This window comes from Vibrio sp. L5-1 (genome assembly GCF_021728315.1).
Classification (GTDB): domain Bacteria; phylum Pseudomonadota; class Gammaproteobacteria; order Enterobacterales; family Vibrionaceae; genus Vibrio; species Vibrio splendidus_K.
Genome location: NZ_JAKKCQ010000003.1, coordinates 403701 through 461371, shown reverse-complemented (window position 1 = coordinate 461371; position 57671 = coordinate 403701). Strand labels below are relative to the sequence as shown.

Annotated in this window: 47 protein-coding genes, 1 pseudogene and 1 riboswitch (2 of these 49 cut by a window edge); of the genes and pseudogenes, 20 read left to right on the top strand and 28 right to left on the bottom strand. The window is 43.5% G+C overall.

Features of this window, described 5'->3' with window-relative positions; all coding sequences use genetic code 11:
* From fdhF to cmoM, 5 genes are all read right to left on the bottom strand, one after another.
* Positions 1 to 1584: the 5' portion of a formate dehydrogenase subunit alpha gene (fdhF, locus tag L3V35_RS14520; RefSeq protein WP_237300148.1), read on the bottom strand. It extends 2646 nt beyond the left edge of the window; the window shows 1584 of its 4230 coding nt (coding positions 1–1584); it begins with the start codon at positions 1582 to 1584; the stop codon falls past the left edge of the window.
* A 333-nt stretch (positions 1585 to 1917) separates the two neighbouring features.
* Positions 1918 to 6378 carry a chromosome partition protein MukB gene (gene mukB, locus L3V35_RS14515; protein ID WP_237300147.1) on the bottom strand — a complete coding sequence of 1487 codons (4461 nt, stop codon included), beginning with the start codon at positions 6376 to 6378 and terminating at the stop codon, positions 1918 to 1920.
* Positions 6375 to 7175, bottom strand: a complete 801-nt coding sequence (gene mukE, locus L3V35_RS14510; RefSeq protein WP_237300146.1) for a chromosome partition protein MukE — start codon at positions 7173 to 7175, stop codon at positions 6375 to 6377. The genes mukB and mukE overlap by 4 nt, the downstream gene beginning before the upstream one ends.
* Positions 7156 to 8493 carry a chromosome partition protein MukF gene (mukF, locus tag L3V35_RS14505; RefSeq protein WP_171327784.1) on the bottom strand — a complete coding sequence of 446 codons (1338 nt, stop codon included), beginning with the start codon at positions 8491 to 8493 and terminating at the stop codon, positions 7156 to 7158. The genes mukE and mukF overlap by 20 nt, the downstream gene beginning before the upstream one ends.
* 125 nt (positions 8494 to 8618) lie before the next feature.
* Positions 8619 to 9404 carry a tRNA uridine 5-oxyacetic acid(34) methyltransferase CmoM gene (cmoM, locus tag L3V35_RS14500; RefSeq protein WP_145565062.1) on the bottom strand — a complete coding sequence of 262 codons (786 nt, stop codon included), beginning with the start codon at positions 9402 to 9404 and terminating at the stop codon, positions 8619 to 8621.
* 115 nt (positions 9405 to 9519) lie between these two features.
* Here cmoM and elyC point away from each other — a divergent pair, with 115 nt between their 5' ends.
* Positions 9520 to 10374 carry an envelope biogenesis factor ElyC gene (gene elyC, locus L3V35_RS14495; RefSeq protein ID WP_102442061.1) on the top strand — a complete coding sequence of 285 codons (855 nt, stop codon included), beginning with the start codon at positions 9520 to 9522 and terminating at the stop codon, positions 10372 to 10374.
* 226 nt (positions 10375 to 10600) lie between these two features.
* Here the strand turns inward: elyC and torR are convergent, their stop codons facing one another.
* Positions 10601 to 11314 (bottom strand): two-component system response regulator TorR, encoded by a 714-nt coding sequence (gene torR, locus L3V35_RS14490; RefSeq protein ID WP_004736453.1) that lies wholly within the window; start codon positions 11312 to 11314, stop codon positions 10601 to 10603.
* A gap of 285 nt (positions 11315 to 11599) precedes the next feature.
* On the opposite strand from torR, the gene torD reads away from it, so the two are divergent.
* The 3 genes from torD to L3V35_RS14475 all read left to right on the top strand — a co-directional run bounded on the left by torD (position 11600) and on the right by L3V35_RS14475 (position 14542).
* Complete coding sequence (gene torD / locus L3V35_RS14485) at positions 11600 to 12247, top strand: molecular chaperone TorD (RefSeq protein WP_004736450.1); 648 nt, start codon at positions 11600 to 11602, stop codon at positions 12245 to 12247.
* 316 nt (positions 12248 to 12563) lie between these two features.
* Complete coding sequence (gene purR / locus L3V35_RS14480) at positions 12564 to 13568, top strand: HTH-type transcriptional repressor PurR (protein ID WP_237300145.1); 1005 nt, start codon at positions 12564 to 12566, stop codon at positions 13566 to 13568.
* 170 nt (positions 13569 to 13738) lie between these two features.
* Positions 13739 to 13824: riboswitch (cyclic di-GMP riboswitch) on the top strand.
* A 127-nt stretch (positions 13825 to 13951) separates the two neighbouring features.
* Positions 13952 to 14542: a TfoX/Sxy family DNA transformation protein gene (locus L3V35_RS14475; protein ID WP_004736448.1), complete on the top strand. Its 591-nt coding sequence runs from the start codon at positions 13952 to 13954 to the stop codon at positions 14540 to 14542.
* A gap of 97 nt (positions 14543 to 14639) precedes the next feature.
* On the opposite strand, the gene L3V35_RS14470 is transcribed toward L3V35_RS14475, so the two are convergent.
* Complete coding sequence (locus L3V35_RS14470; RefSeq protein ID WP_237300144.1) at positions 14640 to 14999, bottom strand: DUF3316 domain-containing protein; 360 nt, start codon at positions 14997 to 14999, stop codon at positions 14640 to 14642.
* Positions 15000 to 15377: 378 nt separating this feature from the next.
* Between L3V35_RS14470 and L3V35_RS14465 the strand changes: the two genes are divergently transcribed.
* Positions 15378 to 16058: a TVP38/TMEM64 family protein gene (locus L3V35_RS14465; RefSeq protein ID WP_004736447.1), complete on the top strand. Its 681-nt coding sequence runs from the start codon at positions 15378 to 15380 to the stop codon at positions 16056 to 16058.
* Between the two features lie 29 nt (positions 16059 to 16087).
* Entirely contained in the window at positions 16088 to 16405 is a 318-nt protein-coding gene (locus L3V35_RS14460) for a DUF2007 domain-containing protein (protein ID WP_017078165.1), read from the top strand.
* Positions 16406 to 16553: 148 nt separating this feature from the next.
* Here L3V35_RS14460 and L3V35_RS14455 read toward each other — a convergent pair whose 3' ends face one another.
* The 4 genes from L3V35_RS14455 to topA all read right to left on the bottom strand — a co-directional run bounded on the left by L3V35_RS14455 (position 16554) and on the right by topA (position 23465).
* A complete protein-coding gene (locus L3V35_RS14455) occupies positions 16554 to 17351 on the bottom strand; it encodes an alpha/beta hydrolase (RefSeq protein ID WP_054547286.1) in 798 nt (265 codons plus the stop codon).
* A 285-nt stretch (positions 17352 to 17636) separates the two neighbouring features.
* Positions 17637 to 19091 carry a glycogen synthase GlgA gene (gene glgA / locus L3V35_RS14450; RefSeq protein WP_171310796.1) on the bottom strand — a complete coding sequence of 485 codons (1455 nt, stop codon included), beginning with the start codon at positions 19089 to 19091 and terminating at the stop codon, positions 17637 to 17639.
* Entirely contained in the window at positions 19081 to 20310 is a 1230-nt protein-coding gene (gene glgC, locus L3V35_RS14445; RefSeq protein WP_076648142.1) for a glucose-1-phosphate adenylyltransferase, read from the bottom strand. Before glgC ends, glgA begins: the two co-directional genes overlap by 11 nt.
* Positions 20311 to 20834: 524 nt before the next feature.
* Complete coding sequence (topA, locus tag L3V35_RS14440) at positions 20835 to 23465, bottom strand: type I DNA topoisomerase (protein ID WP_054547284.1); 2631 nt, start codon at positions 23463 to 23465, stop codon at positions 20835 to 20837.
* A gap of 439 nt (positions 23466 to 23904) precedes the next feature.
* Here topA and L3V35_RS14435 point away from each other — a divergent pair, with 439 nt between their 5' ends.
* A complete protein-coding gene (locus tag L3V35_RS14435; RefSeq protein ID WP_237300143.1) occupies positions 23905 to 24150 on the top strand; it encodes a YciN family protein in 246 nt (81 codons plus the stop codon).
* A 62-nt stretch (positions 24151 to 24212) separates the two neighbouring features.
* On the opposite strand, the gene aroA is transcribed toward L3V35_RS14435, so the two are convergent.
* Both aroA and L3V35_RS14425 read right to left on the bottom strand, forming a co-directional pair.
* The gene (aroA, locus tag L3V35_RS14430) at positions 24213 to 25493 is read right to left on the bottom strand and encodes a 3-phosphoshikimate 1-carboxyvinyltransferase (RefSeq protein WP_017078162.1); all 1281 of its coding nucleotides are present in this window, start codon (positions 25491 to 25493) and stop codon (positions 24213 to 24215) included.
* A gap of 162 nt (positions 25494 to 25655) precedes the next feature.
* Positions 25656 to 26111, bottom strand: a complete 456-nt coding sequence (locus tag L3V35_RS14425; protein WP_004736438.1) for a glycine zipper 2TM domain-containing protein — start codon at positions 26109 to 26111, stop codon at positions 25656 to 25658.
* 53 nt (positions 26112 to 26164) lie between these two features.
* Here L3V35_RS14425 and aat point away from each other — a divergent pair, with 53 nt between their 5' ends.
* From aat to infA, 3 genes are all read left to right on the top strand, one after another.
* Positions 26165 to 26878 carry a leucyl/phenylalanyl-tRNA--protein transferase gene (gene aat / locus L3V35_RS14420; protein WP_017078161.1) on the top strand — a complete coding sequence of 238 codons (714 nt, stop codon included), beginning with the start codon at positions 26165 to 26167 and terminating at the stop codon, positions 26876 to 26878.
* Positions 26875 to 27573, top strand: a complete 699-nt coding sequence (locus tag L3V35_RS14415; protein WP_108161193.1) for an arginyltransferase — start codon at positions 26875 to 26877, stop codon at positions 27571 to 27573. Before aat ends, L3V35_RS14415 begins: the two co-directional genes overlap by 4 nt.
* 81 nt (positions 27574 to 27654) lie before the next feature.
* Entirely contained in the window at positions 27655 to 27873 is a 219-nt protein-coding gene (gene infA, locus L3V35_RS14410; RefSeq protein WP_001040192.1) for a translation initiation factor IF-1, read from the top strand.
* Positions 27874 to 28077: 204 nt separating this feature from the next.
* On the opposite strand, the gene clpA is transcribed toward infA, so the two are convergent.
* Both clpA and clpS read right to left on the bottom strand, forming a co-directional pair.
* Entirely contained in the window at positions 28078 to 30351 is a 2274-nt protein-coding gene (gene clpA / locus L3V35_RS14405) for an ATP-dependent Clp protease ATP-binding subunit ClpA (RefSeq protein WP_004736550.1), read from the bottom strand.
* 39 nt (positions 30352 to 30390) lie between these two features.
* Positions 30391 to 30711, bottom strand: coding sequence for an ATP-dependent Clp protease adapter ClpS (gene clpS / locus L3V35_RS14400; RefSeq protein WP_004736549.1), 321 nt, complete (start codon positions 30709 to 30711; stop codon positions 30391 to 30393).
* A gap of 586 nt (positions 30712 to 31297) precedes the next feature.
* On the opposite strand from clpS, the gene cspD reads away from it, so the two are divergent.
* The gene (cspD, locus tag L3V35_RS14395) at positions 31298 to 31519 is read left to right on the top strand and encodes a cold shock domain-containing protein CspD (protein WP_004736548.1); all 222 of its coding nucleotides are present in this window, start codon (positions 31298 to 31300) and stop codon (positions 31517 to 31519) included.
* A 341-nt stretch (positions 31520 to 31860) separates the two neighbouring features.
* Here the strand turns inward: cspD and L3V35_RS14390 are convergent, their stop codons facing one another.
* Positions 31861 to 34086 (bottom strand): NADP-dependent isocitrate dehydrogenase, encoded by a 2226-nt coding sequence (locus L3V35_RS14390; RefSeq protein ID WP_237300142.1) that lies wholly within the window; start codon positions 34084 to 34086, stop codon positions 31861 to 31863.
* A gap of 321 nt (positions 34087 to 34407) precedes the next feature.
* On the opposite strand from L3V35_RS14390, the gene L3V35_RS14385 reads away from it, so the two are divergent.
* Positions 34408 to 35136: a pseudouridine synthase gene (locus L3V35_RS14385; RefSeq protein WP_016768423.1), complete on the top strand. Its 729-nt coding sequence runs from the start codon at positions 34408 to 34410 to the stop codon at positions 35134 to 35136.
* Positions 35137 to 35210: 74 nt separating this feature from the next.
* Here the strand turns inward: L3V35_RS14385 and L3V35_RS14380 are convergent, their stop codons facing one another.
* Positions 35211 to 35858, bottom strand: coding sequence for a DUF2057 family protein (locus L3V35_RS14380; RefSeq protein WP_108111389.1), 648 nt, complete (start codon positions 35856 to 35858; stop codon positions 35211 to 35213).
* Between the two features lie 73 nt (positions 35859 to 35931).
* Entirely contained in the window at positions 35932 to 36948 is a 1017-nt protein-coding gene (locus L3V35_RS14375; protein ID WP_151407943.1) for a porin, read from the bottom strand.
* Positions 36949 to 37460: 512 nt separating this feature from the next.
* Here L3V35_RS14375 and dinG point away from each other — a divergent pair.
* From dinG to L3V35_RS14350, 5 genes are all read left to right on the top strand, one after another.
* On the top strand, positions 37461 to 39551 hold the full coding sequence (gene dinG, locus L3V35_RS14370) for an ATP-dependent DNA helicase DinG (RefSeq protein WP_237300141.1): 2091 nt from the start codon (positions 37461 to 37463) through the stop codon (positions 39549 to 39551).
* Positions 39552 to 39680: 129 nt separating this feature from the next.
* Positions 39681 to 40460 (top strand): TSUP family transporter, encoded by a 780-nt coding sequence (locus L3V35_RS14365; protein ID WP_237300140.1) that lies wholly within the window; start codon positions 39681 to 39683, stop codon positions 40458 to 40460.
* A gap of 22 nt (positions 40461 to 40482) precedes the next feature.
* Entirely contained in the window at positions 40483 to 41031 is a 549-nt protein-coding gene (locus L3V35_RS14360; RefSeq protein WP_029405213.1) for a primosomal replication protein, read from the top strand.
* On the top strand, positions 41021 to 41191 hold the full coding sequence (rsmS, locus tag L3V35_RS14355; protein WP_004736541.1) for a pleiotropic regulatory protein RsmS: 171 nt from the start codon (positions 41021 to 41023) through the stop codon (positions 41189 to 41191). The genes L3V35_RS14360 and rsmS overlap by 11 nt, the downstream gene beginning before the upstream one ends.
* A 57-nt stretch (positions 41192 to 41248) precedes the next feature.
* Positions 41249 to 42382, top strand: a complete 1134-nt coding sequence (locus L3V35_RS14350) for a cupin domain-containing protein (RefSeq protein ID WP_054547278.1) — start codon at positions 41249 to 41251, stop codon at positions 42380 to 42382.
* 174 nt (positions 42383 to 42556) lie between these two features.
* On the opposite strand, the gene L3V35_RS14345 is transcribed toward L3V35_RS14350, so the two are convergent.
* Entirely contained in the window at positions 42557 to 44674 is a 2118-nt protein-coding gene (locus L3V35_RS14345) for a methyl-accepting chemotaxis protein (RefSeq protein ID WP_237300139.1), read from the bottom strand.
* 499 nt (positions 44675 to 45173) lie between these two features.
* Between L3V35_RS14345 and emrD the strand changes: the two genes are divergently transcribed.
* From emrD to L3V35_RS14330, 3 genes are all read left to right on the top strand, one after another.
* Positions 45174 to 46379 (top strand): multidrug efflux MFS transporter EmrD, encoded by a 1206-nt coding sequence (gene emrD / locus L3V35_RS14340; protein WP_029405212.1) that lies wholly within the window; start codon positions 45174 to 45176, stop codon positions 46377 to 46379.
* Between the two features lie 336 nt (positions 46380 to 46715).
* On the top strand, positions 46716 to 48806 hold the full coding sequence (locus L3V35_RS14335) for a S9 family peptidase (protein ID WP_237300282.1): 2091 nt from the start codon (positions 46716 to 46718) through the stop codon (positions 48804 to 48806).
* A gap of 353 nt (positions 48807 to 49159) precedes the next feature.
* On the top strand, positions 49160 to 49732 hold the full coding sequence (locus L3V35_RS14330; protein ID WP_237300138.1) for a DUF2913 family protein: 573 nt from the start codon (positions 49160 to 49162) through the stop codon (positions 49730 to 49732).
* A 994-nt stretch (positions 49733 to 50726) separates the two neighbouring features.
* On the opposite strand, the gene L3V35_RS14325 is transcribed toward L3V35_RS14330, so the two are convergent.
* The 9 genes and pseudogenes from L3V35_RS14325 to L3V35_RS14285 all read right to left on the bottom strand — a co-directional run.
* Complete coding sequence (locus L3V35_RS14325) at positions 50727 to 52367, bottom strand: hypothetical protein (protein WP_237300137.1); 1641 nt, start codon at positions 52365 to 52367, stop codon at positions 50727 to 50729.
* Complete coding sequence (locus L3V35_RS14320; RefSeq protein ID WP_102257914.1) at positions 52364 to 52837, bottom strand: DNA-binding protein; 474 nt, start codon at positions 52835 to 52837, stop codon at positions 52364 to 52366. Before L3V35_RS14320 ends, L3V35_RS14325 begins: the two co-directional genes overlap by 4 nt.
* Entirely contained in the window at positions 52831 to 53718 is an 888-nt protein-coding gene (locus L3V35_RS14315) for a hypothetical protein (protein ID WP_237300136.1), read from the bottom strand. The genes L3V35_RS14320 and L3V35_RS14315 overlap by 7 nt, the downstream gene beginning before the upstream one ends.
* A 24-nt stretch (positions 53719 to 53742) precedes the next feature.
* Positions 53743 to 54069: a hypothetical protein gene (locus L3V35_RS14310; RefSeq protein WP_210441795.1), complete on the bottom strand. Its 327-nt coding sequence runs from the start codon at positions 54067 to 54069 to the stop codon at positions 53743 to 53745.
* 532 nt (positions 54070 to 54601) lie between these two features.
* A pseudogene (locus L3V35_RS14305) lies at positions 54602 to 55423 on the bottom strand (phage tail protein); the annotation flags it as partial.
* Positions 55424 to 55456: 33 nt separating this feature from the next.
* Entirely contained in the window at positions 55457 to 56119 is a 663-nt protein-coding gene (locus L3V35_RS14300; protein ID WP_237300135.1) for a phage tail protein, read from the bottom strand.
* Positions 56120 to 56122: 3 nt separating this feature from the next.
* Positions 56123 to 57316, bottom strand: coding sequence for a baseplate J/gp47 family protein (locus tag L3V35_RS14295; RefSeq protein WP_237300134.1), 1194 nt, complete (start codon positions 57314 to 57316; stop codon positions 56123 to 56125).
* On the bottom strand, positions 57313 to 57639 hold the full coding sequence (locus L3V35_RS14290; RefSeq protein ID WP_237300133.1) for a DUF2590 family protein: 327 nt from the start codon (positions 57637 to 57639) through the stop codon (positions 57313 to 57315). The genes L3V35_RS14295 and L3V35_RS14290 overlap by 4 nt, the downstream gene beginning before the upstream one ends.
* Positions 57629 to 57671 carry the 3' end of a phage tail tape measure protein gene (locus tag L3V35_RS14285; protein WP_237300132.1) on the bottom strand. The gene runs 1781 nt beyond the window's last position, so only the last 43 of its 1824 coding nucleotides appear in the window; its start codon lies beyond the right edge, outside the window — the gene reads right to left on this strand; it ends in the stop codon at positions 57629 to 57631. The genes L3V35_RS14290 and L3V35_RS14285 overlap by 11 nt, the downstream gene beginning before the upstream one ends.

The window sequence follows — 57671 nt, the reverse complement described above, 5'->3', positions numbered from 1 at the left end:
TTTGTATTGCTCAGGATCCACCGCTTTGAGCTGCTTGTGCTTTCTTGAATTAAACGGTTTAGCCGGAATGTTATCCATGTCGCCATGAAAGAACCGATCAATCGCCTGTGCAGCAATGCGCCCATCCCCCACCGCTTCCACTGCGGTTGCAGGGCCGCGTCGGAAATCACCGATACTAAAGATATTGCCGGTACCTGTATGCATGGTTTGCGGATCGGCATCAGCGGTATTCCAACGAGTAAGAGGAATATCAATCGCTTCATTGTCCATAAAGCTCAGATCCGGCTTTTGCGACACGGCAGCAATAACCGTATCAAACGCTTCAACAAAGAATTCGCCTGTTGGTTTAGGGCTACGACGACCAGAGGCATCTGCTGGTCCCAAAGCCATACGCTCAAATCGTATTTCTGATACATGACCATTTTCATCGGCTATGTTTTCTGCCGGGTTGGTTAAGAAGTGGAATTTCACGCCTTCATGCTCAGCTTCTTCGATTTCGTAATCTTCTGCAGGCATCTCATCTCGAGTCCGACGGTAGATCAGCGTGGTATCAGCGCCATCTCGCACTGCCGTTCTCGCACAGTCAATCGCAGTGTTACCGCCACCGATCACCGCTACTTTTTTACCGGTAATGAACTGCTGATCGGTCACGTAATCTTTCAGGTAATCGACGCCTAGATAAAAACCGCCAAGCTCGCTGCCCGGATAATTCATTTCAACTGCTTGCGATGCACCAACCGCTAAACAAACCGCATCAAAATCGTTACTCAAATCAGACAATGTAAAATCAACACCGAGCTTTTTATCACACTCTACCGACATCCCGTTACGACACATCAGTTCGATTTCTTTGTCTAGAATCGACTTAGGTAAACGATATTCAGGGATACCATAACGTAGCCAACCTCCCGCTTTGGGCATCGACTCATAAACACTGACATCATAGCCTTCGTTAGATAGATAATAACCCGCCGTAAGCCCACCGGGGCCACTACCAACAATCGCAACACTCTTGCCTTTAATTGGTTTCTTAGTTGGCATGTAGCTCTCTTGAGCGGCTAAATCCGCGTCGGCAGCGTGTCGTTTGAGTTGGCGAATCGCGATGGATTCATCGACCAAGTTGCGACGACATTCCGTTTCACAGAAAGCAGGACATACTCGACCAATTGAAAGTGGCATTGGTAGTGTCTTTTTGATCACCTCAATCGCTTTAATGTGATCATTTTGAGCAATATGATGGAGGTAAGACTGGATATCAACGCCAGCAGGACAAGCCGTTTGGCATGGCGCCTCACAGTCAGCGTAGTGATCTGTCATGATACGATTTAGTGCTTCTTGTCGATGATCGGTCAGTTGCTTTGACTGAGTCGTAATCTCCAATCCATTAGACACTTCTAGTTCACAAGAACGTGTCATACCAACACCATCTACCTCAACAACACACAAATCACACGGTACTTTATCCGCTGTTTTGTTCAAACCACATAAAGACGGGATCTCTAAACCACATATTTTTGCCGCCTCAAGAACAGTTTGCCCTTGCTCGACGATTCGATATTTCCCATCAATAACGATTTGAATCATACCTAAGTCCTACCTTTACCTTTCGCACACGCGAGTTATCAATAATTAAAATTTAAGTAATACAATATTATTAATATTATTAAATCCATATCATTACCATACATTATTTGTGGTTTTGTGCGTGTGACCTCAAACAAGTTCCATTGATAATAACCATAAGGTATGAGTGGTCTTATCAGTATCGACGAGAGGATTAGGCGGAAGGTGCTCAGTTGTAGAAATTAGATTCAAGGTACAAAAAAGCCCCTAATGATTAGGGGCTTTGAACAAATATCATTGAGTCGCTTTCGAGCTTATAGCTCAGCTATCAAGGTTATAACTCGGCTATCAAAGTTATTGCTCAGTTTCTTCGATAAGCTCTTGTACTGGTGATGCTGGTTTGTTTTGAGCAAAACCACGCAAGCCAACAACATGTACGTGTTCGTGATCTTTGAAGACCTTACGAACCAGTTTGTAGGTTGTACCTTTCTCTGGGCTAATGTTTTCAGGTGCTGCAATCAGAAGTTGCATACCCAAGCGGTCACACAGTTCAAACAGCGTAGAGATCGACTTAGAATCCAGACGTGCTGCTTCATCAAGGAACAACAAACGACATGGAACGATGTCTTTACTGCGAAGTCGACGAGATTCCTCTTCCCAGCTCTGAATAACCATCAATAGGATTGACTGACCCGTACCGATCGCCTCACCCGTAGACAGTGCGCCCGATTCCGCTTGTAACCAACCATCTGAACCACGGTTAACTTCAACACTCAGCTCTAGGTAGTTACGGTAATCCAGTAGCTCTTCACCCAGAACTTGCGGAGAACGTTGACCCATATCGATATGCGGGTTCACTCGTTGGAACAACTTCGCCATCGCTTCTGAGAAGGTAAAGCGCGTTGATTCAAACAAGTCTTTGTGTTGCTCTTGTTGAGTCGCTAGCCCTGATAGCAAGATCTCGTGGCTTTCACGGATCTTAACGTTCAGACGTACGCCTTTAACCTGACCAAAGTAAATGTTAGACAAACCTTGGTTCAGCATTCGAATACGGTTCTGCTCGCGCTGAATCGTTTTCTTGATGATACTTGCTACGGACTCAGAGCTGATTGCCAGGCGATTTTCACGCTGCGTCAATTCTTCTGTTAGTCGAGCTAGCTCAACTTCCATCTCTTCGATAGCTTCAACCGGATCATCCGTACGAATAATATCCTGACGAATACGCTCGCGAAGGTGTTGGTAAACCGCAATGTAGAACAAAACCTTACGTTCTGGATGCGCGTTGTCTTCAGAGAGACGCAGCGAATCACGTAGGTCGTCATTGTCAGCGACAGCCAGACGTAGCGCACCCAATGACTTGTCTGACATTGAGCGAAGTTCGCCCGCCGTTAGGTAAGCCAGTTCACGCTTGTGTAAACGACGTTCAACGTCATTCTCACGAGCTAAACGAAGTACTGAACACCAGCCTGCTTTTGCTGCAACTACGAAGGTACGAAGCTCTGTGTACTCTTTCTGAACTTTCTTAAGACGCTTGGCCAGTGCTTTCATCTCAAGTTCAGTTGATGTAATCGTACGCTCGTATTCGCTCTTACGCCCACGAGAAGTATGCAGACGTTCGTGCAGTTCATCGCGACGACGTACAGCACGTTCTTCAGCGCCTTCATCAGCATTGACACCAAACTCTTGTAGCTCTTGTTTGAACTCTTGAACCGTTTCTTGTTTCGCTTGATGTGAGCTCTTCAGTGCTGCCAATACTTGGTTGTACTGGTTCATCTGTTCACGAGCTTGTTTCAAGCCATCACGGCCTTTAGCTCGAGCTTGTTCAGCTTGAACCAATTTCGCTTTTAATTGCTCGCTCAGTTCGCTGCTCTTGTTTAGAAGATCAACAGAATCCGCATAGGCAAAGTAGTGACGACGTTCAATCAAGTCAGACAGAGCAAACACTTTACCTTTCAGGCTTTGTAGAGCTTGGTCAGCTTGTTGGTATTGTGCTTCTAGTGTCTCGAACTGTTCAGGGTCTGCGTCTAGTGCAGAAACGATCTGCTCTAAAGACGCCAGTGCCTTGCCATGGTTGTTCAAGTACGACTTAGCTTCGCTCAAGCGCTCTAGTTGCGCTTCTAATTCAGCTAGGCGTTCAGCCAATGTTTCGTCTTCTAAAATACGAACCATTGGTGCTAATTTGTCTAGCGCACCTAATGCCTGCTTGCTTTGTAGTAGCTGACTACGTTGCTGTTGCTCTTTAGAATTTAATTCAGCCAAAGAACGTACAATCTGGTTACGCTTGTCACGAATAGACACTAGTGCCTGTTCAGGGTCAGCGTTAAACGCAACGTGTAGGTGCTTAGCAACAAAACTATTGAATGCTTGGTATAGGCGATTCAGCTTTTGTGCATCAAACGCCGCTTTCGCGTGGTTTTCCACAACAACATCACGCTCTTCACGCAATTTCTCTAAACGTTGTTCACGAGCCGCACGTCCAAACAGAGGGATCTCAGGGAAACGAGAGTAACGCATTTGGCGATCGTTCAGCTGAACACACACCGCGCCCTCTAACTCATCAGCATTGAATGAGCTGTCATCAAATGCGTCGACATCACCTTCAAGGATGTAAAGGTCATCAGGACAATCATCAAGATCCACCAGCTTCTCTTTAATACCATCAAGATCAGAGACCACAATCGCATGACGAGCAGGACCGTACATCGCACTGAAATACGGTGCATCACCAATGGTAATGTCGTCATATATTTCAGAAAGCAGAACGCCACCAAGCGTATCCGCTAAACCTTTCAAACGAGGATCGTTAGAGCCACCCGGAGAAGCTAAGCGTTCAATCTCTTGCTCAAGTTCAGCACGGCGAGTTGCTAACTGATCTTTTGCTACTGATTGAGACTTTTCGCCTTCGAGCACTTGTTGCATTTGAGTCATAACCGCTTGGCTATCTTCTAGCTCAGCTTCTGTTTGATCTCTTAGAACTTCAAGTGCGTCGTTCGCCGTGATCCACGCTGGAGCAATAGACTCAAGTTTTTGAATCTCTTGGTCGTGGTTTTGTTGCACACGACGTTGCTCACTCTTCGCTTCACGCAGCTCTTCTTGAGCGTACTCAAGAGACTCGATCTGCATAACATGGCGTTCACGTTCTTCATCGAAAACCGCTTCGTCAGTCAGTGAGATGTTGTGTTGCTTTTGATATTCAGTCGCAAGCTCTTTTGCTTGACGCTGCTGCGCCACATCACGAGCCATGTCACGGTGCTGAGCACGCCACTGTTGTTCGTTTTCAACAACGTGTTTTGCGTTACGGCCTTTTTCTAAAGCTTGCTTAGCACTGTTAGACGCTTCTTTACGCTCAACGTCACCAACGATGCTTTTAACAAGAGCGAGCGCTTTGTCGAACTGTGCAGACGCAGCAGAAGACATGTCTAGTTTATGCTTAGTCGACAGTAACGTTTGAGTGCTTGATTCTTCTTGTGCTTTTAGCTCAGAAACCAGAGTTAATGCGCTTTCTGCAGTAATAGACTCATCACCAAGTAGCTGCTTCGTTTTCTCTAATGCTTGAACCGCTTGCTGGTATTGAAGCGCACGAGTCTGCTGAACATCCAACGCTTGTTGGTAGTCAGCAAGCTGAGTTTTCAGGCTATCCACTTCTTCTTCAGTAATGGTTGCCTGCTCTTCAGCAAGAAGTACTCGTTCTTGAGCTTCTTCAACCACCATAATCTGTTCTTCTAGACGCTCATTAAGCTCTTCTAAATCTTCACTGTAGCGAGCAATTTTCTCTTGCTGACGAAGTGCAGTTTGAACCAATTGAAGATGATCCGAAGCCGCTTGATAATCTTGCTCTAGTGCCGATTCTTGATCGACCAACAGCTCAAGCTCTTCTTGAACGCGGTTCAACAAGTTGTTTTGATCAAGCAAGGTTTCGCGAGAACCAAATAGTTCACCACGGAACTTCATAGTTTGATCAAGCTTGTTGCGACGATCGTTGGCATGGCGCATGTAATCTGCTGCCACGTAGTTCGTAGATTCCGTGATCAAGTGCTTGAACAAGTCACGATCCGACTGAGTCGTTTTGATCGCTTCTAGCGTCATGCGGTTTTCGCGTAGTGCTGATTCCATGTCTTGGAATGCTTTCTTCACGCCACCATTTTGCGGTAGAAGGTAATCACGCAGAGAACGCGTAATCGCACTAGAAATACCACCGTAAAGTGATGCTTCAATTAAGCGGTAGAACTTAGAACGGTCGCTGCTGTTACGCAATTTCTTCGGTACTACACCGTATTCAAACATCTGTGAGTGGTAATCAACAATCGAAGAAAACGCTTTAAAGTGCGCGCCTTCGTATTGTGCAACCGCCGCTTTTACGTCGTTTAACTGACATACGCGAGCGTGGCTGTCTGAAACGTTCTGAATCAACACATCCGTTGGTTTTACATGACTTGGAAGGCCTTGGATTACGAACGGTTTGATGTCTACTTTCTTATCACGACCCGCTACTTGCTGCAGTTTTACTGCAAACAATAGGCGTTGGTTACGAGAGTTCACCACATCTAGCGCCGCATAACATGCGCCCGGCTGAAGCTTACCGTAAAGGCCTTTATCACGAGATGACTGTGAACTGCCCGCTTCCGTTGTGTTACGGAAATGCAGAAGGCTTTGGTCAGGGATTAATGCTGTGATGAATGCCGCCATTGTGGTCGACTTACCTGCACCGTTACCGCCAGAAAGCGTTGTAACCAATCCATCAATATCAAAAGTACGCGCAAAGAAGCCGTTCCAGTTGATCATGGTTAATGATTGATATTTACCTCTTTCAATCATGCTTCACCTTCTACTTTTGTTTGTTCGCCATCGTTTGACTCAAGGTCAAAGCCGGCTTGATCGTTAAAAATGTCTTGTTGACCGTTTTCATCTACGTCTAGTTCTGATGCGGCTTCTGCCTGCTCTTCATTTAGCAAGCTGCCTTGGTTTGGCTCTTGTGTATGAACCACGGCTTCACCATCACGGATAAGACGTAATTGCGCTTCTTTCATATCGTCGCCAATACGAACGTCAGCACCAAAGCGGAATACCGCTTCACTGATACGGAATTTACCCGTCTCACCAATCGCGATCAGCATGCCGATACGGCGTAGGCGACGTAGAGAAGTACGCACTTTATCAAATAGCTTTTCTTTATCTAAGTCAGAGCCAGAAGCACGGTTGGTTGCCAGCTTCATGAGTTTTTTCTCATCAGCTAGCGCCATTAGCTCTTCAAACAACTCTTGATTGGTGAAGATACCTTCATGTGCCAAGCGTTCTGGGCTTAGGTATAAGAAACACAACACCTTACCAACCAGCATGTCTAGCTCAGACAACACACTACGGCCAATCAGAGATGTAGAACGCGGACGCAGGTAGAAGAAACCCTCCGGCGCTTTTACCAATTCCGTATTGTAGCGTTGGTAAAAATGCTGAAGTTCCACTTCAAAATCAGAAAGCAACGCGTGGTTGTCTAGGTCTTCGGTTGAAACATGCTTACCTGAACGCAGCATGCTATCTAGCGCAGGGAACAACGGGTTCGCTATCGCTTTTACCAGTTTCTCTGGCATGTAATCATCAGTACTTGTTAATGACATTTGCTTGTACCTTTGCACCGAAATCGTTGATTGCCTGCCAATCCGGCTGAATAGCCTGATAGTCAGACTCTGAGTAACCTAAGCGCACGGCTTGGTCGACAACAATTCTGGCTAAATCAAAATGGTGTGTGCGAGGGTGTGCTGCGAGGTAATCGCGTAGCACAAGGCCAAGGTCAATTGGCGCGCCTTGCTGTTTGTGAGCTTTTAACATCTCTGCAATTCGTTCTGAAAGCAGATCATTCACTTGCTCAAATTCTTCGTACTCAACGTCGATTGGCGATTGTCCCATCACTTCATCATCACGAAGCACGAGCGCTTCATCACGAAGATCGGTCAGCTTCTCAGCATCGGCGTAGGTCAATAACCAAGGCGCATCAAAGTAGTCTGTGACTGACTGACGCAAGCGCTGGCTAAAGGCACGGTTTTTGTCCATATCGATAGCGGTACGGATAAATTTGTGAACGTGGCGGTCGTAGCCGATCCACAAGTCGATTGCTTGCTGACCCCAACTGGTGATTCGGTCAAGCTTCATTTGCAAACCGAACAAGGTTTCGCCAACGAACTCGAGTTCATCGTCACCGTAAACAATTTCTTGAATATCGAGGATCTGTGTTTGCAGCTCATCACCCGCCGCTTGCAAGGTATCTTGCAATTCTTTTAGCGTCGCAGAAGTTTCTGATAGCAAAGCTTCACAGTTATTAATCGCTTCTCGCCAGTCCTTATTTAAAAGATCGGCAATTTGCTGCTTAACGGTTTGTTGCTGCTCATCCATAACACGTTGGTTAAGATCAATCTGATCGAAAATTTCACCAACTGAATATTTGAGCACGCCGTAAACGTTCTTTTTCCAATGCCCCGGAGTTCCGCCCTTCTGCGCAGCTTCAATGGCTTTTGCCATCTCATCGGCAACCATAGAAAGCTGAATAGACAGTTTTAATTTAGAGAACTGACGGTGACGTAAGTAATAATCAGAGATACCAACGGCCAACGGTGATAAGCGGTAGATGCTCGCACCATCGGTGATTTCACTGGTAAAGCGGCTGATCAACTTCTGTTTAACTAGCTCATTGATGGCATTGTTGGCACGAAACGCAGACGCTTCGCCAGTATCTTCAAACAGGCGAGTGACAATGGTAAATGCATCGTGCAGTTCACCTTCGCCCAACTCTTCATCGAACCTTTCATTGCTTAGTACTGCGATAGCAATCAAAAATGCTAAGCGCTCTGGTGGCAAGTTTAATGAAAAATCATGCTGCTTGACCCAGCCCACCAACTCATCAATTGGCTGCTCTTCGGCAGTTTGAGTCATTTCACTCATTGTGGTTCCTGTTACTGTTCTTCGTCATATCGAACGTATTAGATATGACGCCTATTTCTTTATGACGCGGGCTTGTTACGATTGCATAGCGCATGTTGTGGCTTCTTTTACCACATTCACCGCAGTTATTGCGCAGGTTTTTGAGCCCAAACGTGAATATAACGGCCTAGCGACAGATATGGCTCTTGGCGACATAGCTGTTTTTCTAGTTCCAATACATCTTCAAATTGGTAATCGCCCATGTACTCCATATTACCTATGTAGTCACTGAAAGAGCGAATGCCTGATTTACCACAGATTTCTAGACCGGCGTCTTCTATCCATTGGTAAACCTCTTCTGGCTTCAAGCCTTTTTGTGGTTGCAGCTTAAACCGTTTTCGATGTGGCATCCCATTCAATACATGAGGAATGTTGCCACAAATCACATTTTTCAGGACTAATCCGTGGTGGTTGTAAAACATTATCGAAGCAACGCCACCGGGGTTTACTTGCTCCAACAATAAATCAAGCGCCTCTTTAGGATCTGCGAGCCATTCCATTACGGCATGAAACATCAAAAAATCGACTTTCTCATCGAGATGTTCTGCGACTTTTTGTACCGGAGAATGGATGAATCGATACTGATCTAACAAACCCGCTTCGCTGATACTTTCTTCTGCTAGCTTCAGCATTTCAGAAGAGAGGTCGCAAAGAGAAACGTTATGCCCAAGCGACGCAATTTTTTGCGACATCTGCGCAAGGCCGCCTCCAGCATCAAGCACATGCAGCGGCGAAGCTGATTGCTCAAATTTGCTCAAAGCTTGTTCTAAATCTTCCCATACGATGATCTGACGGATCTCTCCTTTGTCAGAGCCGTAAATGTTTTTTGCAAATTTGTGGGCAATATCGTCGAAATTACGGTCTTCAGTCACGGCTACTTGAGTTATTATGTCCTATCGTGCCTGCTATTCTGTCACAGGAATTTCAGGAATAAAGAGGCGATGTCTCTTTTTACTACTAAGTGATGTTTTTTCGGACTATTCGGATATGTTTGAGCTGAAAAAAGTAGTGTCTTCGTTACTGATGCCACTGCCAGCAATGTTAATTCTCGCTTTTCTGGGTTTAGCCCTAGTGATGTTTACTACCAAAAGGAAGACGGGTTGCCTAATCACCCTTTCAGCCCTCTGTGGTATTTTCCTCATCGCTTTCCAGCCAGTTTCTAATCAACTTTTAATGCCAATGGAAAGGCAACACACCGCTTTTTTACCTGTCGATGAAACCATCGATTACGTGATGGTTCTCGGAAGTGGTCACGTCGTAGACGACCAAATCCCACCAACATCAGAGCTTAGTCGCACCGGTCTAATGCGTTTAAGTGAAGGGATTCGTATTCTACGCCTTTACCCTGGTGCAAAACTCATTTTGTCGGGCTATGGCGCAGGCACTGAAGTGAGCAATGCTAGAATGATGGCCAAAGTTGCGTTGGCTCTAGGTGTCGCAAAGCCCGATATCATTCTGCTTGAAACAGCGAAAGACACATGGGAAGAAGCCCGCCAAGCCGCTGCGTTCGTTAAAAATAAAAGAATGGTACTGGTAACTTCCGCTAGCCATATGACTCGCGCATTGAATGAATTCCATGCTGCCGGCATGAAGCCATTACCAGCCCCAACCAATTACCTTGCACAAGAAGGGATTGTTGAACCTTGGAATAAGTACATGCCTAAAGCTCTTTACCTTGAGCAAACTGAGCGTTACTGGCACGAAACAATGGGGTTGATGTGGCAAAGCCTGCGTGATTGGCTTGATACAAGCAATGACACCGTTGAAGAACCCATTGTTGTTCCTGAAACATCTCGCTTAGTTGAAGATGACGGTGGTATTTCTGCGGCTCAGCCTCAATAAACTCAACCGAATCAGTAAACTGAATTTTATCAGTAGACATAATCTTACCTGTAGACATAGTCTTATGTTTAGATTCGGCCAGATAGGCAAGACTGATTAACCAAGTAATTTGCAGGTTTCCAGTTCGTAAACAGTAAAAGCTAAGCAATAAAAAAGCCGAGACATCAATGATGTCTCGGCTTTTTACGTTTAAATATCGTTGTTGATTAATCACTCTCGCAGGAAATCAATCACCAGCGAACATGTAACCTTCACCGTGAACCGTTACAAAAATTTGTGGATTCTTAGGGTCAAACTCCATCTTCGCACGCATACGACGGATTAACACATCGATAGTTCGATCGTTTGGAGCATCCACTCGGTGACTGATCATATTCAGAATGCGTTCACGACTTAATACCTGGTTAGGATAAGAAGAGAGCGCAACCAACAGTTCATATTCAGCTTTAGTCAGTTTTACCGGTTCGCCGTTTTTGCTTAGCGCACGACGAGGGATATCAAACGTCCACTCACCAAAACGAACCACAGATTCGTCTTCAGTCTCTTCAACCTTACCTGCTGCTGTTTTACGAGCGGCAGAAATGCGCCAAAGTAGGTTTTTAACTCGAACCAATAACTCGCGAAGTTCGAAGGGTTTAGTAACGTAATCGTCAGCGCCCATTTCAAGGCCAACGATTTTGTCGATGCTATCCGTGCGTCCAGTAACTAAAATAATTCCAATGTCTGATTGACTGCGTAATTCGCGAGTTAGCATCAATCCATCTTCGCCTGGTAAGTTGATGTCCAGCATAATGAGGTCAACGTTGTTTTCTTCTAACACGTTTCTCATTTGAGCGCCGCTTTCTGCTTCGCTTACTGTGTAACCTTCGTTCTGGAAGTATCCGACCAGTTTACTGCGGGTTACCACATCATCTTCTACGACTAATACGTGATAGCTCATCTACACCACTTTTCTTATTTAATAGTTTCAGTGACTATTCTATTCATAACTCGTAACAATTCTAGTGGTACACAAGATAAAAGCCAGAAACATGGATCTTTTTTGATACAAGACAATCTTAAACCTTGCTATTTATCGTCCATCGCAATTCAATATAGGCATTACTACTAACGAGTAACTTTGCGTTTCGCAAATAACCTTGTTATTCAGCCTTGGTGTGCTTATGCACTAGTGACTTCAAGACGCATATAAGTAACACCACAAGACTAAATCAGGATCTAAGAAATGAAAGATACGAAAGCGTTCAACGAGCAAAGAGCAGAAATATACTGGTGGCTATCAAGCTTATTCGCTAAAGAGATCACTCAAGAAGAACTCGATCACTACCACTCTGTTGAAATTCGTTCTTTCCTAACTGGTTTAGGCGAAAATGAAACACTAAAGCCGGCGATCGATAGCCTAGTGGATGCGCTAAACCGCCTACAAACGCGTGAAGATGCTCAACTAGAATTGTCTGCTGACTTCTGTGACTTATTCTTAAAAACAGATAAGCATGGCGCACTTCCTTACGCTTCTATGTATATCGGTGAGACTGGCCTTTTGAATGATAAGCCAGCAAAAGATATGGAAGAGATCATGGCCAAGCACAACTTAGTGGTGAACCAAGACCTAAAAGAACCAGCTGACCACATCGCTATCGAACTCGACTTCCTTGGCAACTTGATCATCCGTTCTAATGAAACGGAGCTTGAAGAAGAGCTAGAAAAATCGTTCATTGTTCAACAGCAATTTATCGAGCAACAACTTCTTACTTGGGTACCAAAGTTCAACGTTAAATGTCATGACGTTGACGAATTCGGTTTCTACGCATCAGTCTCATCTCTGCTACTTGCATTCTGCAAATTGGACACCCAATACCTTGCTGGTGAATAAGCTTATTGGATGACTCGTTAAATAAATTCAGAAGAATGTGACAATTCACCCGGATTTCCGGGTGAATTTTATTGCGAGTAATTTCTAGTCAGTCTAAAATTGTGACCGCAAACGATAAAATATGAAACATTCACGAAATGCTATGCTTATTATAGTTTTGAGCATTTCGGTGTTAAGACAAGCCGCTCAATAGCGGTTTTTTGTTTTTTAGCACTTTAGTACCCAAAGAGCCCTACAAATTTAAGCTCTTAGTTAGGTAGCTTAACGGCTACTTCATTCCGTACTTTGGGAAAGTAGCTTCTAATAGGATAAAACCATGGCCACTATAAAAGATGTCGCTCGCTTAGCAGGCGTATCAACAACAACCGTTTCTCACGTAATCAACAAAACACGTTTTGTTGCAGAAGCGACTCAAGAAAAAGTAAACAAAGCCGTAGACGAACTAAACTACGCGCCGAGTGCTGTTGCTCGTAGCTTAAAATGTAATACAACGCGCACTATCGGCATGCTAGTGACTCAATCAACCAACCTATTCTTCTCTGAAGTTATCGATGGTGTTGAGAGTTACTGTTACCGTCAAGGTTACACTTTGATCTTGTGTAACACTGGCGGTATCTATGAGAAGCAGCGCGACTACATTCGAATGCTTGCAGAGAAACGTGTAGATGGCATCTTGGTTATGTGTTCAGACCTAACTGAAGAATTAAGAGAGATGTTAGACCGTCACGCTGATATCCCTAAAGTTGTCATGGATTGGGGCCCTGAGACCTCTCAAGCCGATAAGATCATTGATAACTCTGAAGAAGGTGGCTATCTGGCAACCAAGTACCTTATTGAACGCGGTCATTCTAAGATTGCTTGCTTAAGTGGCCACTTAGACAAAGCAGCATGTGTAGAACGTATTGCAGGTTACAAACGTGCGTTGGGTGAAGCCCAAATAGCTACTGATGAGCGTCTAATCATTGAAGGCAACTTTGAGTGTGATACCGCTGTGATTGCTGCTGATCAAATTATTAAAATGGAAGATCGCCCTACAGCCGTATTCTGTTTTAACGACACCATGGCACTTGGCCTAATGAGTCGCTTACAACAACAAGGTATTCGTATCCCTGAAGATATTTCAGTGATTGGTTACGATAACATCGAGTTAGCTGAATACTTCTCTCCACCATTGACCACGGTTCACCAACCGAAGCGTCGTGTTGGTAAGAATGCATTCGAAATTTTGTTAGAACGCATCAAAGACAAAGACCATGAAAAACGTGTATTCGAAATGCACCCTGAAATTGTTGAGCGAAGCACAGTTAAAACGTTAAATTAATTGATAAATTCAGTTTAGTTTAATCAAGCGCACCTTTAGGTGCGCTTTTTTTATCAACAACATCAATGAACCTGGTATCATACTGGAAAGATCATTAATTGAAGCGATATCACATTTTGAAATAACAAGTGTGAGCCTCATTCAACAAAAACTTTATTCTATTTAATCAGTCACGCACAGGGCAAACCACTCGAAAGAGTGAGACGCAAAGCTTCCGGCCTAAACCACTCGTTGGTATGGTAGCGGGGTTACCGATGGCAAAATGCAGTAGTTATTAATAATTTAGTAATTTACGGCTTATTGACAATTTAGTTGCAACATTTTGCTAATCTCTCGGACCTGCTTATTTGGTGGCGTAGTTCAAATACACCGAGATAAATAACATGGATAAACCGATACTAAAGGATTCAATGAAATTATTTGAATCCCTAGGAAAAATAAAATCACGCTCGATGTTTGGTGGCTTCGGTCTTTTTGCTGATGACACTATGTTTGCTCTGGTTGTAAATGACCAGCTGCACATACGAGCAGACAAATGCACAACGAAACAGTTCGAACAACAAGGGTTTCAACCGTACGTCTACAAAAAACGTGGTTTCCCTGTCGTTACTAAATATTTCGCTTTACCCGAAGGCCTGTGGCAAGACCAAGAGAAAATCTTGCAGCTTGCAACGACGTCTCTGGGTTTTGCTAAAGAAGAAAAAGCTGAGCAATCTTCAGCTAAGCCTACTCGACTCAAAGATCTGCCCAACCTTCGACTCGCCACTGAGCGTATGTTGAAAAAAGCAGGGATCGATTCCGTAGAACGTTTATATGAATCTGGCTCTGTAAACGCATTTAACGCCATCAAAGAATCACATGCGTCTTCTGTCAGTATTGAACTACTTTGGGCGCTAGAAGGCGCGATCAATGGCACACATTGGTCTGTTATACCGCAGCAGCGTCGTGAAGAGCTTATCAATCGCGTCAATTAACATTGTCAGTGCAAATTATCTATATAACTAAGCCGCATTTACTGCGGCTTTTTTTATTTCGACAAAACTAGTCTTGTGTATAGCTTGACCACTGCGTTCAAAAAGATGGACGGTAATAGTATTTGTAATCCACTTTAACCATCGGAATGAAGTTAATTTCTCCAGAGGCATCCATTATTTCTTTTACTTTGATGGTACCGTTTTTAATTTCAAACGAGCGTACATCTACTTTTTCAGAGGCTTGCGGTAAGATTTTGCTCAATTCATATGAGCGCTTACTATTTATATCCATCCAGATTTGTTTTCCAGATTCGTAAGCCTGTGATTGGCTCGCCACTACATCGCCTTTAAAGACTTTAGACTCAACAGCCGTCCGGTGATAGACGCCCGAACCCATCGCTTGGAAAGAGAATAGGCCTGTTGTAGCAATAACCGTAATCATTGATAATAATTTCATAGCTAGCTCCTTAGTTGTCTGCCTGAATAATTATCTAAAACAATCTTCATGCCACGATTGTTACGTATATAGAACGAGCCAAGACCAAAACTCTTTCAAATTTTTGTTACTTTTTACGTGGTACAAATTATTACTATAAAAATAGTTTATACAAAACAAGTCTCTAGCCGAGAGCCACAACCTTCTCATCAACAAATCTTTTTCCACTTCTATTTCGCCAATACTTGTCGCTAACATAAGACTAAGCAATTAGCCTAGCTGCTCGACCCCGCAGCACCATCTAGAATAAATAGTTTTTATTAACTGGTGAAAGTTAATCTATGCTTTGCCTGTCTATCTATACTAATGGTATACATTGAAAATTTAGAGGAAGTATCAATGAGTAAGAAAATGATATTGGGTATTGTGTTGGTCGTAACCATCGTCTTGTTAGGCGTCAATTTCGGCCAATACCTAACGCTTGAAAATGCCAAGGCCCAACAAGCAGTTTTAAATGACTACATTGATAGCAACTTCATTGCTGCCGCTGCTATCTATTTTGTCGCGTATGTAATGATTACTGCTTTCTCAATTCCTGGTGCTGCTGTTGTGACCCTGTTAGGAGCTGCGCTATTTGGTTTCTGGAATAGTTTGCTGCTGGTCTCTTTCGCCAGTGCCATCGGTGCAACCCTCGCATTTCTAAGTAGCCGCTACCTTTTACGTGACTGGATCCAAACCAAATTTGGTGACAAATTAGCAACGATTAACAAGGGCGTTGAAAAAGACGGAGCATTTTACTTGTTTTCTCTGCGTCTGATTCCTGTATTCCCATTTTTCCTTATCAATCTATTGATGGGTCTAACACCGATGTCCGTGAGTCGTTACTACATCACGAGTCAAATAGGGATGTTACCGGGTACCGCTGTTTTCTTGAATGCTGGTACTCAACTCGCGGAAATTGATTCACTTTCGGGTATCGTGTCCCCTTCAGTACTATTGTCATTTGCCTTACTGGGTGTATTCCCAATCATTGCTAAGTGGTTGATGAATAAATTTCGCTCAGCACCTGTGGCTGAATAACGCATATAGCCAGATAAGGTTCTATCTCAATGAAAATCTTCAGTGCATCGAATCCGACAGAAGCCCACATCATTTGTGGATTACTAGAAAGTGTGAATATTGCGTGTGAAGTCCGTGGTGAAGGGTTATTCGGTTTGAAAGGGGAAATCCCATTTACCGAAGAGACTGACCCTTACGTATGGTTATATGAGCCAGAATTGGCGAGCAAAGCCCGGGCAGTTGTTAATGACTACCAGAAACAGCAAGATTCAATCATTTATGAAGAGTGGCGTTGCGGAGAATGTCATGAAGTCAACGAAGCACAATTCGGTTCTTGTTGGCAGTGCGGTGCTGCTTCACCTGAATAGCAGGTTTTGAAAGGTAAAGTGGCTCCAACGGCCTTTTATAACCACTCGGTCAGATACCTCCTCCAAATAAAAACGGGAAGCTAAAATTAGCTTCCCGTTTTTGTCTCAATTCTATTCGAGCGTCTGTTCTGATGAAGAATCGAGATAATCACTGAATTTGCTTTTGAATAAAAGCGATAGATCGTTGATTGAATTCTTCAGGGTTTTCTACGTTACATACGTGTCCACAATTCGGAATTTCTACTAGCTCGCTCGACTTATGCGCCTCTACCATTTCTTTTACTGGCTTGATGAACATGTAGTCGCGCTCGCCCATCAAATACAAAGTTGGAATCGGCAACTCTCGGTCTTTGAAGTACTTCATCAATGGGTTCACATCAGCCGTAAGGATAAACCAGCGTTTAAACTCTTTTTGGCACAGCTTTTTGGCTTCGCGGATAAACAGGTGACGTGATTCTTTTTGGCTTTTTTGTGGCATCACAACGTAAGCAAAAAGGCTGTATAACCACATATAAGGAATGATGTGCTTACTCAAGTTACCCAACTTGATTAAGACTTGAGAGCGAGTGTTGAGTTTGGTCACGGCACCACCTAGCACCATTGAACGTACTCGACCAGCCGCTAGCTCTGCGACATTACGGACAATAATCGTGCCCAAAGACATGCCTACAAAGTGTGCAGAACGGATTTTCAGATGGTCTAACACTTTAAGAATATCAAGCGTCACCGATTTGAACGTATAACGATTCGAAATCAGCCCTTTGAGGATATTGTCTGATTTACCATGCCCTCTCAAATCAATGAGAAGCAAGTTGAAGTGCTGTTTATAAGCTTTGATCTGCTTAAACCAGATGGAGGAACTGCCTCCTGCGCCATGCACAAATACAACCCACTCATCGCTCGTAGGGTGAGTAAATGTTTTATGAAATAGTAGACTCTCAGACATACCTATCGCTTTAATTATTGGAATGGAGCTCTGCCTCATCACAAGGCGATGGCTAAGGATATCACGCAATCAAGAAATTTAAGTGATAATAGTGTCAAACCTAACATTAGTCATGTGAATACCTACCCCACCTTTTCTACCTGACTAAAATGAGTTTGCAAGTTTTGTCTTCCTAAACGTGATGTGATCTGACCAGAAAACAAAAAGGCACTCTACTATCAGAGCGCCTTCTACTATTAAGTTCAGTTGTTATACATCAGCTTATTTTACAGCTAATTCAGCACGTTAAAATGCAGAATGGTACATCGTAAGGTATTCTTTTGCCGCATCTTCCCAACTAAAATCTTGTTGCATCGCGTAAAGTTGAACACGCTTAATTTCAGCGGGGTTTTGTGCATAAAGTAGTAATGAACGATGCAATACTGCCAGTAACGCTTGCGGTGTTGGCTCTTCAAAAGCAAAGCCGGTCGCTATCTCGGGATCCTGATCGTAATCATTCACACTGTCTTTTAAACCGCCCACAGAGCGAACAATCGGTAACGTACCGTAAGCCATGCTGTAGATTTGGTTTAAGCCACAAGGTTCGAACTCCGAAGGCATCAAGAAGAAATCAGAACCCGCTTCAACTAAGTGCGCAAGCTCATTATTATACGCTTCTACAAACGAGAACTTATCTGAGTGAAGTGCCGACAGCTCTTTCAGCTGACTCGCTAAAACTGGATCACCAGTACCGACAATCACGATCTGAAGATCGTTTTTCAAAAACTGTTCGATGATAGGCAGTAAGTAATGAACACCTTTCTGATTAGTCAAACGACAAACCATGCCATAAACCGCACAATCGGTGACGGGGAGGCCAACATCTTGTTGCAGTTTTTGCTTACAAGCTGACTTCCCACGAACCATGCTGTGCTTTGTCGCTTTGAATTTACGAGGGAGGAAAGCGTCCGTTTCCGGGTTCCAAGCTCCGTAATCACAACCATTCAAAATGCCAAAAAGATCCACGGATCTGTACTGGAATTCTGCTGCCATACCGTGACTGCCTAATTCCGTTTTCAACTCCTCGGCATACGTTGGACTTACTGCGTTCACCTTATCAGCACACATCACGCCGGCTCTCAGCATAGTGACATGCGTGTCACTCACTGAAGCTTCAGGCACATTGTAGCTATGCATTTCTGGTAGAAATTGCAGTTCATCGTATGCGAACACACCTTTGAAAACTGCGTTGTGAATTGAGATAACACTGCGCGTATTTTCAAAGAAATCATGTTGTTGATAACGTGATTTAAGCAAAAAAGGAACAAAGCCTGTATGCCAGTCATTTGCATGAATGATATCAGGTTGGAAGCCAAGCTTAGGAAGCATATCAAGGCAGGCTGCACTGAAGAACGAGAAACGCTCTCCGTTATCTGCGTAAGCTTGATTATTTTCTGCGTACATTTCTGGACGGTCGAAATATTTGGCACATTCGATACCAAACACTTGAACACCTTCTACACTCAGTTTTTTGACTTGGTAAGCGGTATGAGGCCAATGATCGAGCTCGGTCGATAAAATGACTTCGGCTGCATCAATGTTTGGAATGTTTCTATACGCGGGGATAGTCACTCGAACGTCCTGTTCGAGTGTTTGTAACGCTTTCGGCAGTGCCTTGGCTACATCAGCCAAGCCACCACTTTTAATCAAGCCTTCAACTTCAGACGCTACAAAAAGTACCGAGAGAGTTTTAGTAACCAACTCGCGCTCCTTTAGAAATAACAACTACACCATCGTCAGATACGTGATAATGCTTTTTGTCTTCCGTCAGGTTTACACCAATTTGAGTGCCCGGCGCGATGTCTGCATCTTTATCAATGATAACGCGACGAAGTATACAACCCTCTCCCACCTTCACATCACCTAATAAAATACTCTCACTAATATCACACGCTGATGCGATATTGCTGCGGAAGCCTAAAACACTCTTTTCAATACGCGAACCACGTACGTAACTACCGCTACACACAAGACTATCAATGATCTGAATTCGACCATTAGCCGAGTCAGTAAACGTCGCTGGTGGTAGTGGCGGATAGTAAGTGTGTAGAGGCCATTTACGGTTGTATAGCGAGAATGGTGCATCTTTCTTAAGAAGGTCCATATGTGCTTGCCAGTACGCATCAATCGTACCTACATCGCGCCAGTAAACTTCTTCTTTCTCACCAGTAATGCGGTTGGTGCTGAAATCATAAACAAACACATCACCGCGTGGGAACATGTTTGGAATAATGTCTTTCCCGAAGTCATGTGAAGATTCAGGTTTATCTGCATCTTCCGTTAGTTCAGCAAAAAGTTCTTTCGCTTCAAACACGTAGTTGCCCATTGAAACGAGCGCTGACTCTGGGTCTCCCGGAATCGACTTAGGATTTGCAGGCTTCTCTTCAAAGCCAATCATACGGCCTTCCGCATCCACCTCGATAACACCGAATTCTGATGCTTCAGCAAGCGGCATACGCAGTGCAGAAACGGTTAACGCTGCTTTCTTTTCTTTATGGAAATCAAGCATTTGTTTGATGTCCATTTTATAGATATGGTCAGAACCAAAAATACAGACTTGATCAGGTTCTTCCAGCTCCATAAAGCCCATATTTTGGTAGATAGCATCTGCTGTGCCTTCATACCAACGCTTTCCTTTACGCATTTGCGCAGGAATTGGGTCGATAAAACGATCTGTGATGCCACTGATATTCCAACCTTTTTTCATGTGGTGGAACAGAGATTGTGACTTAAATTGTGTTAATACGTAGATCTTCATAAGATCAGCATTAACGAAGTTGTTCAAAGCGAAATCAATTAAGCGGTAACTACCACCGAAAGGAACCGAGGGTTTGCTGCGAGATTCAGTCAAAGGTCTTAAGCGAGAGCCTTCACCACCAGCAAGAATCATTCCCAATACACCAGCCATTTTATTCTCCATATATCTATAGCTTGTCGATGTCAGTACTCGTAGAGGTGTCTTCCTCTGGGGGATGAGCACTAACACTTATTTCGGTACTTAACGAATATTCATTCACATACAGTGACAATATCCTAAGCCAAACGTTGTTATGCGTGCACTATTCTTTGCACTTGGTTTTATATACGTTATCGACTTTTCGGTCGATTTCAATTTTTAATACGCCATTCTGTGCTATGTAAGCTGATTGCTTTCCTAAGACTTAAAGCAGCTCACACTACACCGTGCGGGCGAAACATTACATTAACACCCGTCACACATCAGGTATACAACTAAACACTGATCTTTGAGTTACAATATTTGAATTAAGTTACATTCTCGTTAAAGTTGCATAAGAAGATATAATTAATCATCTCCATTTATTTTACCCTGTGAATTTAATAAATTCTCGCAATCGACACAGCAAATCAACCAGTTGCATAATTAGTCGTATTTTGGTCAAAAAAAAACAGCCTAATGGCTGCTTTTTTTCAAATAACGTTCAGTTACTTCTCTTTAGGCTTTTTACGTTTATCCGTAATTTCCCACTTACCATCGATGTACAACGCAGTCCAACCAGATGGTTTGCCATCCGCTTCAGTACGAACGTAGTTCTCTTTTGTCTTACGACTAAAACGAACGACTGTCGGCTTGCCATCAGGATCAGCAACTGGTGCTGATGTCAGGTATTGGAATTTAGGTGAAATACGGTCTTTAAAACGCACCAGTTCTTCCACTAATGGCGCACGTGTTTCACGTGATTTAGGAAAGTTGCTCGCAGCCATAAATAGACCAGAAGCACCGTCACGAAGTACGAAGTACGCATCTGAGTTTTCACATGGAAGTTCAGGGAAATGCACTGGGTCTTCTTTAGGTGGCGCTACTTCGCCATTTCTCAGAATCTTACGAGTGTTCTTACAATCTTCACTCGTACAGTCCATGTATTTACCGAAACGACCGTTCTTCAGAACCATGTCAGAACCACATTTGTCACACTCAACAAGTGGACCATCGTAGCCTTTGACTTTGAATTCACCGTGTTCAACCACATAACCTTCACAGTTAGGGTTGTTACCACACACGTGCATCTTACGCTTATCATCAATCAGATAAGCATCCATTGCCGTTTCACAAATAGGACAACGCTTTTTCGCTCGAAGTGCTGCTGTTTCAACGTCTTCTTCAAGAACGTTGATAATACCTTCTTCATCACCAAGGTTGATTGTTGTCTTACAACGCTCTTTTGGTGGAAGTGCATAACCAGAACAACCTAGGAATACGCCTGTCGAAGCTGTACGAATACCCATTTTACGGCTACAAGTTGGACACTCAATATCGGTTTCTACGATATGATTTGGCTTCATGCCACCAGCGTCTTCGTCTAGATCCGCTTTTTCCAAATCGCCAGTAAAGTCTTCGAAGAAGTTATCTAGCACGCCTTTCCAGCTTGCTTCGCCTTCTGCAATTTGGTCTAACTTCTGCTCCATACGAGCAGTAAAGTCATAGTTCATTAGATCATTGAAACTGCCATCTAGACGGTCAGTAACAATTTCACCCATCTTCTCAGCATAGAAACGGCGCTGTTCAACTTTTACATAACCGCGATCTTGAATCGTCGAGATGATTGATGCGTAAGTTGAAGGACGACCAATACCGCGTTTCTCAAGCTCTTTAACTAGCGCAGCTTCAGTGAAACGTGCTGGTGGCTTAGTGAAGTGCTGTTTAGGGTCGAGTGCGATCAAGTCTAGCTTTTCACCAACCTGTACAGCAGGAAGAATAGTATCTTCATTTTTGCCCATTGGACGTTGAACGCGAGTCCAACCGTCAAACTTAAGAATACGGCCTTTCGCTTTTAACGTGTACTCATCCGCTTTAACGCTTACTGTCGTTGAATCGTATTGCGCAGGTGTCATTTGACAAGCAACGAATTGATTCCAAATCAGTGAATATAGCTTGTGTGCGTCTGCGTCTACGCCGTTTAGGTCTTCCGACTTAACATCTACACTTGAAGGACGAATCGCTTCGTGGGCCTCTTGAGCGCCCTCTTTGCTGCCGTATACAAGTGCTTTAGGTGGCAGATATTGCGCGCCGTACTCAGAACCAATGTATTCACGAGCGGCTTCTACAGCTTCTGAACTCAAGTTGGTTGAGTCAGTACGCATATAAGTGATGTAACCCGCTTCATACAAACGTTGAGCCAGCATCATGGTTTTCTTCACGCCGTAACCAAGACGCGTACTCGCCGCTTGTTGCAGCGTAGACGTGATGTAAGGTGCAGACGGCTTACTCTTAGTAGGGCGGTCTTCACGTTTACATACTTCGTATTGAGCTTTTTCTAAAACGCTAACTGCAGCTTGTGTTTGCGCTTCATTATCAGGTTTAAACGCAACACCGTCTTTCTGAGCGACTTGCAGTCTGAAATCTGTTTTCTCTGCTGTTTTGGTATCAGCATGCACATCCCAGAACTCTTCGGGGATAAAAGCGTTGATCTCGCGCTCGCGCTCAACCAGTAGTTTTACAGCGACTGATTGAACACGGCCAGCGGATAGGCCTCGTGCGACTTTCTTCCAAAGCAGTGGTGACACCATAAAGCCAACAACACGGTCCATAAAACGTCGTGCTTGTTGTGCGTTTACGCCATCAATGTTTAGCTCACCTGGAGTTTCAAAAGCTTGTTGAATAGCATTTTTAGTGATTTCGTTAAAAACCACTCGCTTGTATCGCGTTTCATCACCACCGATGATCTCACGAAGGTGCCATGCGATAGCTTCTCCTTCGCGGTCCAAATCGGTTGCGAGATAAACATGGTCTGCGTTCTCAGCCAGTTTTTGCAATTCAGCAACGACTTTTTCTTTACCAGGTAAAATTTGGTAGTTCGCTTCCCACTCTTGATATGGGTTGATACCCATCTTTTTAATGAGAGCTTTGCGATCTTTTTCTTTCTTGATACGAGCTTTATCTTCTGGGCTCATACCCTTGGTTGAAACTGCAGCAGCCTTTTGACCAGTACTTTGACCCGCCGTTGGTAAATCACGTACGTGACCTACACTCGACTTAACGACAAAGTCTTTGCCAAGATATTTATTGATAGTTTTAGCCTTGGCTGGCGACTCCACTATAACGAGCGATTTACCCATATTGACTCTAACGTCCTTAATCACGATGCTTCAGCACCAACAATTTAGCTTGTGGGCTTTTACGCATGATATTCTAAATTCATTGCTTCTTTTTTTACTATTGTGCGAGATTACTAGAAGATCAACCGCTTTTTTCAAAATTGGATCTGATCGCTCGACAATTCGACGACTCATAGAGAAAAGGGGCACAATATAAAGAAGCTATAAAGTACTCACTAAGAATACTTGCAAGAGCCTATTCATCAGGCATTACGTCTAAACGGGCTCATACTAAGCTTGTCCGCGAATCTAACGCGAGCCCCATTCAATTATTTTTGCCGTAAATCACAAAATAAATTGTGGATGTTTGAAAAGACTCTCTTAATCGGTTGTGAAATCATTGAATTTCTAGTTCGACACCATAAACTCAACGTTATATTCAGTTATCAGAGATAAACTCATGACAAAGAAAGTAATAGCAGAATTTGATTTACTGCTTATCGCAAACCAAATTATCCAATCACATGATGACTACATTGAAGGCATGCGCGCAAACAGCGTAGTAGAAAAAGACGATGTCCTCATCTTCAAAGGTGAATACTTCTTAGACAGCTATGGAATGCCGACAGAGAATACAACCGCAGTATTTAACATGTTTAAATACTTAGCGCACCATCTTTCAAAAGAATTTACGCTTCAACAATAACGAAAAAGCTTGCCATTTAGGCAAGCTTTTTTACTTCCTGGACCTTTATATGCTTAGCATTTTTATTGACTCAGCATTTTCAGCTTGTCGAAGTAGTCAGGGAAAGTCTTTGAAGTACAACCTGGATCATTAATTGTCACAGGAGTATCGCTCAAGGCAACCAGCGAGAAGCACATCGCCATACGGTGATCATCATAGGTGTCGATCGCCGCATGTGTCAGTTGAGCAACAGGGTTAACGATGATGTAATCTTCACCTTCTTCGACCTCTGCGCCAACTTTACGAAGCTCTGTAGCCATAGCCGCTAAGCGATCGGTCTCTTTCACACGCCAGTTGTAAACATTACGGATTGCCGTTGTACCTTTAGCAAACAAAGCTGTCGTTGCGATAGTCATCGCTGCATCTGGGATATGGTTATAGTCCATATCGATGCCTTTCAGCTCACCACAACGAGAGATCACGTAGTCGTCACCCCATTCGATTTCTGCACCCATTTTCTCAAGCGCATCAGCAAATTGGATATCACCTTGGATACTGTTTTTACCAATACCCGTTACTTTAATCTCACCGCCTTTAATCGCTGCGGCAGCAAGGAAGTATGACGCAGATGATGCATCACCCTCAACCAAGAAATCACCCGGTGCTGAGTAAGATTGCCCAGTCGGAATTACGAACTCTTGGTAATCGTTGTTGATCACATCCACACCAAATTGTTTCATAATGTGTAGCGTGATATCGATGTAAGGTTTAGAAACCAATTCACCCTCAATTTTGATGGTTACCTCACCTTCAGCTAAAGGCGCAGCCATCAAAAATGCCGTCAAAAATTGGCTAGAGATAGAACCATCGATTGAAACCGTACCGCTTTTAAGGCCAGTACCCGTGATCTTCAATGGTGGGTAATTTTCGTTTTCTAGGTATTCAACGTCGGCGCCGGCTTCTTGCAGTGCAGTCACTAAGTGACCGATTGGTCGCTCTTTCATGCGAGGCTCGCCAGTCAGAACATATTCACCACGCCCCAAACAAAGTGCAGCAGCCAGCGGGCGCATCGCCGTACCCGCATTGCCTAAGAAAAGCTCTAGGGCTTTGTCACTTGAGAATGCACCACCCACACCCGTCACTTCACAGACGGTTTTATCTGCAGACAGCTGATAATCAACACCTAATTGCGTCAAAGCATTCAGCATATGGCGAATATCATCACTGTCTAGTAAGTTTGTTAGGCGCGTGGTTCCCGTTGAAAGTGCAGCCAAAAGAAGCGCACGGTTGGAAACACTTTTTGAGCCAGGTAGATTAACTTCCCCGCTCACTTTTTGAATTGGTTGTAACGTAAGGCTTTCCATTAAATCTTATAGTCCTTGTACCACCCGAAGTCACTGGCGCGTATTTATTTTCGGGTGATGAATAATTCTTCGTACTTGCAGACTAACGAACTTTTCCAATGAACTCCAGAGCTAATCCCCTCGATAAAGGCGATTAATTAGCCAACTAAACACATTTACATACTAGTACACGAGATCAACTCGGACGCCGTCTGAAAAATAGAGAATTCGCACATCATCACCTCGGTTAAACAACATCGAGTTATCGACGTCTTGAATGATGTTAACCAACTTGTCATCTTTAGTTTTGACCAATAATTCGACGAGCTTATATTCCACTTTGTATTGTGTGTTACCTCGATTGCGAGCAATCCCGGCGCCTGCCACAGCACCGACGGCCGTTGCGACTTCTTTGCCGGTACCTCCACCAAATTGATTACCAATCAAGCCACCAATAGCCGCACCTAACAAGGTTTCCCAACCATTCGCTTTCGACTCTACGATCTCTTGTTGGGTAATGTATCTGACCGTGTCAATCTCACCATAAACGACCTCATTGACCGGTCGAGCTTGGTTTCTGTTGTAAGCTGCATTTGCCAACATGGGCAAAACAAGTAAAATCCAAAGCAACTTTTTCATGGTAAAACTCCTAAAGACCTCTTGGTCAGTGATTAATCTGTAACGCGGTACTTATGACTATATACCTAACCGAACTTGATACTACTAGTATAGAGTTTCCTTCGCCTTTCGACGCGCTTGATGAACCTAACGGTCTGCTCGCCTTCGGTGGTGATTTGTCACCCATGCGAATTTTAAACGCTTATAGCCAAGGTATATTTCCATGGTACGGCCCAGGGGAGCCTATACTTTGGTGGAGCCCAGCACCACGAGCGGTATTTAATCCTAAGACATTCGAACCGTCAAAAAGTCTTAAAAAGTTTCAAAGAAAGCATAATTACCGTGTCAGCATCAACCAAGCGACAGACAAAGTGATTGGCTACTGCTCCTCGCTAAGACCCGAAGAAGAAACTTGGCTAAACGGTGACATGCAGTCAGCGTACCGCGAACTTTCTTCATTAGGCTTCTGCCACTCCGTTGAGGTTTGGCAAGGCGACGAGCTTATCGGCGGACTTTACGGTTTGCAAAGAGGCCAAGTCTTTTGTGGTGAATCGATGTTTAGTCTGAAGACCAATGCCTCTAAAATTGCACTGTGGTACTTTTGTGAACACTTTACACGATTCGGAGGAAAACTCATCGATTGCCAAGTCATGAACCCTCATTTGGAATCCTTGGGCGCTATCGAAGTAGAAAGAGATGAGTTCCTTAGTGCTTTGAAAATACTTAAAGAAAATCAACTTAGCGATGGATGTTTTAAATCACAATGGCTAGAGGGAACGCCTTCATGAGTTCAGATTTACAACAAATCAGAATTGGATTGACCGATAACCATGCTTGCAGCTACCTGCCACATCTTCAAGAAAGAGTGGCGGTCACGCTTGATGAACACATGCATACTTCAGATAATTATGAAGTCCTGCTCGCCAACGGATTTCGCCGCAGTGGATCGACCATTTATAAGCCACATTGCGATAATTGCTCTGCGTGCCAAGCTATTCGCCTCTCGATTCCCGAGGTCAAGTTTTCCAAAAGCCAACGACGAATCCTCAACAAAGCCAAATCACTACGTTGGGAATTGAAAGACGAGATGGATGACAACTGGTTTGACTTATATAGTCGCTATATAACCGCTCGTCACCGTTCGGGAACCATGTATCCCCCTAAAAAAGAAGAGTTTCTACAATTCTCTAAAAATGAATGGCTTGCCACAAAGTTCATGCACATCTATGATGATAGCCAGTTAGTCGGCATCGCCGTCACTGACGTGATGTCTCACTGCACAAGCGCATTTTATACTTTCTTCGATCCTGATATCGACATCTCTATGGGAACACTAGGTGTTCTGTTTCAAATCCAGCACGCCCAGAAAGAACAGAAACAGTGGTTATATTTGGGTTATCAAATCGATGAATGTCCTGCGATGAACTATAAAGTACGATTTCAACGTCATCAAAGGCTAGTAAATCAGCGGTGGCAAGGGTAGAATACGCGACAACTTTACATATTTTGATTTTAACGGCACAATCAAGCCGTTGAAAACCGCCAAATTTCGAAAGAGGATTAGATGGCTAAAGAAGACGTAATCGAGATGCAAGGCACGGTCCTTGATACTCTACCAAACACGATGTTCCGTGTTGAGCTTGAAAACGGTCACGTAGTGACAGCACACATCTCTGGTAAAATGCGTAAAAACTACATCCGTATTCTTACTGGTGATAAAGTAACTGTTGAGATGACTCCATACGACCTTTCTAAAGGCCGCATCGTCTTCCGTGCTCGTTAATTTTTAATTACCGAATACGATAAGAAGCGGAGCTTTATGCTCCGTTTTTTATCGCCTGAACTTTTTACCACTCCAACAACACCAATCTCGCATCTCGCAAGCATAAAAAAACGCACAACCGAAGTCATGCGTTTATTATCGTGATTAGCTGTACCGCGCTCTCAATAAGCAGTCAGCAACTGCTTAAGCAGTTAAGAAATAGGCTTAATGCATAACCTCTTCTTTAGCACCAACATAGATGAAATCTAGATCGTCTTTAATCAGGGATACTTTAACCGTACCGCCGTCAACCAAACTACCAAACAGCAACTCATTAGCAAGAGGCTTTTTAAGCTTCTCTTGAATCACTCGTCCCATAGGACGCGCACCCATAGTCTTGTCATAACCTCTTTCAGCTAACCAATGACGAGCATCCTCAGAAACTTCTAAAGACACGCCTCGAGCGTCCAGTTGAACCTGAAGCTCAACAATGAACTTGTCGACAACTTGGTTAATCACACTTGGATCAAGGCTGTTGAACCAAATAACATTATCAAGACGGTTACGGAACTCAGGTGTAAATACCTTTTTGATCTCACCCATCGCGTCTGGCGCATGATCCTGTTGGATCAAACCGATCGATTTCTTCTCAGTTTCAGCGACACCAGCATTGGTCGTCATCACAAGGATCACGTTACGGAAATCCGCTTTACGACCGTTGTTGTCAGTTAGCGTGCCGTTGTCCATCACCTGTAGTAACAAGTTAAAGATATCTGGGTGAGCCTTCTCTATCTCATCAAGTAACACAACAGAGTGTGGATTCTTGATTACAGCATCAGTGAGCAGACCACCTTGGTCATAACCAACATAACCAGGAGGAGCACCGATCAAACGGCTCACAGAGTGACGCTCACCGTACTCAGACATGTCAAAGCGCAACAGTTCAATACCCATCAACTTAGACAGCTGTACAGTCACCTCTGTTTTACCGACACCAGTAGGACCAGCGAATAGGAATGAACCAACAGGTTTATTGTCTGCACCCAATCCTGCACGAGTCAGCTTAATCGCTTCGCTCAATACATCGATCGCTGGGTCTTGTCCGAATACCAACATTTTCATGCGGTCATCCAGTTTCTGTAACGTATCTTTGTCTGAAGATGATACTGACTTCTCAGGAATACGAGCCATTTTCGCGACCATTGACTCAATATCAGCCACGCTTACCGTTTTCTTACGACGGCTTGCTGGTGCCAAACGACTACGAGCGCCGGCTTCATCAATCACGTCAATTGCCTTATCAGGAAGGTGACGTTCATTAATGTATTTAGCTGACAACTCCACAGCGGCACGCAACGCTTTGTTGGTGTAACGCACTTCGTGGTGAGCTTCGTATTTTGGCTTCAAACCGATCAGAATCTTGGTTGTGTCATCTAACGATGGTTCAATAATATCAATTTTCTGGAAGCGACGAGCTAAAGCACGCTCCTTCTCAAAAATGCTGCTGTACTCTTGGTATGTCGTTGAGCCGATGCAACGTAATTTACCGCTGCTTAGTAGTGGCTTAATTAAGTTTGCCGCATCAACCTGACCACCCGATGCTGCACCGGCACCAATAATGGTGTGGATCTCATCAATGAATAGGATTGCGTCTTCTTCTTTCTCTAGTTGCTTAAGAATCGCTTTAAAACGTTTCTCAAAGTCACCACGGTATTTGGTCCCAGCTAGAAGTGAACCAATATCTAAAGAATAAATCACACTACTCTGAATGATTTCAGGTACTTGACCTTCAACAATACGCCATGCAAGACCTTCAGCGATTGCGGTCTTACCCACACCCGCTTCACCCACTAACAAAGGGTTGTTTTTACGACGACGACATAGAACTTGAACCGTACGCTCAAGCTCTTTATCACGCCCGATAAGCGGGTCGATATTACCTTGTTTCGCCACTTCGTTAAGGTTAGTTGCAAAATTTTCTAGACGATCTTCAGAATTAGCTTCTTCTGCATTCTCTGCGCCACCAAATGAATCAGACGGTGATGAACTATCACCTTCGTTACTGGCTTTGGTAATGCCATGAGAAATAAAGTTAACAATATCTAAGCGACTAATGTCGTTTTTCTTGAGCAAATATGCCGCGTGAGATTCTTGCTCACTGAAAATAGCCACAAGTACATTTGCACCTGTAACTTCGCTACGACCTGAAGACTGAACATGAAAAACAGCGCGTTGAAGTACTCGTTGGAAGCTCAACGTAGGCTGAGTCTCACGAGTCTCGTCACTTTCTGGGATAAGTGGGGTTGTTTGATCGATAAAAATATCGAGCTCATTGCGAAGAGCATCGAGATCAGCCTGACAAGCTTGGAGCGCTTCCTTGGCCGCATCATTTTCTAATAATGCTAGTAGGAGGTGTTCGACAGTCATGAATTCATGTCGCTTGTCTCGCGCACGAGCAAATGCACCATTTAAACTCGTCTCTAATTCTTTATTTAGCATAAGTACCTCCTAAGGGAACAACGGTGTTGTTCGAGCAATTTATACTTGCTCCATTGTACATAGTAGCGGATGCTCATTTTCCTTTGAGTACATCTTTACTTGCGCTACCTTTGTTTCCGCTATTTCAGCACTGTATGTGCCGCATATAGCTTTACCTTCATAATGAACCTTGAGCATCACTTCCGTTGCTTGTTCGATATCTAGTGAGAAGAATCGCTCTAGGATCTCGATTACAAAGTCCATAGGCGTGTAGTCATCGTTATTCAATACAACGTTATACATCGCCGGTGGCTTTACTTTTGTCTCTTCTTTCTCCAGTAAATCTGAGCCTGGAGATGCCCATTCAAAGTTTCTGCTCATATCGCTTTGCTAAGAGTTATTTTTCGGAAGTCGTGAGTGTTACGTCATTCAAATTTACCACATTCACGCATTACGGTGTACTAAGAAACTGCACCGAGAAACAGTACCAAAAAATATTCCTCTATACTGAGCCTAATCCACCATTTCCATCGCTGCAAATAAAAGATCTCTATTAACAGGATTAACATATGTGATTGATTAAAAAGACACCATAACTATTGATGCTAACGATAAGATTACCGCTAAGTTACTATTTAGTTAATAGTTTGCAGTTAATCTCGAATGTGATTTGTTATTAAAATTGATCACTTTTATACCAATTTACTATTGACTGCGCTCAATCATTAGCTACATTGGAGCTAAAAGGTTTTTCTGATACAACTTTATAACAAGATTCAAAATCGAGTAATACGCGTTAAGAATGAACAATAAGGAATAATTACGCAGGGTAGCGTTAATTTCCGTAAGCAATGTATGAGATTCAAGCTATCAGCTGAAATTATTTAGTTGGTAGGAATGATATCAATCGCACTTACAACAATTGATATAACAACGTTAGTAACAAAATGCATGAGGGATGTATAGCATGGCTACAGGTACAGTAAAATGGTTTAACAATGCCAAAGGGTTTGGCTTTATTTGTCCAGAAGGTGAAGACGGCGATATTTTCGCGCACTACTCCACAATACAGATGGAAGGTTATCGAACCTTAAAGGCAGGTCAGCAAGTCGACTATGAAGTAGAAAGTGGACCTAAAGGCTCGCACGCTAGCTCTGTTGTTCCTGTAGAAGGCAGCGCCGCTAAATAGGCGATGGCCAAATCATGTTGACCTCCATCAGTCCTAATTAACGGCTGACAGGTAAGCAGAATATTGAAACCGCTCATTTGATACCCCTAATACAGGATTAAATGAGCGGTTTTTCGATCTAGAAGCTATAACGTTGCTCACAGTACAATTCGCTCGAGGATGTTGCCCCCAAAGTAGTTCAAGGTCTAGGTCTAGGTCTAGCAAAACATTATGAATAAAAAAGACGCTTTAACGTTATCGTTAAAGCGTCTTTCGTTTTGTATTGGTCTATGACTTAACTGTCAGACCAAGCAACTCGTTAGTCAATCATGATCATAATTTGCTAACGATGAGTCTAATCACTATGCGTCAATGAATGCGTTCAGTGTTGAGCTTGGACGCATTAGTGATGAAACCAGTGCATCATCAAGTAGGTAATAACCACCTAAATCACCGGCTGGACCTTGAGCGTTGTTTAGCTCAGCAACGATAGCTTCTTCACTTTCAGCCAATTGACTTGCCACACCTGCAAACTCAGCAGCAAGGTCAGCGTCAACCGTTTGCTCAGCAAGCGCTTTAGCCCAGTATGCTGCTAGGTAGTAATGGCTACCACGGTTATCAAGCTCACCTACTCGACGTGAAGGAGATTTGTTTTTATCTAGGAACTCGCCCGTCGCTTTATCAAGCGCGTCAGCGAGAACTTGTGCCTTAGCATTGCCAGTGACTACGCTTAGGTGCTCTAGAGATGCCGCTAATGCCAAGAATTCACCTAAAGAATCCCAACGCAGGTGGTTTTCTTTTTCTACTTGTTGCACGTGCTTAGGAGCAGAACCGCCAGCGCCTGTTTCAAACAGACCGCCACCGTTCATTAGTGGAACAATCGATAGCATTTTAGCTGACGTACCAAGCTCTAGAATTGGGAATAAATCCGTTAGGTAGTCACGTAATACGTTACCTGTAACAGAAATAGTATCTAGACCTTCTTTGATACGAACCAATGAATATTGAGTTGCTTCAAGTGGAGCAAGGATCTTAATTTCAAGACCATCAGTATCGTATTCAGGAAGGTAAGCTTCTACTTTCTCAATAAGCTGAGCGTCATGTGCGCGAGACGCGTCTAGCCAAAAGACCGCTGGAACACCCGATGCACGAGCACGAGTAACCGCTAGCTTAACCCAATCTTGAATTGGTGCATCTTTAACCTGACACATACGGAAGATATCACCTTCCTCTACGTCTTGCTCAAGAAGCACTGAACCTGAAGCGTCTACAACTTGAACCTGACCAGCAGCTTCAAGGATGAAAGTCTTATCGTGAGAACCGTACTCTTCCGCTTTTTGAGCCATTAGGCCAACGTTTGGTACACTGCCCATCGTTGTAGGGTCGAAAGCGCCGTTCTCTTTACAGAAATCAATAACCGCTTGGTAGATGCTCGCGTAGCTACGATCTGGAATCATTGCTTTCGTGTCTTTTTGCTTACCTTCTGGATCCCACATTTGACCTGAAGAACGTAACATTGCAGGCATAGATGCATCAACAATGATGTCACTTGGAACGTGTAGGTTAGTAATGCCACGGTCTGAGTCAACCATCGCTAGTGGAGGCTGAGTTTCGTATACTGCTTGTAGGTCAGTTTCGATTGCCTGTTTCTGATCTTGAGGAAGTGCAGCGATTTTTGCGTATACATCGCCGATGCCGTTATTTACGTCAACACCTAACTCATTAAACAGTTGACCGTGCTTAGCGAACACGTCTTTGTAGTAAACCTTAACCGCATGACCAAAAATCACTGGGTCAGACACTTTCATCATCGTCGCTTTCATGTGAAGAGAAAGCAGTACGCCTTGCTCTTTAGCCGATGCGATTTCTTTCTCAAAGAACGCAACCAAAGCAGCTTTGTTCATCACTGACGCATCAATGATCTCTTTATCTTGTAGTGCAAAAGCTGGCTTCAGTGTTTTCTTCGCGCCATCTTTGCCAACAAATTCGATGCTCACTTCTGTGGCACCTTCAATCGTTACTGACTTTTCACTACCGAAGAAGTCTTTGTCATCCATACTTGAAACGTGCGACTTAGAATCTGCAGACCATGCACCCATTGAGTGTGGGTTCTTCTTCGCATAGTTCTTAACAGAAAGTGGAGCACGGCGATCCGAGTTACCTTCACGTAGCACAGGGTTTACTGCACTACCTTTGATTTTATCGTAAGTTGCTTTAACGGTTTTCTCTTCGTCAGTGTTTGCTTCTTCTGGGTAATTAGGAAGTGCGTAACCTTTTGACTGGAGCTCTTTGATCGTTGCTTGAAGCTGAGGTACAGATGCAGAGATGTTTGGAAGCTTGATAATGTTCGCTTCTGGTGTCTTAGCCAATTCACCTAGTTCTGCTAATGCATCACCAATACGTTGCTCTTCGTTCAAATAGTCAGGGAAGTTGGCAATAATACGCCCTGCAAGTGAAATGTCGCGAGTATCAACGTTAATACCAGAAGAAGCTGTAAAAGATTGAATGATTGGCAGCAGAGAGTAAGTTGCTAGCGCCGGAGCTTCGTCTGTAATGGTATAGATGATCGTTGGTTTTTCAGTAGGCATGAAATTTCCCTATAGTTCTTACAAGCTCATTTAAAGTAGTGAGCATGTTATAAATTGACCAGTAAGCCACTCAAAGAGTGAAAACTGCTTACTCGATAGTCGTACTCTATCTTATTTTTCATGCAATCTTGATGACAGCATGAACCAAATCCGTGAGTGCGTTGTTATAATAAAACACGAAGGTATAATTAAACAAATCAGGCTTAAGAGTCCATCAACTTGTTCTATTTTGTGTCTTTTAGGCGCGCAAATGATAGCTCAATTCCGTTTCAGTGAAAACTTTTCAGCACACTTCGTTTACATTTTTGCAAGGTAGTTAACATGTCTACTCGCTCACACAGCGTATCTCGTTCAGACAAACCAGCTCGTGCTGGTGCAACATTAAAACAAAGCGGTAATAGACAAAACCGAAGCAGTGATAAAAATAACACGGGTAGTTCGCATAAAAAATCGCACTCGAGTAAGCACCGATATAAAAGCAAACCTACCAACGTGAAACCTAAGGTGGCAATCGAAGATCGTAAAGTCATTTTGTTCAACAAGCCTTTCGATACTCTCAGCCAGTTCACTGATGGCGAAGGCAGGAAAACACTCGCCGACTTTATTCCAGTTAAAGATGTTTACGCGGCGGGTCGACTTGACCGCGACAGTGAAGGATTAATGGTCTTGACCAATGATGGCATCTTCCAAGCTAAGTTAACTCAACCAAACTCAAAATCACCAAAGACTTACTGGGTGCAGGTTGAAGGCGCACCTTCTGAGGAAGATTTAGATAAATTGAGAAAAGGCGTGGAGCTAAAAGACGGCATGACACTGCCTGCTCAGGTTGAGGTGATGTCTGAACCTGTTGTGTGGGAAAGAACCCCGCCAGTGCGTTTCAGAGCCGCAATACCGACAACATGGTTAGCGATTACTATCATTGAAGGGCGTAACCGTCAGGTAAGACGAATGACAGCAAATATCGGCTTCCCTACCCTGCGACTTATTCGCTATTCAATGGGCAACATGAACGTGGGGCAGCTTCAGCCTGGTGAGTGGAAAGAAATCTAGTAGACAATTAGCAGAAATGAAAAAGCGAGGAATCTGTCTTAGACAGGAACACCTCGCTTTAAAAAATTTTGGTCTTACTTTTGGTCAATTAACCATTTTTGGAAAGCTTTACGCTCTTCTTCGTTTGCTCTTGAATACCATAGCTTAAGTTGAAGCGTATTTTCAGACTCTTGCACAGTACTGTCGGCAGCGACCGTCGCTCCAACTACTGCACCAGTTTGTACCGCCGCTAGTTCTTCTTTCAACGAACGAATCTTCCCTGAATCAAAAACTAAGCCTCTCTCTTGGTTATAATCTTTAACCAACTGAGGAATATCGCTGTAAGGTAATGCACCTTGAGCTGGAGGCAAAATTTCTTGATCTACTTTTACATCATCACCATTTACAGCAACTTTAAAAATGGGTTGTCCTTTATCGACATTTTTTTCAACGTTACCAAACTTTCTACTCTTTAGGTCAATATCTACATCAGCCCCTTCAGGAGCATCGATAACCATAATATATGGAACTGTGCTGATGAATTCTCTCTTACCTTTATCGCTCAGATAACCGGTATAGTCCACCACAAGCTGATTTTCACCTGATGTTAACACTGCATCTTTTATGCTTTTTATCTGCTCACCATTGAGCGTGTTCAACGTAATTCCAGAACCTAACTCGAGTCCAGCCGTTGCATATGGTGCAGAGAACAGACAGATAAAACTCAAATACCACTTGTTCATGTACAATTCCTTATAGATAAATGTAAAAAAGCCAGCATAGTGCTGGCTTTTATATAGCATAGTTAACTACAGATTAGAATGTGTAGTAAACACCAGCAGTTACGCCGTCAGCATCTAGGTCTGCGCCGCCATCAACTTCGAAATCTGCAGTTTGGTATTCTGCGAAGAATAGGATGTTGTTACGGAATGCGTAATCAGCACCAACTACTAGGTTAGTTGAATCAACATCAGAGATTGATGATACAACACCAGTTGTAGATACACGCTCGTCTGTAGTCGCTACAGCGTAAGTTGTGTATAGACGAACAGCGTCTAGTTGGTAAGCAGCAGCAACACCCATAGTTTCGCCATTACCGTAACCAGAAGCTAGATCCCAGTAACCGTAACCTTGGTTGCCTTCGTACTGTGCGTAAGTAGCAGCTAGGTATAGGCCACCAAATTCAGCAGAAGCAGAAACACCTGTTAGTAGGTAATCTACGTTTTCAGCTGCATCACCAGCGATGTAAGAAGCACCGATAGAGAAGTTGCTGAATGCGTAATCTGCAGAGATACCGTAAGTGTTATCAACACCATCTGTAGCTTCAGTGTTGATGTCAGCTACGATTGTAAAACCTTCAACGAATTGGCCTTTGAATACAGCACCGTGACCAGAAGACTCTTTGTGGTGACCACCGGTAGAGCCCATGTAGTTACCTTCGTTTGTGATATCGTCTTTCTGAATAGCGTCAGCAGATTCTGCTAGGTCGCCAGTCTCACCGAAAGCCATACCCCAAGTATCAGTTTTAAAACCAGCTAGAACGTCATCGAACTTAGCGTTGCTGCCGTCAGATTCGATTTCGAAAGATGCGAATGCTGTGAACTGGTCGTTTAGCTTCTGTTCAGCGTCTAGTTGGATTTTAGCCCAAGTAGAAACGTCAGCGTCTTTCTTCTCAGAACCAACACCAGAAACATTGTCAACTTCAGATTGAGTCAGGTAGATATCTACCTCGCCTTTTAGGCCAACTTTAGTATCGTCGTTAGAGTAAATTTCTGCTGCGTTTACAGAAGTTGCTGTAGCTGCGATAGCTAGCGCTAATAGAGTCTTTTTCATAATAAATCCACTGCCTTTTCTAAGAATGGGAGATCCTTGCCCGGTTCCCTTTTATTTTTATGACTGGTCATTACCACTCTTTGTTGGTTAATCACCGTCACTAAATTTCGAGGTCTAGATTGCAAAAGATTATCCTGCGTGTCAAATAAACTAAAAACACATCTAAAAAAAACACAAACCAATAACAATCAAAGACTTACATTTTTTTTCATTGTTTTACGAGTAACTTATCCTTAGTTTTATCAGGAAATATAATAATATAAAAAAAGAACATAACAGCATTTAGAACCAGATAAACCAATAAACAAACAACAAATCAGAACTTAACACCTACAAGTCAGTCTTTTTTAATATTTATATTTCACAACATAAATAAAATCGTTAAGTTCCTGATGGTTCAGTTTTTTTTTGTGAACAAGATCTACCTTTGATTTAAAAGCAAGCTATTTCGCCGCAAATGTACCGACTAGTGATATGTGCTACTATCCTCGCTCCGTTATGTAGGTCACAGTATGCTAACTACTAAAATTCAAAAATCCATTCGCACCAGTTATCAAAACCTCCAAGATCAGTTGGACAACTTTGTACCTCGACGTGCTCAAAATTACCTAGTTGCAGAAATAGCTAAGACACTTTGTGGTCAATACCACAAAAGTAATCGCATGATTGTGGCTGAAGCGGGAACAGGAATCGGGAAATCACTCGCCTATCTCATGGCAACGATTCCTGTCGCTGTGCTAAATAATCGAAAAATCATCATTTCGACAGCTACGGTTGCCCTACAAGAACAACTCGTCAATAAAGATCTCCCTCTATATAGAAGACTTACAGATAGAGAGTTTTCTTTTATATTAGCGAAGGGTAGACAGCGCTATTGTTGCTCCGAAAAGCTAGCCGCTGCCTGCGGGGTTGATGGTGGACAAATTGATGGCGGACAAATGGCGATGTTCGAATCTAAGCCAAAGAAGAAAGACATCGAGCAGCTTCAAACTATGTATCGTAGTTTGGCTCAAGGTAAATGGGACGGGGATCGTGACTCATGGCCTAAACCAATCGACAATATAATTTGGCAAATGATCGTCAGTGATAAGCACAGCTGTAACAACAGTATGCCGACTCATCGAGACTGCCCTTTCCAAAAAGCACGCTCGGAGCTGGATAAAGCAGACGTGATTATCGCCAATCACAGTTTAGTGATGGCTGATGCCGACCTTGGTGGCGGCGTGATACTGCCCGAGCCAGAAAATAGCATCTATATATTCGATGAAGCTCACCACTTACCACACGTAGCCAGAGATCATTCCTCTGCGGCGGCGAGCTTAAAAGGCGCGGCATCGTGGTTGGAGCGTTTGAATCAATCCATCACCAAGCTTTCGGGCTTGGCGGATGAAAAGCGAGTGGGTCGATTCAGAAATGAATTGCAGGATTCTGTACAACAGCTGATTCCTACTCTTACTCAAATGAGCAAACAGTTTGATGCTAGCCACTTTGAAGACGGCTTGTATCGCTTCGAGCATGGCGACTTACCTGATTGGCTAGAGAATGAATCTAAAGATCTCAAGCAACTCACACAAAAGGCGAGCCAAGCCGTTGCGAAGATTGCAGACCTGATTGCAGAACGAGTTAAAGACGGAGAGCTTTCAGCAAAACTGGCAGAGCCTGCGCTTGCAGAAATTGGCTTCTATATACAAAGGACAGAAAACCTTGCTCAGGTTTGGCGCTTAATGGCTGAACCTAAGAGAGAGAAAGGAGCGCCTTTAGCGCGTTGGCTTGAACTGAATAAAGAAAGTGAAGGCGATTTCGTTGTGAATGTTTCGCCACTAGAGGTGGGTTGGCAACTGGACCAACAGATCTGGAGTCGTTGTGTTGGTGCAGTACTCGTCTCTGCGACAATGAGAGCACTCAACTCCTTCAACTTTTTCTGCCATCAAGCTGGTATCAGTCAAAAAGCCGAAGACGGTGTACAATTTCTTGCTTTGGCATCGCCGTTTGATTATCAGAACCAAGCTGAGCTGGTTGTTCCTGCAATGAAGTACGAACCGCAAGCACCTCAGTTTACTGAATATCTTATTGAAATATTGCCTAAGGTAATAGAAGACAACAAAGCCAATCTCGTTTTATTCTCTTCTTATTGGCAAATGAATAAAGTTGCAGAAGCTTTGGCAACAGATTTCGTTAAAACGTCGTGGGCATTGCAGGTTCAAGGTGATACTTCACGAACCGAAATCCTAAAAAAACATAAAAAGCTGATAGACCAAGGTAAAACCAGCGTCCTTTTTGGAACAGGTAGCTTTTCTGAAGGTCTTGATCTACCTGGTGAGCTACTTGAAAACCTAGTTATTACCAAGATTCCTTTTGGTGTTCCTACCTCTCCTGTAGAGCGAGCACATTCAGAATATATTGAATCACGCGGCGGTAATCCTTTTATGCAGATTACTGTTCCAGAAGCGAGTAAAAAGCTTATTCAATCTGTGGGTAGATTGCTGCGTAAAGAACGAGATTCTGGTAAAGTCACGATCCTTGATAGACGCATAGTCACGAAGCGATACGGTAAATCCCTACTCGATTCGCTACCGCCTTTTAAAAGAACAATAAAATACTAATTTTACTGCCCTCGAGGTAGTTATGGGCCTGTCATCGCTAGGCCCTTGCATTCACAACCCAACATGACTAATCCATTGATTATTCATGTGGCTTCCCTTAACAGCCGATAACGAGAACACTAGCTATTTATGGAAATGATTGAGCCAACCATGTTGGTCATACTTGCCTTGGTTGCATTTGCAGCAGGCTTTATCGATGCTGTCGCCGGTGGCGGAGGGATGTTAACCGTCCCAGCTTTGCTATCGCTTGGTTTACCGCCACACATCGCACTCGGAACTAATAAGCTGGCCGCAACGTTTGCCTCATCAACTGCCGCTTTTACTTACTATCGTAAGAAACTGTTCAAACCTGAATGTTGGACCAATGCATTCATATCGACATTAATAGGTGCAACAATCGGCACCCTGACTGTTGATGCCATTAGTACAGAATGGTTAGAGAAGGTATTGCCATTAGTTATTCTTGCCGCTGCTGTCTATACCATTTTTCATAAGACTCCGAATGTGAGCCATAATGTGTCTCCTAAACCGTGTCCGGTACTTAAAAGAAAACAAAAGTACCAAGGATTCATTCTTGGCTTTTATGATGGTGTTGCAGGCCCAGGTACTGGCGCGTTTTGGACGGTGAGTTCTATGGCGCTTTATCGCTTAAATATCTTACTGGCTTCTGGTTTGTCTAAAGCGATGAACTTCACTAGCAACTTCACCTCTTTGGTGACCTTTGCGATTCTCGGTCATATTGATTGGGTTCTAGGTTTAACCATGGGGCTTTGTTTGATGGCTGGTGCATTTGTTGGAGCACATTCTGCTATTCGCTTTGGTGCTACATTTATACGACCTGTCTTTGTGACTGTTGTGAGTGTCCTTGCGATTAAACTAGCTTACGAAGCGTGGTTTGTAAACTTATAGCCACCAGCCAATGGGAAGCGAAATGAACCATTTTTCAAATCTTAAAAGTGTACTGGATACCTTAATTGGGCACAGTTCTCAGGTCGACAAAGCCCGTGGTGCTTATCATCAAGCCTTGTTTGACCGAACCTTATTTAAGTGCAGCTCTTCTATTTTACTGCCCTACGCACTTGAAACTCAAACAACGTACAACACCATTATTCGTGAACAAGCGACAAATCAACTGACCGCATCTCGGGCCAACTACCTGACGGAAAAGCTGACTAACCAGATAGCTGCAATCCAAAGGGAGCTCGCTAACCATGATTTACGCTTAGACCGAAAAAGTAAGTCAGGCAAAAATCTCAACGACCTATACAACGAACTCGCTCAGCACCAAGATTGGCAAAAGCGACTGGTCGATTTAGTACGAGTACGAAAGTTAGCGTTTGATTCTGCGCCTCGCCACAGTAAGAAAAAAGCGGACGAGGCTTGGCAATTAGCAAAAGAACGATTAGAACGCTGTGAAGACTCAATGAAAAATATTGAGAGACTGATTAACTTAGAGAACCCTAAGCGAAATGAACACTGATAACACATCATCACCACTGGATAATGCGCCAGAAGAAGTTAAGTTAGCTGTCGACCTGATCTATCTGCTCGAAAGCAACGAAATCGACCCAAAAGTGGCGTTAGAAGCAATTAAGATTGTCCAACAAGATTTACAAGCCAAACTAGCATCTAGCATCTAGCATCTAGCATCTAGCATCTAGCATCTAGCATCTAGCATAAAAACATACAGGATTCACATGTACCAACTTAGCTTTTCTATGCCCGAATTTCTTGAAAACTACTGGCATAAAAAACCAACCATCTTAAAAGGTGGCTTCCAAAACTTCGTCGACCCAATTTCGCCGGAAGAACTTGCTGGTTTATCGATGGAAGAAGAAGTGGATTCTCGCTTTGTTTCTAACCTCGACAACCAATGGACTGCAGAACATGGTCCATTTTCCGAAGAGAAATTTGGCGAGCTAACTGAAACACATTGGCAATTGATCGTTCAAGCAGCGAACCACTGGCACCAAGGTGCAAATCAGCTGACAGAAGCGTTCCAAGCTTTACCAAACTGGTTATTCGACGACCTAATGATCTGCTACTCAGCACCAGAAGGTGGCGTTGGCCCCCATATTGATCAATACGATGTATTCATCATTCAAGGTCAAGGTAAACGCCAGTGGAAAGTCGGCGCAAAAGATGTGGGCCAATACAAAGAGACCGTTCAAGCTTCTGCACTTCGTCAAATCGAAGGTTTTGAACCGATCATTGATGAAACTTTAGAGCCGGGCGATATCCTTTATATCCCACCGGGTTTCCCGCATGAAGGGAACACGTTAGAGCCGTCAATGAGCTACTCTATTGGCTATCGCTCCCCTAAAGAACAAGAGCTAATCAGCAACTTCGCCGATTTTGTACTTGCTCATGACATGGGTGACGTTCATCTTCACGATCCAGAATTCAAAACGCAAGATGGTTACGGCAAGATTCGTTCATCGGATTTAAGCAATCTAACTGATATGTTGAAATCTGCATTAGAGCAACCTGAAACCATCAGCGAATTCATGGGATGTTTGCTAAGCCAATCACGCCACCAGCTTGATATCGTCGCTCCTGAGCCATTATGGACAGAAGAAGAGATCGCTCAGCACTTAGAATCAGAAGGCGAGATCTGTCGAGTATCGGGCTTAAAAGCGCTCTACCATGAGAATGAAAGCAACACGGCTTACATCAATGGTGAAGTGGTCAAGGTTGAAGAAGCAGATTCATCGCTACTAAATGTACTGTGTGATGACTCGGTGATTAACTCAGCAACCACTTTGACTCCTTCAGGTGTAACTGTCGTGACTGAATTGGTAAACAAAGGTTACTGGTTTATCGAAGACTAACTTGGTTAATTGGTTTCGATGAATATCACCGAGCCCTAGAACCTAATAGCCTAATAGCCTAATAGCCTTAGAAAAACAGAAAAGGGACAAATGAAATCTTCATTTGTCCCTTTTTCGATTCAACCGTTAGCTAAACTTAAATAGCCAAACCGTGAACTACTAGACCTTCAACTACTAGACCTTGAATTGATTCACCAATTTCTGTTGCTGTTGAGATAGTTGCTCGATTTCGCTGCCCACTTGCTCAGAAGCTGCAGCTTGTTCCAGAATTTTCGCACTTAAGTCGCGAATGTTAACCACACTTTGATTCACTTCGCCGGAAACCGATTGCTGCTCTTCTGCTGCTCTCACGATCTGGCTATTCATATCGCTGATCTCTTCAATTGAAGTGAAAATCGAACCAAGATCTTCAACTGCATTTTGAACATGTAACGCAGTATCGTTGGCTAAGATATTACCTTCTTGTATCGCTTCGACAACATCTTGAGTTCCAGCATGAACCTTGTCGATCACCGCTCTGATTTCACCAACCGATGATTGCGTACGACTTGCTAGGTTTCTTACCTCATCAGCTACAACAGCAAAACCTCGCCCTTGCTCACCCGCCCTCGCCGCTTCAATCGCTGCATTCAATGCTAGTAAGTTGGTTTGCTCAGAGATCCCTTCAATAACACTTAAGATTTCGGTGATGTTACCGTTATTTTTAGCTAACTCTTCAACAATAGGAACAGCACTCGACATACGCTCCACCAGCTTTCTCATTTCTCCAGCTGAGAGTTCGATGACTTGTTGCCCTTGTCGAGCAGAACGGTTTGCCTCACAAGCAGCATCAACTGCAACTTCTGCATTTTGTACCACTAAGCCAGCAGTCTGAGTCATCTCTTCTGCGGCTGTTGCCACTAGATCGACTTCTTTAAATTGAGATTCACTGCTTTCACGTGTACTTGATGCTGATGCCTTAGCTTGGCTTGTCGTACTCGCTACTTGCTCAGTGGTTTGAATCACTTCTTTAATCGTGTGCTGAAGCTTGTCTAAGAACAGGTTAAACCCTTGTGATAACTGACCAATTTCGTCTTGAGATTTCACTTCCAAACGCTGAGTCAAATCACCTTCACCAGAAGCGATATCATTGAGCCTTTCGACTACCTGTCGGATAGGCTTAACAATAGACAATGAAGAAAACGCGATAATAGCTAAACCAAAAAGAATAAAGATGACGCCTGCAATCACTTCCGTTTGGATGCCTTCGCTTACTTTAGTACTAATGATTGAATCCAATCGGTTAGCATCGGCAACCACGCTCTCACGCGGGATCTCAAACAACACGCCCCAAGTTTGGTTCGCCGCGGTAACAGGAGCAAATGCGAGTAACCACTCACCATTCTCACTCCATTGAGTCGTGACTTCGCCACCGAAGATAAAGTCGGTCATTAAATCACTGTTGGTATTGTCACTTTGAAAGACCGAGCCGACTGCAATACTTGAGTCATCTGAAGCAATAACCGAACCGTCTAGGCTGACAACATAAGCGGCACCAGCGCCATCAAATAAGCTTTGATCTGATTGCGTGACCACACTGGTCAAGCCATCTAGCCTTAGGTCAATACCCAAGAAGCCAATAGCAACATCATCAACTAAGATAGGTACTGAAATTGAAGAGGTAAGCAATGCAGTACCACCGCTGTTCACGACTCGTGGAGTACTAATACACGTTTGCCCTGAAGACAAAGGACAATAAAAGCGTTCGCTATTACTATCATCGCTCAAGATAGGTTCTGACAGAACGTTCGCTAGAACATTTTCGCCGTTATCCGCCACCTTCCAATAAGGAGCAAAACGACCTTTTTCATTAGATCCAACATAGTCCGCATCGACATAATTCGCATCTTCACCATCAAGTAAATCAGGTTGGAAAACTAAATATGCACCTTGAATAGAATCAAAGTTCAAAACTGAGCGACGAACCATTTCATCTAACGCAGTACGAAGCTCTTCACTTGGGGTAAAGTTTTCATCCGCATTGTTCTTTAGAAACTGAGCACTGGCTGCTAACATTTCTGCGCGGTAAACCGCTTCGTCTACATAACGTTGGGTTTCTTGAGCATTAAGCTGAGAAACAGACGCCAGCAACTGCTGAGTTTTATTGATAACTGATTCTGAGCTTTGAGATTTGATGACTTGTTGGTTACTGGTCGCGTTATAGATTGAAAAACCAATAAGAGACAGTGAAGTAATGATTAGACAGCAGCCTGCAAGCAGGGTGATTTTCCACTGTACCGATAGTGAGCGCATTTAATATCCTTATTTAAGCCAAAAGACTTCCATAACCGTAACTACCACATTGAGATGAATTGAAGAGCACAATGTAAATAAGTTTGACGAATAGCTTAGCGGATAATTACAGCACAAATTGCTTACATATAAAACGAAAGTTTACATAAATGTTAATAGGCCGTGTCTTTTGCCTTTTTTCTGTGATTTCAACTAAATGTATTCACGCCATCATGGGCCATGTAACTATTGAACTAACACTTTAGGCATAACCATAGCATCGAAATTTCTAGGAAAAACATTCCCCCTTTTGATCGTTGAGAATACAACAATTTCAGATTAGTTTTAATAATCCAAACTATAGATTTTTATCTTGATCAACTTCACACTTTTTGATTGCTAACTCGGCACTCAACCTCTAATATCTCGCGCCTAGATTCCCTGAACACTTTATTCATTTGGCTCTCCTCAAAGGAGCGCTAAGGCTTTTTACGTCTTTAATTTTTGGAGAGAAACGCAAATGTCTGCCTCGTTTCCATTAGCGAAACTTACCTTTTTAATCGCTATACTGACTGCCGTAGGTCAAATGACTCAAACGATGTACGTGCCTTCTATCGGTCATATGTCGGGTGAGTTCTTGGTTTCAGCATCTTCACTGCAAGCAGTGATGGCGTGTTACTTGATCCCTTATGGTCTGTCGCAATTTGTTTACGGTCCACTTTCTGATCGCCTAGGTCGTAAACCGATCATCGTGATTGGTTTGATCATCTACATCATCGGTACTTTGGTCGCATTATTCGCTCATGAATATGAATGGTTCTTAGCGGGTAGCTTTATCCAAGGTTTGGGTATCGGTTGTGGCGGTGCGATGTCTCGTACATTAACTCGCGACTGTTTTGAAGGCGCAGAACTGCACCGTGCAAACAGCTTAATTAGCATGTGTGTGATTTTCTCACCATTGATGGCTCCTGTATTGGGCGGTTACCTAACAGAAGCTTTCGGCTGGCGTTCTAGCTACTTATTCCTTGCACTGTTTGGTATTGCTGTTGTGATCACTATGATGACGAGCATGATGGAGACACTGCCGAAAGAACGACGCAAACATGAATCGGTTGCCAACAGCTACAAATTCGTTCTGTCTGACAAACGTTTCCAAGGTTTCTTATTGGTATTAGTCGCAACCTTTGCTGGTGTAGCCGTATTTGAAGCAGCGGCAGGTGTGTTGCTTGGCGGCGTACTTGGCTTACCAGCAACCACAGTAAGCTTGTTGTTTGTCTTACCCATTCCAGGTTACTTAGTCGGTGCAGGCCTATCTAGTTACATCGCACAACGTCGCAGTGAGCGCCGCGTACTGAATGTTGGTCTGGTTGCTATCTTGGTAGGCTCAACAGTGGTATTGATACCGGGTCTATTCGGTCAAACAACAGCATTAACTTTGATTGGCGGTGCAACGATTTACTTCTTAGGTGCTGGTATTTTATTCCCAGCTGCAACAACGGGAGCGCTTTCGCCATTCCCATTCCACGCAGGTACAGGGGGCGCGATCTTAGGAGGTATGCAGAATCTAGGTGCTGGCATCGCAACACTATTGGCATCGTTCTTCCCTGCTCAAGACCAACTGCCACTCGGTTGCTTGATGATTGCAATGTCATTCATCGCCATGCTTGGTTTACGTTGGGTTAATCGTAAACCTGACCATTCAAACGAAATGCCATTAGCTATCTAAAGTAAAACTCGAACCCAGCCCAAACAACGAAGAGGGACATACTGAAAAGTGTGTCCCTTTTTTGTTTCGCATTTATTCCTTCCACTCTCACGTATCAGCAATTTCATTTAACATTACTTTGATTTTTTGAAAACAATAACAGACACTTACGCTGAAAGTGCCTATCCAGAATCCAATTATAAATAATATCACTGGAAGAAAACTAACCACTACAAGGATGCTGGCATTAAAACGAGTAAGGTGCACACTAAGGATATACAGATGCGTATCGCTTTAACCACATTAGCCGTATCAATAGCGCTTGTCGCCGGATGCAGCAATCAAGGAATATCAACCATGAACCACTACTCTCAATCACAACTCGTCGCTCAGCAAACCCAAGCACCCGTTGCTAAGAAAGTCCCTCATGCAATGACGATTCATGGCGATACCCGAATCGACGATTACTACTGGATGCGCGATGATGAACGTCAAGATCCAGAGATCTTGCAGCATCTTGAGCAAGAGAACCAGTACGCAGAGGCCGTGCTGAAACACACTGAAGCATCACAAGAACAGTTATTTGAAGAGATCAAAGGGCGAATCGCAAAAGACGACAATTCAGTACCGGTTCGCAAAGACAGCTACTTCTATTCGAATGAAGTCACAGGTGACAACGAATACCCCGTTCACTTACGTGCAAAAGACTTTGCAGGCGCAGACAAGCAAATCATTTTAGACGTTAACGCACTGGCAAAAGAACATGAATTCTTCAGTGTTGGTGGCTTGACGATCAGTCCAAACGAAAACTTGTTGGCCTATGGCGAAGATACGCTTAGCCGCCGAATCTACACCATCAAGATTAAAGACCTCACGACAGGTGAATATCTGAAAGATGAAATTGAAGGTGCCTCGAGTGCAATTGCATGGCAAAACGACAACCAAGCCTTCTACTACATCAAGAAAGATCCACAAACATTGCTGGGTTACCAAGTTTTACGACATGTATTGGGCACATCTCAGACAAGCGATGAGCTAATCTACGAAGAAACCGACAGCGCTTACTACACCTCTTTGAGTAAAAGCAAAGACGGTGAACAGGTCTACATTTGGCACTCGAGCACTGAAACCAGTGGTGTTTCGATCATTGATGCCAACAACCCAAACGCGAAAGCAAAACCTTTCTACCCACGAGAGGCTGGCATCGAGTACAGCATCGCTAAGCTAGATGATTGGTATTACATCGACACCAACTACCAAGCCGTCAACTTCCGTTTAATGAAAGTAAACACAGCAGACATGCATGACCGTTCAAAATGGGTCGACGTCATCCCAGCAGACGACGACACTCAACTTGTAGATTTCGAACTGTTTGATGACCATCTTGTTTACGAGCAACGTGCGAATGGCTTGTCTACCGTGAAAGTTCGCCAACTCTCAACAGGCAACGAGTTCCCACTTGAATTTAACGATACCGCATTTGCCGCTTACCTAACGAGTAACTATGAATTAGATAACTCAAAAGTTCGTGTCTATTACAGCAGCTTAACTACGCCAGGTACTTACTATGATTTCGATCTAAGTACAGGTGAATCTGAGCTAATGAAGCAGACACCCGTATTAGGTGATTTCGAAGCGGATAACTACCAATCAGAGCGAATCATGGTAACGGCTCGCGATGGTAAGCAAGTTCCTGTCTCTTTGGTTTATCGTAAAGATTTATTCAAGAAAGACGGCACTAACCCTATCTACCAATACGGCTACGGCTCTTACGGCCACACAATCGAACCAACCTTTGGATCGGCTCGCCTCAGCTTACTTGATCGCGGGTTCGTTTATGCTATCGCACATATCCGTGGTTCAGAAATACTTGGTCGCCCTTGGTATGAAGATGGCAAGAAACTGACCAAACAAAACACGTTCAACGACTTTATTGATGTAACCAAAGGGCTTGTTGAAGACGGTTACGGCGCAAAAGATAAAGTGTTCGCCGTTGGTGGGTCTGCTGGCGGTCTATTGATGGGCGCAATCATCAACCAAGCACCAGAACTGTACCGTGGTATTGGTGCACATGTTCCGTTTGTAGACGTGGTGACGACAATGCTTGATGAATCGATTCCTCTCACCACAAACGAGTATGACGAATGGGGCAACCCCAACGATAAAACCTACTACGATTACATGCTAGGTTACTCGCCATATGACAATGTGAAAGTTCAAAGCTACCCGAACATGTTAGTAACAACAGGCCTGCATGACTCACAAGTACAGTACTTTGAACCAATGAAGTGGGTGGCGAAACTGCGTGAAATGAAAACAGACAATAATGTATTGTTGTTCAAAACCGATATGGAAGCTGGTCACGGCGGGGCTTCTGGTCGATTTAAACGACTCAAAGAAGACGCACTTGAATACGCCTTCTTTTTAGACTTGCTAAAAACTCAGTAGGCTCAACGTAACTGTAGGTATTCACACCATTTAACGTCGCCATTTTGTCTTTATAAAGTGGCGACAGAAATTATTAAGCATGGTTAAATACGATGAACCATGAAATCAACCAAATCAAAAAATCTTTGAAAGCTCGTAGTGACAAAGATTTCTGAGAGGTATAAAAACAAATGAAAGTTATTAGCTTTAATATTTTCTTGAAAATAAATTAAATAAAAACAATACCTTAAATTAAGCAAATCATGTAAGTGGCGATAAAGTGGCGATACGTTAAAATTACACACCAGGTTTTAAGTAGGTCGCTGCTATTCTTGTGGTAAAATATTTCCCCCAACAAACAGTCGACGTGCTCAATGTCAGATCATTCATACCATCAACTTCTTAAGTCAACCTTTGAAAATGTGCTTCTTCACCTTTACTTCAAAGTAAAAGCTTCTCCTCACTTTGTTAAAGAAGAACAACGAAACAAGATCATCATTGACTTCTTGAAGCCCAAAATTAAACAAGCTCGATATAGTATTATTAAAAAAAAGCTTAAAACTGTTTGTTTAATGAAGAATAAATTTGGCTCAGTTGAAAAGCATTTGGAAAGTATTCTGACTCAATATTCAGCGATAGAAAGCAAGAACGAAGTTGATAAGCTTTATTCCTTGTTAGAGCGCTTCGAGAAGGTTGGACTAGAAACAAAACTTATTGAAGAGACCCCTACACAGGAAATGGACGTTGTTTATCTAGACAGAGCACATATTGATAATTGCTTCGATAGTGAAAATCGTCAAATTGCACCAATTTCATTGTTTATACATACGAATGATTCAGACAGGTTCACTAAGTGCTTAACAGAGCAACTTTACTTCAAATTTGAACTCTATCAAGTAAATGAAGAATTTAATAACTATCACTATCAACTACACCCAATTAATTGATTAAACACTGTATCTATTACTTTTTTCTGATTGTTTTATGCAAGTTTGGATGTAGGGGGGAATAATTCGATTGACTTGGAATTTGTATAGCAATAATGCCCCCTATTCTACGCCGTATTTATCTCGAATATTGGCGCTTTAACGACTCCAGTGTTCTTTGTTTTTCGCTCACGGTTAATCCTTCATAAGACGTGCTAACCTTAAAGTTTCTCGCTTTTGGGACAAAACGGCGATTAGTCTTAAGGTTACTCACTTCTTCCTTCTCATTCTTCATAGATATTCTCTAATAAAACGTCTAATTTACTCAGCCTAACTCTCAAACCATTAACTATCAAATTAGGCTAGCCAACCCAATATTAAGTATAAAGTTGGGACATGTTTCGTAGGATGAGCACGCAAAATCCGCGTTTTTGTAGCCTCACTGTCTCCAACTGTATAATAAAGCCTTTCAGTTCTTACACTGAAACAAATTGAAAAAATGTATTTGCCTTAAAAACGCCTGCAAGCCTTATGCTACCTAGCCTGACGAGGCATGAAGCAGATCCTTTAAAATCACTCCCAGATCATTAAAACAATGACAAAAAATAGAATAAATCATATCTTTCAAAAACTTAACCCAAAGACACATGATCTTTAATGATCGTCTTTTTTCAATTTACTGAAAAAAACTGAAATAATTGAAATTTTATCTTGGCCAATTTATGCCATTTCTAACAACTTTAACCTCTCCCGAAGCCCCATATAGCAAAAGGCTTTGCGCCCCATCAGTGAGGCGCTCTAAGCCCCAATTTTTCATAACTCAAAAACTGTAAAAAAAACTGATCGAAAAACGCGCAGGCGGGGGAGGAGAGTGCGGATTTTGTCATCCGGTCTAGGTGTTTCGTGGCTCTGTGGCTGCTGTTTACCCTGTAATGACGTTGTTCTCATTTTGCATTGATACAGGCATAAAAAAACGCAGCCGTTTGGCTGCGTTGTTTGTGAGCGATTATCTGGGTTAACTGGTTTGTGTGATTGGGTCGAGTCGCCCTTTCAACTCGGAACTCTCCGTACCATGCCCTCGAATTGCGCTCGCTTGAACTGGAGCTCTCGTCGTCGCAGGACCAGCCGCTACTCCCTTGTGCGTATGCGTAGCTAATGTATCGGCCAACTCTTTCACTACCTGCATGAGTTCAGACAAAAGAATCAAGACATTCTCTTGCTTAGAGCCTACCCATGTTTTGGGCGACTGCAACCATTGATGTTCAGCGGCAAAGCTCCTACGCACTTTTCCTATAGCCTCTACCAATTCGCCAGCAGTAGCCGTTTGTATATTACCCAAACTCCCCAACACAATATCATCACCAGCAAGTAGATTAATCGCACCCAATGCTTCTATCAGTTTTTTACCTACCACCTCTTCAACGCTGTGTTCATCGACAATTAGGTGATGCTGCCCAAACTCACCACGATAACGTTCGACCTGGTCTATCTTTTCGAACGCTCTTTGTTTTTGCGTCTGGTCAGTTTGCTGACTTATGTTGCCCGCTGCATCGATTCTATTACTAACTTCTTCACGTTGCTGCTGCAATTGCTCGCCTGGCTCTATCGACGGCAACGCATAATCACGACCATAAACACCACGAACGATAGGTCTATCGTTTCGACCATACGCGAAAGCAATTTCGACTAACGTTCCCTCAAGTGGATAGGCTAACAAACCTGATTCATGCCCACTCATGTGAACAGGCAAAGGAATCGAACGATAGACAGGTACATTACTATCTGGGTTTAACTCTTCATCAAGCACCTGAACATCAACCGCAAACCTTGGCCGGAATGGGTCAGCGACTTGCCCTACTGCTACCTTATCTCTCACCGCTTCAACTCGACCAAATTTTGGCAAATGAAAACCGGCGGCCAACTCTGGAAAGTTTTGCAGTGTTTCGCGTTTCTTTGGCGGAACTTCGGATTGTTCATTTTTCCAATAAGCGGTCATTTCATCTTCAATCAAATCCACTCGATTGACTCGCTTATCGTTCATAACCCTACCCGGCCTAAGCATTGGAAACGGTACAAAAGTGACACTGTTACCACTTTGGCGACTGGTAAACTCTTCCGGCATTGGCATCGATTTGTTATAGAAATGACTATCTTGATACGACCCGAAATAAATCCTCTGATCAGCATCTTGAAACCAAACACAGTCGAGAATAGAAAACGCTTTGGCTACTTGTTCTAAACATTGATAGCCCGTCCCTTGGCAAACAAAGTTCGGAATAGTCGTTTTAATATAATCAACCTCTGGCAGGTTGAACTCAAGCCCGGTTAACTCAGCAAGAACACCGATCACATCCTCTGCCGTCGGATGCTCTAGGCTAACGGCCCAGCGTTTAGACAAAATGCCAACCAATTCTTTTACCATAATTTTATGGTAGCCATTTGCTGCGGGTTGCACTTTGTCGATATACCCCTCAAACCAAGGGGCGGTTTTGTTCTCGTACCCAATATCAAAACGCACTGACTCGAACGGCTCTGGTTTATCTTTGACTGCAATTTCGAAGATAGCAACACTCCCTAATGAAAGCTTTAAGCTCACCATGTTACTTACCAGCTTTACTTCTTCACCACTGATAAACAAACGTTTCTCTAACTTCATTGAGTTGCTTCCTCTGCGTTATTCAGAGCCTGTTTCAGTCTTGTATTTTCTCGCTGTTCAGGTTTACTTTGTTCTTTAGCGCGTTGCTCTTTTTGCTCTCCCACACTGTTGTGTTCCCGCAGCTCAAAGGAAACATTCCAGGCCTGCAGTGTTTCATGCTCTCTTGCGTTGATACGACCAGTAAATTTCACATTGCGAATTTTAAGTGCCAACGCGATGTCGTTACCGATTCGATAAACTCTTCGCGTGTTAGTTTCATCTTTACTCGAAGCAAACGAATACAACTGAGTCAGCGTTTCTGCACGCGTAAAAGGAACACGACCACTAAAGGTCAATTTCTTGCCTTTATCGCCTTGCTCTGCCGTATCGGTTCCCGATGATTGACCGCTCATGTCTTGGTCTTTTAGCTCCATCGACATTTCAACTTTCATTGAATCCAAGTTAACCGGCACACCATCAAGAGCTAACATAGCAACTCCTCAAAAAAGGTCATTGGTTCATGACTAAGTAATAAGCTCACCACCGTGAATTGATGATGGTTTGGCGTATCCGCTTTGCTAAGCTGTGTTGCAATACTTTCTGCACTCCCAGTAGCGGAAAAAACATAAACATTGCCTTTTAAGTTTTTCAGCGCATTTATCTGGGTTTTAATATCACCCAACTTATTGGCTCGTTTAGCCGCAAGTGACTGTAATTTTCCAATTACATGATTTTCATCATCTGCTAAAGATTCTATTGTCGCAATTTGCGCCCCTTGCCAATGCAAAGCGTCATACAATGGATTGGGGTTGAGTCTTGCCAGAGGTTTAAAACGAAGTTGAGCGATTGCAGCGGGTTGATGAAGTTTATCGGTTTCATTGGTCACCTGTGCCTGAGCTTGCCTAGCCACCTGAGCCCAATCAGACAGAGGGAACACAGAAACAAGATCACTTAACTGACTAGCAAACTGGGCTAACTGCGAAGCTGTCACCATAAACGCCACACAATGAATATTGCCAGTTGGTCGGTGCTTATCTGCATGATCACGAAGTTTGCCAGATAACACTTTAACTGCAGACTGTGGATTTAAGTAACTACCTGAGTCCAACTTAGTCCCCACTTGAAACTGGTAAGGCGTCGCAGTTAACACGGTTCCAGTTTTCAACAGAGATTCAAGTTCACCGCGTAGCCTAAGCAAAGCACTCGCTTCTTCGCTTAAAGAGTGACGCCCGTAACGGATGTCACTCTCAAGGCTAGTCAATCGGCTAACCGCATCATTCACCGTGGCACCGATTTGGTTTGTCACCTGCTCAGACCTGGTTTGAATTGATTGCGAACAGCTAGGCCAGCTGAGCGGGGATTGTTTCCACATAGTACTTCTACCTTCGAAAAGCGCTTAAACTGGGCGTATTGGCTTTTTATCCGCCATTTGTAAGTCACCGGAATCAGAATGAGAGACAAAGTCTCGACATAAAATAGCGTACTGATTTATTTCATCTAAAGTGGCTACCGCTCGCTTGAGGTCTCCCGTTTGGTGGTAGGCTCTCTGTATGTCACACCAATTTAACTCATCGATAGCCCATTGTTGTGCCTCTGCTAACTCATCTCTTTGCTCAGCCATTTCAAGAGCGTCTGATTTAGATATAGGGGTTACCCCTTTCTTAGCCTGTTCTGGGGAGTCATACGCTCGAATAACCCCCTTTTCATCAACAAAGTAATGCATAATAATTTCCTTAACGAAGCTCTGACCAATTCAATATTCGAAAGTGAGAATTACTTGCGTCTAGCCAATATTCATAGCCTGGTGGGATAATGGCATTAATGTGGTATTGGCAATTTCTTGGATAGTAAATACCTATATAATTTACCGCATCTCCTGCATAAAAAACGTGTCTATTAGGATTGTTATCAACGAAAAATTTTGCTGCAGGGCCTGTTAACGTTTTAGGATTAAAACTAATACTCACTTGAATCGGAAAATTATTGGTATTGGTGTATCGGACATTGAAAGTGCGACTGGTGAGAATACGGGGGTAATACCATCTTTGTCCTGAACTAAAGCCAGACTTGAAATCGCTTAGAGCCTTTTGAGTAATGACGAGCTCAGAGCTTGTTCCATTGGGGCTATCGGTGAAGAACTTTTTTATTCCTCGCCAGAATTGCGGTATTTTTATGTATTTATTGGCGGTTGATTCGCTGTCAATGTCTTCATCTTTAGCGGCATTACTCTTTAATTCAGCAAGCGCCAAACCACCTTTAACCCGCCAATCAACCACTGAACCATCAACATTAATTCCGGCTAATTTTGCGACGTAATGCTGCTCACCATTCCCGTCGACGTAATCGGTTAACTCAGTTGCAGAAACTAAAATAGTAACTTTGTTTTCCCAGACTGACAGCGCTGTCCCTTGACGAACTACATCGATATACAAACCGCTGGGTTTAGTCGTGATGCTTTGCAGCACTTCACCATTCAACACCCCTCGTAAACCACCGACATAAACAACGCCAGAATTAACTTTGTATTTATTCGGATCAGCTTGTTGCGTAACATCAAACCCTTCAATAAAAGCAGTGCGTCCATAGTTATCGAGACAAGCCAAGCGATGCTCTTCTTCCATCCCTTTCAATCGTGCTTGATAGTCAATCTGCCAAGTTGAAGCATCAATTGTAATTCCGGCAATTTGAGCGGCTCCGTCATAGGCTTGCACCAGTGACTTAGTGCTCGCCATACCGTTTTCCTTGGTCTCATTCGCTTTATGCACCACCATTCCGCAAGAATTCGGGACATTCTTATCACGTAAATAAATCGCGTTGAAAGTAAACCTTGAAACCGTCCCGGGGATCACAACTGAATACGCCAGTGCGTTGTTCCCCAGTTTACCCACTTGCTCGATATCTTGTTGGTAAACCCAGAGCGAAGCATCCGGCAAACCATTTTCACGGTCAATTGGTTGGCTTGGGTCTAACCTCGGAATGTACGCAAAAATCATTTCATTCATGTCTGGTGCATCACCGGCACTCATTTGATTTTGCAAATAACGCTCGAATTCGAGTGGAATTGCCGTTTGGCTCATTGGGTACCTCCTCGATACCAAAAAGGTCGCAACCTAAAAATTGGCAATAAATACTTGTTGTCGATGTTCCACTGGCTGTGGCTTCACGTTCATGTCAACGGCTTGCTGAGTCTCTACTAGAAACAGACTGAAGTTATGCGACAGTTCACCACTAGCAATGGTTAAAATTGCCGGGTACGTCACTTGAAACCGGTAACGTCGACATGTCCGCCCATATTGTTCTATTAGTGTTTGAACTAACTTGATGTTATTGGCAATATCATCATCTGTTAACTCGATAATGCACACGTCCCACTGCGCTGTCTGCTCACGCTCTTTAAACGCAACAATACCAAGACCTAGCCTTTCAAAAATTCGCTTAAAACCTGCGACACTTCCCGCATCTTTAGCATTCACTGCTGCGTATTTCACTCGCTTACGAAACATTGAAAGCGGTTCACCCTCAAAGCGTTTAATGTCTCTATCCCAAGCCATTAACTCCAAAGTCTTTTCACTGCATGTCAGGGCATCCATTTGGCGAAGCGGAAACAACAACCAACCCCAAACCATTTGAAAAAATACGAACAACCCTTTCGATAAAAAGTGAGGCTCTTTGATTTCCTCCGATGTGGTGCTTCCATCTTGCCACCAAGGAATGGCCACTTCCGGTAACTTTGGTGTGTGTTGTTCTTGGTCGTAATTTTGATGTTCAGACATGAGTTATCCCCTTACCGTTAGCGTTTTCAAACGAGGTTGCTCTAAGCCACTGATGATGTCTTCTTGCACCTTTCCGCCTACGGTGAACTTAACCGATTCGACCTCCGTCATATTGGTGTGGATTTCGGTACCAAGTAGAGAAAGACTGAAACGGCTTTCTGGTTTAGAGCGTGTCATCTCTGGATAAGCGGCCGTTTCGCGAAATGCCGCCCTGATACGGTCTTCGATTTCTAGCAACTCGTTCACTTGCGCTTGCTCGTCTAGGCTCTCCACTAAAACAACCTCGGCGATCACATCATGCTCAGAATCTGGAATAGCCTTACAAGTCAGTACATCACCGTGACCGTGATGCCCTTTAGTCATAATGTGGTCATTTAACTCGTCAATGACTGATTGAGGGGTTTCACCGACTTCCATTAAAATCAAAGCTTCTGCAGTACCTGGAGTAACTTCACCTGTATTATTGAAATAGATATTATCGCTACGAATCCCAGCGACACTTGAAATAATCGAGCGGTAAACGTCATCAATGTGCCACTCGCCTGAACTAGTGAAAGCATTCTGAATACGCAGTGCCAACTCTTCATTACTTTCAGGGTTTGCACCCAGTTGGGTTATCCAGTCCGGCTCATTAACCGCATCAACAATCCCTGGGATCTCTTCTGGAATGATATTGAAATAACCTGCTGGCAAATTAAAATCAAAGCCAGCTTCAAATGCTTCAACGAGTACTTTCCCCGTTAGATGACCCGCATCAATCACGGTTTCAGCCAGCACACGAACTTTATACACCACTCCATTAATCGGCAAAGTTTGAACTACTGCGCTAGCTTCTATCTTCACAGCATCAGCAGCGTTCGCCTTGGTTAAGGTGATGTTGCCTTGTGTTTTAACTGCCCCTTTCGGCACAATGTCGTATTCCCAAGCTTTCAACTCTAAAGCCCAACGCTCTGCAGTCGCCACGAATATATTCGGCATCACGTGTTCAGCAAGTAGCGTTCTAATTAACCAGACACATGGCGTTATTATTGCTGCACGAACCCATCGCCAGAAAGGTGACATTTCAGAGTCATTAGAGACCTTACTGCCAGCCCCAACCACTTCTTGTTTTAACTTGGCCTCGAATTCCTCTTCGGTCACCGGCACACCCGATTCGCTTAAGATATCGATAAAGTCTGCGCTTGGTCGTTTACTCATATTTTCACCTCAAGCTCACCATATTCATAAGCCGTTGCCGTTAAGGTCATTTCACCAGTTTCTCGTTCTGTTGCAGTTGCTGTACCTGGAACGACTCGTACATCACCCTCAGCTAACTGCTCAATCTGCACCATTACATCAACTCGTAAAGCCGGGTTTCGTTCAGCAACCAATTGACGTGCCAAACCGGCTTCCATAATGGTGTGCTTGATGTCTTGCGCGATGCTGTACAAATCACTGCATTCGGCTGGCTGTTGGCCTGCATCCATCTCCCACCCCCCGTCAATCACTTTGATGTCTCTATACTTCTTATCATCCGGCATTGAGTTCATCCCACTCTGCTAGCTGATCTGGA

Bases quoted from the DNA above. Each gene is read 5' to 3' on its own strand.
- mukB (WP_237300147.1), bottom strand. From the start codon at position 6,378: ATGATTGAAAGAGGTAAATATCAATCATTAACCATGATCAACTGGAAC.
- L3V35_RS14415 (WP_108161193.1), top strand. From the start codon at position 26,875: ATGAGTTCAGATTTACAACAAATCAGAATTGGATTGACCGATAACCAT.
- infA (WP_001040192.1), top strand. From the start codon at position 27,655: ATGGCTAAAGAAGACGTAATCGAGATGCAAGGCACGGTCCTTGATACT.
- elyC (WP_102442061.1), top strand. From the start codon at position 9,520: ATGTTTGAGCTGAAAAAAGTAGTGTCTTCGTTACTGATGCCACTGCCA.
- L3V35_RS14315 (WP_237300136.1), bottom strand. From the start codon at position 53,718: ATGTGGAAACAATCCCCGCTCAGCTGGCCTAGCTGTTCGCAATCAATT.
- L3V35_RS14335 (WP_237300282.1), top strand. From the start codon at position 46,716: ATGAACCACTACTCTCAATCACAACTCGTCGCTCAGCAAACCCAAGCA.
- purR (WP_237300145.1), top strand. From the start codon at position 12,564: ATGGCCACTATAAAAGATGTCGCTCGCTTAGCAGGCGTATCAACAACA.
- torR (WP_004736453.1), bottom strand. From the start codon at position 11,314: ATGAGCTATCACGTATTAGTCGTAGAAGATGATGTGGTAACCCGCAGT.
- glgC (WP_076648142.1), bottom strand. From the start codon at position 20,310: ATGGAGAATAAAATGGCTGGTGTATTGGGAATGATTCTTGCTGGTGGT.
- L3V35_RS14475 (WP_004736448.1), top strand. From the start codon at position 13,952: ATGGATAAACCGATACTAAAGGATTCAATGAAATTATTTGAATCCCTA.
- L3V35_RS14290 (WP_237300133.1), bottom strand. From the start codon at position 57,639: ATGCCGGATGATAAGAAGTATAGAGACATCAAAGTGATTGACGGGGGG.
- clpS (WP_004736549.1), bottom strand. From the start codon at position 30,711: ATGAGCAGAAACTTTGAATGGGCATCTCCAGGCTCAGATTTACTGGAG.
- L3V35_RS14320 (WP_102257914.1), bottom strand. From the start codon at position 52,837: ATGTTAGCTCTTGATGGTGTGCCGGTTAACTTGGATTCAATGAAAGTT.
- L3V35_RS14365 (WP_237300140.1), top strand. From the start codon at position 39,681: ATGGAAATGATTGAGCCAACCATGTTGGTCATACTTGCCTTGGTTGCA.
- dinG (WP_237300141.1), top strand. From the start codon at position 37,461: ATGCTAACTACTAAAATTCAAAAATCCATTCGCACCAGTTATCAAAAC.
- clpA (WP_004736550.1), bottom strand. From the start codon at position 30,351: ATGCTAAATAAAGAATTAGAGACGAGTTTAAATGGTGCATTTGCTCGT.
- mukE (WP_237300146.1), bottom strand. From the start codon at position 7,175: ATGTCATTAACAAGTACTGATGATTACATGCCAGAGAAACTGGTAAAA.
- L3V35_RS14330 (WP_237300138.1), top strand. From the start codon at position 49,160: ATGTCAGATCATTCATACCATCAACTTCTTAAGTCAACCTTTGAAAAT.
- L3V35_RS14295 (WP_237300134.1), bottom strand. From the start codon at position 57,316: ATGAGTAAACGACCAAGCGCAGACTTTATCGATATCTTAAGCGAATCG.
- L3V35_RS14425 (WP_004736438.1), bottom strand. From the start codon at position 26,111: ATGAAAAAGTTGCTTTGGATTTTACTTGTTTTGCCCATGTTGGCAAAT.
- cspD (WP_004736548.1), top strand. From the start codon at position 31,298: ATGGCTACAGGTACAGTAAAATGGTTTAACAATGCCAAAGGGTTTGGC.
- L3V35_RS14360 (WP_029405213.1), top strand. From the start codon at position 40,483: ATGAACCATTTTTCAAATCTTAAAAGTGTACTGGATACCTTAATTGGG.
- topA (WP_054547284.1), bottom strand. From the start codon at position 23,465: ATGGGTAAATCGCTCGTTATAGTGGAGTCGCCAGCCAAGGCTAAAACT.
- L3V35_RS14345 (WP_237300139.1), bottom strand. From the start codon at position 44,674: ATGCGCTCACTATCGGTACAGTGGAAAATCACCCTGCTTGCAGGCTGC.
- aroA (WP_017078162.1), bottom strand. From the start codon at position 25,493: ATGGAAAGCCTTACGTTACAACCAATTCAAAAAGTGAGCGGGGAAGTT.
- L3V35_RS14390 (WP_237300142.1), bottom strand. From the start codon at position 34,086: ATGCCTACTGAAAAACCAACGATCATCTATACCATTACAGACGAAGCT.
- L3V35_RS14380 (WP_108111389.1), bottom strand. From the start codon at position 35,858: ATGAACAAGTGGTATTTGAGTTTTATCTGTCTGTTCTCTGCACCATAT.
- rsmS (WP_004736541.1), top strand. From the start codon at position 41,021: ATGAACACTGATAACACATCATCACCACTGGATAATGCGCCAGAAGAA.
- aat (WP_017078161.1), top strand. From the start codon at position 26,165: ATGACTATATACCTAACCGAACTTGATACTACTAGTATAGAGTTTCCT.
- L3V35_RS14375 (WP_151407943.1), bottom strand. From the start codon at position 36,948: ATGAAAAAGACTCTATTAGCGCTAGCTATCGCAGCTACAGCAACTTCT.
- L3V35_RS14455 (WP_054547286.1), bottom strand. From the start codon at position 17,351: ATGTCTGAGAGTCTACTATTTCATAAAACATTTACTCACCCTACGAGC.
- L3V35_RS14460 (WP_017078165.1), top strand. From the start codon at position 16,088: ATGAAAATCTTCAGTGCATCGAATCCGACAGAAGCCCACATCATTTGT.
- L3V35_RS14465 (WP_004736447.1), top strand. From the start codon at position 15,378: ATGAGTAAGAAAATGATATTGGGTATTGTGTTGGTCGTAACCATCGTC.
- L3V35_RS14300 (WP_237300135.1), bottom strand. From the start codon at position 56,119: ATGTCTGAACATCAAAATTACGACCAAGAACAACACACACCAAAGTTA.
- torD (WP_004736450.1), top strand. From the start codon at position 11,600: ATGAAAGATACGAAAGCGTTCAACGAGCAAAGAGCAGAAATATACTGG.
- mukF (WP_171327784.1), bottom strand. From the start codon at position 8,493: ATGAGTGAAATGACTCAAACTGCCGAAGAGCAGCCAATTGATGAGTTG.
- L3V35_RS14350 (WP_054547278.1), top strand. From the start codon at position 41,249: ATGTACCAACTTAGCTTTTCTATGCCCGAATTTCTTGAAAACTACTGG.
- L3V35_RS14325 (WP_237300137.1), bottom strand. From the start codon at position 52,367: ATGAAGTTAGAGAAACGTTTGTTTATCAGTGGTGAAGAAGTAAAGCTG.
- L3V35_RS14310 (WP_210441795.1), bottom strand. From the start codon at position 54,069: ATGCATTACTTTGTTGATGAAAAGGGGGTTATTCGAGCGTATGACTCC.
- L3V35_RS14435 (WP_237300143.1), top strand. From the start codon at position 23,905: ATGACAAAGAAAGTAATAGCAGAATTTGATTTACTGCTTATCGCAAAC.
- L3V35_RS14470 (WP_237300144.1), bottom strand. From the start codon at position 14,999: ATGAAATTATTATCAATGATTACGGTTATTGCTACAACAGGCCTATTC.
- L3V35_RS14385 (WP_016768423.1), top strand. From the start codon at position 34,408: ATGTCTACTCGCTCACACAGCGTATCTCGTTCAGACAAACCAGCTCGT.
- emrD (WP_029405212.1), top strand. From the start codon at position 45,174: ATGTCTGCCTCGTTTCCATTAGCGAAACTTACCTTTTTAATCGCTATA.